This window comes from Ancylobacter sp. GW821-FHT10E12, assembly GCF_058809335.1.
Window position 1 is genome coordinate 113,090 of the sequence record NZ_JBXASN010000011.1, and the last position, 55,647, is coordinate 168,736.

Annotated in this window: 54 protein-coding genes (2 of these 54 only partly in view); 29 read left to right on the plus strand and 25 right to left on the minus strand. The window is 69.3% G+C overall.

Features of this window, described 5'->3' with window-relative positions; all coding sequences use genetic code 11:
• The 4 genes from aguB to acnA all read right to left on the minus strand — a co-directional run.
• Positions 1 to 148: the start of an N-carbamoylputrescine amidase gene (gene aguB, locus AC1RU4_RS16315; protein ID WP_492892165.1), read on the minus strand. Its footprint begins 734 nt before the window's first position; only the first 148 of its 882 coding nucleotides appear in the window; it begins with the start codon at positions 146 to 148; its stop codon lies beyond the left edge, outside the window.
• Positions 149 to 196: 48 nt separating this feature from the next.
• Positions 197 to 547 (minus strand): DUF2794 domain-containing protein, encoded by a 351-nt coding sequence (locus tag AC1RU4_RS16320; protein WP_492892166.1) that lies wholly within the window; start codon positions 545 to 547, stop codon positions 197 to 199.
• Positions 548 to 991: 444 nt separating this feature from the next.
• Entirely contained in the window at positions 992 to 1,831 is an 840-nt protein-coding gene (locus tag AC1RU4_RS16325; protein ID WP_492892167.1) for a DUF1223 domain-containing protein, read from the minus strand.
• A 358-nt stretch (positions 1,832 to 2,189) separates the two neighbouring features.
• Complete coding sequence (acnA, locus tag AC1RU4_RS16330) at positions 2,190 to 4,874, minus strand: aconitate hydratase AcnA (protein ID WP_492892168.1); 2,685 nt, start codon at positions 4,872 to 4,874, stop codon at positions 2,190 to 2,192.
• 219 nt (positions 4,875 to 5,093) lie between these two features.
• Between acnA and ccmA the strand changes: the two genes are divergently transcribed.
• From ccmA to AC1RU4_RS16375, 9 genes are all read left to right on the plus strand, one after another.
• The gene (gene ccmA, locus AC1RU4_RS16335; RefSeq protein ID WP_492892169.1) at positions 5,094 to 5,738 is read left to right on the plus strand and encodes a heme ABC exporter ATP-binding protein CcmA; all 645 of its coding nucleotides are present in this window, start codon (positions 5,094 to 5,096) and stop codon (positions 5,736 to 5,738) included.
• Entirely contained in the window at positions 5,735 to 6,406 is a 672-nt protein-coding gene (gene ccmB, locus AC1RU4_RS16340) for a heme exporter protein CcmB (RefSeq protein ID WP_492892170.1), read from the plus strand. Before ccmA ends, ccmB begins: the two co-directional genes overlap by 4 nt.
• A gap of 317 nt (positions 6,407 to 6,723) precedes the next feature.
• The gene (locus AC1RU4_RS16345; RefSeq protein ID WP_492892171.1) at positions 6,724 to 7,278 is read left to right on the plus strand and encodes a F0F1 ATP synthase subunit delta; all 555 of its coding nucleotides are present in this window, start codon (positions 6,724 to 6,726) and stop codon (positions 7,276 to 7,278) included.
• On the plus strand, positions 7,278 to 8,807 hold the full coding sequence (atpA, locus tag AC1RU4_RS16350; RefSeq protein ID WP_492892172.1) for a F0F1 ATP synthase subunit alpha: 1,530 nt from the start codon (positions 7,278 to 7,280) through the stop codon (positions 8,805 to 8,807). The genes AC1RU4_RS16345 and atpA overlap by 1 nt, the downstream gene beginning before the upstream one ends.
• 42 nt (positions 8,808 to 8,849) lie before the next feature.
• Complete coding sequence (locus AC1RU4_RS16355; RefSeq protein WP_492892173.1) at positions 8,850 to 9,731, plus strand: F0F1 ATP synthase subunit gamma; 882 nt, start codon at positions 8,850 to 8,852, stop codon at positions 9,729 to 9,731.
• 34 nt (positions 9,732 to 9,765) lie between these two features.
• A complete protein-coding gene (gene atpD, locus AC1RU4_RS16360; protein WP_492892174.1) occupies positions 9,766 to 11,202 on the plus strand; it encodes a F0F1 ATP synthase subunit beta in 1,437 nt (478 codons plus the stop codon).
• 83 nt (positions 11,203 to 11,285) lie between these two features.
• Positions 11,286 to 11,702: a F0F1 ATP synthase subunit epsilon gene (locus AC1RU4_RS16365; protein WP_492892175.1), complete on the plus strand. Its 417-nt coding sequence runs from the start codon at positions 11,286 to 11,288 to the stop codon at positions 11,700 to 11,702.
• 87 nt (positions 11,703 to 11,789) lie between these two features.
• Positions 11,790 to 12,497, plus strand: a complete 708-nt coding sequence (gene tenA, locus AC1RU4_RS16370) for a thiaminase II (RefSeq protein ID WP_492892176.1) — start codon at positions 11,790 to 11,792, stop codon at positions 12,495 to 12,497.
• Positions 12,498 to 12,649: 152 nt separating this feature from the next.
• On the plus strand, positions 12,650 to 13,396 hold the full coding sequence (locus AC1RU4_RS16375; protein ID WP_492892177.1) for a GntR family transcriptional regulator: 747 nt from the start codon (positions 12,650 to 12,652) through the stop codon (positions 13,394 to 13,396).
• 178 nt (positions 13,397 to 13,574) lie between these two features.
• Here the strand turns inward: AC1RU4_RS16375 and infA are convergent, their stop codons facing one another.
• A complete protein-coding gene (infA, locus tag AC1RU4_RS16380) occupies positions 13,575 to 13,856 on the minus strand; it encodes a translation initiation factor IF-1 (protein ID WP_013168254.1) in 282 nt (93 codons plus the stop codon).
• A gap of 191 nt (positions 13,857 to 14,047) precedes the next feature.
• Positions 14,048 to 15,637, minus strand: a complete 1,590-nt coding sequence (locus AC1RU4_RS16385; RefSeq protein ID WP_492892178.1) for a DEAD/DEAH box helicase — start codon at positions 15,635 to 15,637, stop codon at positions 14,048 to 14,050.
• Between the two features lie 315 nt (positions 15,638 to 15,952).
• Here AC1RU4_RS16385 and AC1RU4_RS16390 point away from each other — a divergent pair, with 315 nt between their 5' ends.
• The 3 genes from AC1RU4_RS16390 (at position 15,953) to AC1RU4_RS16400 (ending at position 17,350) form a co-directional block, all read left to right on the plus strand.
• Positions 15,953 to 16,681: a class I SAM-dependent methyltransferase gene (locus AC1RU4_RS16390; RefSeq protein WP_492892179.1), complete on the plus strand. Its 729-nt coding sequence runs from the start codon at positions 15,953 to 15,955 to the stop codon at positions 16,679 to 16,681.
• A gap of 67 nt (positions 16,682 to 16,748) precedes the next feature.
• On the plus strand, positions 16,749 to 17,021 hold the full coding sequence (locus tag AC1RU4_RS16395) for a type II toxin-antitoxin system Phd/YefM family antitoxin (RefSeq protein ID WP_492892180.1): 273 nt from the start codon (positions 16,749 to 16,751) through the stop codon (positions 17,019 to 17,021).
• A 5-nt stretch (positions 17,022 to 17,026) separates the two neighbouring features.
• Positions 17,027 to 17,350: a type II toxin-antitoxin system RelE/ParE family toxin gene (locus AC1RU4_RS16400; RefSeq protein WP_492892181.1), complete on the plus strand. Its 324-nt coding sequence runs from the start codon at positions 17,027 to 17,029 to the stop codon at positions 17,348 to 17,350.
• Positions 17,351 to 17,366: 16 nt separating this feature from the next.
• On the opposite strand, the gene metW is transcribed toward AC1RU4_RS16400, so the two are convergent.
• Both metW and metX read right to left on the minus strand, forming a co-directional pair.
• Positions 17,367 to 18,035, minus strand: coding sequence for a methionine biosynthesis protein MetW (gene metW / locus AC1RU4_RS16405; RefSeq protein WP_492892182.1), 669 nt, complete (start codon positions 18,033 to 18,035; stop codon positions 17,367 to 17,369).
• Positions 18,035 to 19,270: a homoserine O-acetyltransferase MetX gene (gene metX, locus AC1RU4_RS16410; RefSeq protein ID WP_492892183.1), complete on the minus strand. Its 1,236-nt coding sequence runs from the start codon at positions 19,268 to 19,270 to the stop codon at positions 18,035 to 18,037. The genes metW and metX overlap by 1 nt, the downstream gene beginning before the upstream one ends.
• 162 nt (positions 19,271 to 19,432) lie before the next feature.
• Here metX and AC1RU4_RS16415 point away from each other — a divergent pair, with 162 nt between their 5' ends.
• The 3 genes from AC1RU4_RS16415 to AC1RU4_RS16425 are packed head-to-tail and all read left to right on the plus strand — an operon-like array spanning position 19,433 to position 22,428.
• On the plus strand, positions 19,433 to 20,326 hold the full coding sequence (locus tag AC1RU4_RS16415) for a chorismate mutase (RefSeq protein WP_492892238.1): 894 nt from the start codon (positions 19,433 to 19,435) through the stop codon (positions 20,324 to 20,326).
• A 43-nt stretch (positions 20,327 to 20,369) separates the two neighbouring features.
• Complete coding sequence (locus AC1RU4_RS16420; protein ID WP_492892184.1) at positions 20,370 to 21,503, plus strand: pyridoxal phosphate-dependent aminotransferase; 1,134 nt, start codon at positions 20,370 to 20,372, stop codon at positions 21,501 to 21,503.
• Positions 21,493 to 22,428, plus strand: coding sequence for a prephenate/arogenate dehydrogenase family protein (locus AC1RU4_RS16425; protein ID WP_492892185.1), 936 nt, complete (start codon positions 21,493 to 21,495; stop codon positions 22,426 to 22,428). Before AC1RU4_RS16420 ends, AC1RU4_RS16425 begins: the two co-directional genes overlap by 11 nt.
• A gap of 36 nt (positions 22,429 to 22,464) precedes the next feature.
• Here the strand turns inward: AC1RU4_RS16425 and AC1RU4_RS16430 are convergent, their stop codons facing one another.
• The 3 genes from AC1RU4_RS16430 to AC1RU4_RS16440 form a co-directional block, all read right to left on the minus strand.
• Positions 22,465 to 22,839, minus strand: coding sequence for a VOC family protein (locus AC1RU4_RS16430; protein WP_492892186.1), 375 nt, complete (start codon positions 22,837 to 22,839; stop codon positions 22,465 to 22,467).
• 63 nt (positions 22,840 to 22,902) lie between these two features.
• Complete coding sequence (locus AC1RU4_RS16435) at positions 22,903 to 23,595, minus strand: helix-turn-helix transcriptional regulator (protein ID WP_492892187.1); 693 nt, start codon at positions 23,593 to 23,595, stop codon at positions 22,903 to 22,905.
• Between the two features lie 223 nt (positions 23,596 to 23,818).
• Positions 23,819 to 25,309, minus strand: a complete 1,491-nt coding sequence (locus AC1RU4_RS16440) for a CoA-acylating methylmalonate-semialdehyde dehydrogenase (RefSeq protein WP_492892188.1) — start codon at positions 25,307 to 25,309, stop codon at positions 23,819 to 23,821.
• Positions 25,310 to 25,426: 117 nt separating this feature from the next.
• Between AC1RU4_RS16440 and AC1RU4_RS16445 the strand changes: the two genes are divergently transcribed.
• A complete protein-coding gene (locus AC1RU4_RS16445; RefSeq protein ID WP_492892189.1) occupies positions 25,427 to 26,335 on the plus strand; it encodes a LysR family transcriptional regulator in 909 nt (302 codons plus the stop codon).
• On the opposite strand, the gene AC1RU4_RS16450 is transcribed toward AC1RU4_RS16445, so the two are convergent.
• Together AC1RU4_RS16450 and AC1RU4_RS16455 are read right to left on the minus strand one after the other, a co-directional pair.
• On the minus strand, positions 26,328 to 27,341 hold the full coding sequence (locus AC1RU4_RS16450; protein ID WP_492892190.1) for an aldose epimerase family protein: 1,014 nt from the start codon (positions 27,339 to 27,341) through the stop codon (positions 26,328 to 26,330). The genes AC1RU4_RS16445 and AC1RU4_RS16450 overlap by 8 nt on opposite strands.
• Positions 27,338 to 28,021: a GntR family transcriptional regulator gene (locus AC1RU4_RS16455; RefSeq protein WP_492892191.1), complete on the minus strand. Its 684-nt coding sequence runs from the start codon at positions 28,019 to 28,021 to the stop codon at positions 27,338 to 27,340. The genes AC1RU4_RS16450 and AC1RU4_RS16455 overlap by 4 nt, the downstream gene beginning before the upstream one ends.
• Before the next feature lie 231 nt (positions 28,022 to 28,252).
• On the opposite strand from AC1RU4_RS16455, the gene AC1RU4_RS16460 reads away from it, so the two are divergent.
• The 9 genes from AC1RU4_RS16460 to AC1RU4_RS16500 all read left to right on the plus strand — a co-directional run bounded on the left by AC1RU4_RS16460 (position 28,253) and on the right by AC1RU4_RS16500 (position 37,154).
• The gene (locus AC1RU4_RS16460; protein WP_492892192.1) at positions 28,253 to 29,068 is read left to right on the plus strand and encodes an ABC transporter substrate-binding protein; all 816 of its coding nucleotides are present in this window, start codon (positions 28,253 to 28,255) and stop codon (positions 29,066 to 29,068) included.
• Positions 29,069 to 29,226: 158 nt separating this feature from the next.
• A complete protein-coding gene (locus tag AC1RU4_RS16465) occupies positions 29,227 to 29,889 on the plus strand; it encodes an amino acid ABC transporter permease (protein WP_492892193.1) in 663 nt (220 codons plus the stop codon).
• A gap of 14 nt (positions 29,890 to 29,903) precedes the next feature.
• A complete protein-coding gene (locus AC1RU4_RS16470) occupies positions 29,904 to 30,599 on the plus strand; it encodes an amino acid ABC transporter permease (protein ID WP_492892194.1) in 696 nt (231 codons plus the stop codon).
• Positions 30,600 to 30,619: 20 nt separating this feature from the next.
• Positions 30,620 to 31,345: an amino acid ABC transporter ATP-binding protein gene (locus AC1RU4_RS16475; RefSeq protein ID WP_492892195.1), complete on the plus strand. Its 726-nt coding sequence runs from the start codon at positions 30,620 to 30,622 to the stop codon at positions 31,343 to 31,345.
• A gap of 31 nt (positions 31,346 to 31,376) precedes the next feature.
• Positions 31,377 to 32,273, plus strand: a complete 897-nt coding sequence (locus AC1RU4_RS16480) for a dihydrodipicolinate synthase family protein (protein ID WP_492892196.1) — start codon at positions 31,377 to 31,379, stop codon at positions 32,271 to 32,273.
• Between the two features lie 302 nt (positions 32,274 to 32,575).
• On the plus strand, positions 32,576 to 33,814 hold the full coding sequence (locus AC1RU4_RS16485; RefSeq protein WP_492892197.1) for an NAD(P)/FAD-dependent oxidoreductase: 1,239 nt from the start codon (positions 32,576 to 32,578) through the stop codon (positions 33,812 to 33,814).
• Between the two features lie 18 nt (positions 33,815 to 33,832).
• Positions 33,833 to 34,834: a 4-hydroxyproline epimerase gene (locus AC1RU4_RS16490; RefSeq protein WP_492892198.1), complete on the plus strand. Its 1,002-nt coding sequence runs from the start codon at positions 33,833 to 33,835 to the stop codon at positions 34,832 to 34,834.
• Between the two features lie 39 nt (positions 34,835 to 34,873).
• On the plus strand, positions 34,874 to 35,974 hold the full coding sequence (locus tag AC1RU4_RS16495; RefSeq protein ID WP_492892199.1) for a cis-3-hydroxy-L-proline dehydratase: 1,101 nt from the start codon (positions 34,874 to 34,876) through the stop codon (positions 35,972 to 35,974).
• 142 nt (positions 35,975 to 36,116) lie between these two features.
• Positions 36,117 to 37,154, plus strand: a complete 1,038-nt coding sequence (locus tag AC1RU4_RS16500) for a trans-3-hydroxy-L-proline dehydratase (protein WP_492892200.1) — start codon at positions 36,117 to 36,119, stop codon at positions 37,152 to 37,154.
• Positions 37,155 to 37,236: 82 nt separating this feature from the next.
• On the opposite strand, the gene AC1RU4_RS16505 is transcribed toward AC1RU4_RS16500, so the two are convergent.
• From AC1RU4_RS16505 to tesB, 10 genes are all read right to left on the minus strand, one after another.
• The gene (locus tag AC1RU4_RS16505) at positions 37,237 to 40,023 is read right to left on the minus strand and encodes a TIGR02302 family protein (RefSeq protein WP_492892201.1); all 2,787 of its coding nucleotides are present in this window, start codon (positions 40,021 to 40,023) and stop codon (positions 37,237 to 37,239) included.
• Positions 40,024 to 40,204: 181 nt separating this feature from the next.
• On the minus strand, positions 40,205 to 41,473 hold the full coding sequence (gene lysA / locus AC1RU4_RS16510; RefSeq protein ID WP_492892202.1) for a diaminopimelate decarboxylase: 1,269 nt from the start codon (positions 41,471 to 41,473) through the stop codon (positions 40,205 to 40,207).
• Positions 41,474 to 41,504: 31 nt separating this feature from the next.
• The gene (gene lptM, locus AC1RU4_RS16515) at positions 41,505 to 41,717 is read right to left on the minus strand and encodes an LPS translocon maturation chaperone LptM (protein WP_492892203.1); all 213 of its coding nucleotides are present in this window, start codon (positions 41,715 to 41,717) and stop codon (positions 41,505 to 41,507) included.
• Positions 41,718 to 41,965: 248 nt separating this feature from the next.
• Positions 41,966 to 42,784, minus strand: coding sequence for an exodeoxyribonuclease III (locus tag AC1RU4_RS16520; RefSeq protein ID WP_492892204.1), 819 nt, complete (start codon positions 42,782 to 42,784; stop codon positions 41,966 to 41,968).
• A 194-nt stretch (positions 42,785 to 42,978) separates the two neighbouring features.
• A complete protein-coding gene (locus AC1RU4_RS16525) occupies positions 42,979 to 43,716 on the minus strand; it encodes a LolA family protein (RefSeq protein ID WP_492892205.1) in 738 nt (245 codons plus the stop codon).
• Positions 43,717 to 43,902: 186 nt separating this feature from the next.
• Positions 43,903 to 46,422, minus strand: coding sequence for an FtsK/SpoIIIE family DNA translocase (locus AC1RU4_RS16530; protein ID WP_492892239.1), 2,520 nt, complete (start codon positions 46,420 to 46,422; stop codon positions 43,903 to 43,905).
• Between the two features lie 182 nt (positions 46,423 to 46,604).
• Complete coding sequence (locus AC1RU4_RS16535; RefSeq protein WP_492892240.1) at positions 46,605 to 47,852, minus strand: aminotransferase class I/II-fold pyridoxal phosphate-dependent enzyme; 1,248 nt, start codon at positions 47,850 to 47,852, stop codon at positions 46,605 to 46,607.
• A 578-nt stretch (positions 47,853 to 48,430) separates the two neighbouring features.
• A complete protein-coding gene (locus AC1RU4_RS16540) occupies positions 48,431 to 49,786 on the minus strand; it encodes an ammonium transporter (RefSeq protein WP_492892206.1) in 1,356 nt (451 codons plus the stop codon).
• A 47-nt stretch (positions 49,787 to 49,833) separates the two neighbouring features.
• On the minus strand, positions 49,834 to 50,172 hold the full coding sequence (locus AC1RU4_RS16545; RefSeq protein ID WP_213361593.1) for a P-II family nitrogen regulator: 339 nt from the start codon (positions 50,170 to 50,172) through the stop codon (positions 49,834 to 49,836).
• Between the two features lie 306 nt (positions 50,173 to 50,478).
• The gene (tesB, locus tag AC1RU4_RS16550; protein ID WP_492892207.1) at positions 50,479 to 51,378 is read right to left on the minus strand and encodes an acyl-CoA thioesterase II; all 900 of its coding nucleotides are present in this window, start codon (positions 51,376 to 51,378) and stop codon (positions 50,479 to 50,481) included.
• A 103-nt stretch (positions 51,379 to 51,481) separates the two neighbouring features.
• Between tesB and AC1RU4_RS16555 the strand changes: the two genes are divergently transcribed.
• The gene (locus AC1RU4_RS16555) at positions 51,482 to 52,729 is read left to right on the plus strand and encodes a ubiquinone biosynthesis hydroxylase (protein WP_492892208.1); all 1,248 of its coding nucleotides are present in this window, start codon (positions 51,482 to 51,484) and stop codon (positions 52,727 to 52,729) included.
• A 45-nt stretch (positions 52,730 to 52,774) separates the two neighbouring features.
• Here the strand turns inward: AC1RU4_RS16555 and AC1RU4_RS16560 are convergent, their stop codons facing one another.
• A complete protein-coding gene (locus AC1RU4_RS16560) occupies positions 52,775 to 52,996 on the minus strand; it encodes a Trm112 family protein (RefSeq protein ID WP_492892209.1) in 222 nt (73 codons plus the stop codon).
• A gap of 172 nt (positions 52,997 to 53,168) precedes the next feature.
• Here AC1RU4_RS16560 and AC1RU4_RS16565 point away from each other — a divergent pair, with 172 nt between their 5' ends.
• Complete coding sequence (locus AC1RU4_RS16565; protein WP_492892210.1) at positions 53,169 to 53,843, plus strand: GntR family transcriptional regulator; 675 nt, start codon at positions 53,169 to 53,171, stop codon at positions 53,841 to 53,843.
• 12 nt (positions 53,844 to 53,855) lie between these two features.
• Here the strand turns inward: AC1RU4_RS16565 and AC1RU4_RS16570 are convergent, their stop codons facing one another.
• Positions 53,856 to 54,656 carry a gamma-glutamyl-gamma-aminobutyrate hydrolase family protein gene (locus AC1RU4_RS16570; RefSeq protein WP_492892211.1) on the minus strand — a complete coding sequence of 267 codons (801 nt, stop codon included), beginning with the start codon at positions 54,654 to 54,656 and terminating at the stop codon, positions 53,856 to 53,858.
• A 191-nt stretch (positions 54,657 to 54,847) separates the two neighbouring features.
• Between AC1RU4_RS16570 and AC1RU4_RS16575 the strand changes: the two genes are divergently transcribed.
• Both AC1RU4_RS16575 and trxA read left to right on the plus strand, forming a co-directional pair.
• Complete coding sequence (locus tag AC1RU4_RS16575; protein ID WP_492892212.1) at positions 54,848 to 55,441, plus strand: prolyl-tRNA synthetase associated domain-containing protein; 594 nt, start codon at positions 54,848 to 54,850, stop codon at positions 55,439 to 55,441.
• Between the two features lie 85 nt (positions 55,442 to 55,526).
• A protein-coding gene (gene trxA, locus AC1RU4_RS16580) for a thioredoxin (protein ID WP_492892213.1) crosses the window boundary here: on the plus strand, positions 55,527 to 55,647 show its start. 803 nt of this gene lie beyond the right edge of the window; the window shows 121 of its 924 coding nt (coding positions 1-121); it begins with the start codon at positions 55,527 to 55,529; its stop codon lies beyond the right edge, outside the window.

Consider the following 55,647-nt stretch of genomic DNA (forward strand, 5'->3'; position numbering starts at 1 on the left):
AATACGGCGTCTCGAACAGTTCCTGCAGCAGGATCAGCTGCGCGCCCTGCGCGGCCGCCTCGCGCACCAGCCGTTCGGCTCGGGCGATATTGCCGGGAATGTCCCAGTCGCAGCGCATCTGGGTGGCGGCGAGGGTAACGAGGCGCATGAAGGTCTCCGGGAGGCGGCACGGGTGGGCGCTCGAATGTCGGGGCGCTCAGTTGACGGCGCGCAACGGCTTTTCCAGCACCGCGAGCACGCGCGCAAGCTCGTGCCCTCGCTTGAGGATGAGCCCGGTCTGCGACACCACGGTGTAGGCGCCCTGGCGCCGGGCGAGGCGCGGGTCCTTTTCCACCCGGTAGATCGGCTGCTCGGTGGAGCGGCGGAAGATCGAGAACACCGCCCGCTCGCGGGTGAAGTCGATGGCGTAGTCGCGCCATTCGCCCAGCGCCACCATGCGGCCATAGAGGCCGAGGATGCGGTCGAGTTCATGGCGGTGGAAGGTGACGAGGCCGCCCCGCTCGGTGCGCAGCCCGGCGGGCAAGGCTATGGGATCGATATCGGCCAAGCGGCCCTCCGGCTGCATCGTGGACGTCGGCATCATTGAAACGTCATGATCGCCCCGCCGGCCGGCCGCCACAAGCCCCTGTTCACGCTCGACGGCGGCTTGGCGCCCAAGGGTCGCCGCACCCCGGCGCCCGAGCGCCGCCGGTCGCACGGGTCGACGCGCCCGCGTCCTCACGGCCTCGTTAACGACGGACACAGCGCCGCCAAGATTCGGCCTCTGCGCCGCCAAGCCCGGAGAGCAAATATTAACCATAGCGTCAGGCCGGTTCGCGAAGCGCATCGGTTTCCCAGCCCCCCAGCCCCCCGCGGCGTCGAACGGATCGCGCCTGGCGCTACTTAGGTTCAATCCCCAAATCCACTGAATACAGGTCGGCCTTCGCGCCGGCCTTCTTTTTTGGCCGGCTCGCCGCTTTTGCGCGATTGCCGATTTTTATGCGTGGATCGTTCAGGGAATCGGCTGCAGCGCGGCGCCGACGATCGGGCCGGGGGCGGCGGACGTGCCGGCCTGCACCATCACCGCCAGCGCGTCGATATCGGTGTCGCCCGGCCGGTGCAGCGGCGCCTCGAAATTCGCCGGGCTGCCGTTCCAGTCGCCGAGCTTCACCCAGCCGCGCACCACGTTGTGGTAGGTGACTTCCGTGCCCTGGTTCTCGCCGCGGCTGATGTCGACCTTGGCGCGGCTCGCCACCGGGCAGAGCCAGACCTCGCCCGAGCCGGTACCTTCGCCGACCGAGACCAGCAGCTTGCCGTCATGCATCGCCAGCGTCACCGGCACGTCCGGCACGCGGGCGGTGGCGATGGTCTGCTCCAGCGCCGAGCGGTCGCTGCCCACCGCCATGGCGGTGCCGTTCACCACCGCCTGCGGGGTGAACATCTTGGCGTCGCCGCGCAGCTTGGCATAGGCCTTCTGGCGCGAGGTATGGCCGTGCTTGGCCAGCGTGTCCTTCCAGCCGAGATAGTCCCAGTAGTCGACCGCCAGCGTCAGCGCGATCACGTCCGGCCGCTCGGCGATCTCGGCGAGCAGCTTGTCGGCCGGCGGGCAGGACGAGCAGCCCTGGCTGGTGAACAATTCGATCACCGCCCGCGGCTTGGTCACGGTGCGGATCGGCGAGGGCGAGGCGGCATCCGGCGGGCTGGCATCCTGGGCGCGGGCGTCGGTGGCGATGGTCCCGGCGGCGATCAGCCCGGCAACGCCCAGCGCCAGCACGCGCAGCCGGCGTCCGGCGACCCTGGGAAGGCGGGTGCGGCAAGCGTCTTCGGCAGGGCATCGGGGCTGGAGGAGCATCGGCGCGGAAAATTCCTTCGGCATCCCACGAGGCGGGAACGGCTAGGCTTTAGGACGCCCGGACGGCCGATACCAGTCACATTGGAGTGTCGCCGACGCACGGAAGGGTGAAGTGGCGGCCGCGCCACGCGGCCGGGGCGCGGGGACTTCGGTCGAGGCTTTCGCGCTGCCGCCATGACGGCCGCCGATGGCAGCGACAGCACGCCGGGGCTCGGCGGCCGCAGCTTGCCGAGGCGGGGACGCGTCGGCACCGGTCCTGCCGGCCTCGCGGTTTGCCGGCGGCTCCCGGCACGATCGCGCGGGCAGGCCGAGAACCGGCGTGGGCGGCGGGGAGCCGTCCGCGCCGGATGGCGAAGGGTCAAGCCGCGAGATTGCGCAGCACGTACTGGAGGATGCCGCCGTTGCGGAAATAATCCAGCTCGTCCAGCGTATCGATACGGCAGGTCAGCGGCACGTTCTTCACCGTGCCGTCGGAGAACACGATCTCGGCCACCAGCGTCTGGCGCGGCTTCAGGTCGCCCTCGATCCCCTTGAGGGTGACGATCTCGTCGCCCTTCAGGCCGAGCGAGATCCACGAATCCTCATTCTGGAACACCAGCGGCACGATGCCCATGCCGACCAGGTTCGAGCGGTGGATGCGCTCGAAGCTCTGGGCGATGACGGCGCGGATGCCGAGCAGCTTGGTGCCCTTGGCCGCCCAGTCGCGCGAGGAGCCGGTGCCATATTCCTTGCCGGCGAAGACGACGGTCGGCACGCCCTCTTCCTTGTAGAGCATGGCGGCGTCGTAGATCGGCATTTCGGTGCCGTCCGGCCAGTGCCGGGTGAAGCCGCCTTCCTTGCCGCCCAGCATCTGGTTCTTGATGCGGATATTGGCGAAGGTGCCGCGCATCATCACCTCGTGGTTGCCGCGCCGCGTGCCGTACTGGTTGAAGTCGGCCGGGCGGACCTGGTGGTCGCGCAGATAGACGCCGGCCGGGCTGGCTTCCTTGATCGACCCGGCGGGCGAGATGTGGTCGGTGGTGATCGAATCGAGGAACAGGCCCATCACCCGCGCCTTGATGATGTCGGTCACCGGCTCCGGCTCGCGGGTCATGCCGACGAAATAGGGCGGGTTCTGCACATAGGTCGAGCGGTCGTCCCAGGCATAGGTCTCGCCCTGCGGGATGGCGATCTTCTGCCAGTTCTCGTCGCCCTTGAACACGTCGGAGTATTTTTCGAGGAACATCTTCTTGGTGACGTTCTCGCGGATGAACTTGGCGATCTCCTGATTGGAGGGCCAGATGTCCTTGAGATAGACCGGCTGGCCGTCCGAACCCGTCCCGAGCGGCTCGGTGGTGAGGTCGATCTGCAGCGAGCCGGCCAGCGCATAGGCCACCACCAGCGGCGGGGAGGCGAGGTAGTTCGCCTTCACGTCGGGGTTCACGCGGCCCTCGAAGTTGCGGTTGCCGGAGATCACTGCGCCGGCGACGAGGTCGTTCTTGTTGATCGCCTCGGAGATGTCCTCCGGCAGCGGCCCGGAATTGCCGATGCAGGTGGTGCAGCCGAAGCCGACCAGGTTGAAGCCGAGCGCGTCGAGGTCGGGCTGCAGCCCGGCATCGTTGAGATAGCCCTCCACCACCTGCGATCCCGGCGCCAGCGAGGTCTTCACCCACGGCTTGGACTTGAGGCCCTTGGCGACCGCGTTGCGGGCCAGCAGGCCGGCGGCGATCAGTACGCTCGGATTCGAGGTGTTGGTGCAGGAGGTGATGGCGGCGATGGTGACGTCGCCATGGCCGAGATCGAAGTCGGAATTGGCGACCAGTACCCGCTTGCCCGCCTCGCCCGGCTTCTTGAACTCGCCTTCCAGCGCGGCGAGGAAGCCGGCCTTGGTGCCGGAGAGCAGCACCCGGTCCTGCGGGCGCTTCGGGCCGGCGAGCGAGGGCAGCACCTCGCTGATGTCGAGCTCGAGGACGTCGGTGAACACCGGGTCGGCAATGCCGTCATGGCGCCACATGCCCTGCGCCTTGGAATAGGCGGCCACCAGCGCGACGCGGTCGGGGTCGCGGCCGGTCTCGTCGAGATAGGCGATGGTCTCGTCGTCGACCGGGAAGAAGCCGCAGGTGGCGCCGTATTCCGGCGCCATGTTGCCGATGGTGGCGCGGTCGGCGAGCGAGAGATGCTCGAGGCCGGGGCCGAAGAACTCGACGAACTTGCCGACCACGCCCTTCTTGCGCAGCATCTGGGTGACGGTGAGCACGAGGTCGGTGGCGGTGATGCCCTCGTTCATGCGGCCGGTCAGCTTGAAGCCGATCACCTCGGGGATGAGCATGGAGACCGGCTGGCCGAGCATGGCCGCCTCCGCCTCGATGCCGCCGACGCCCCAGCCCAGCACGCCGAGGCCGTTCACCATGGTGGTGTGCGAATCGGTGCCGACGCAGGTGTCGGGATAGGCGACGGTCTCGCCGTTCTCGGTCTTGGTCCACACCGCCTGGGCGAGATATTCGAGGTTCACCTGGTGGCAGATGCCGGTGCCGGGCGGCACGACGCGGAAATTGTCGAAGGCCGACTGGCCCCATTTCAGGAAGCGGTAGCGCTCCTGGTTCTGCTTGTACTCCTCCTCGACATTCTTGCCGAAGGCGGCGGCATTGCCGAAGAAGTTGACGATCACCGAATGGTCGATGACGAGGTCGACCGGCACCAGCGGGTTGATCTTGCTGGCCTGGCCGCCGAGATGCACCATCGCGTCGCGCATGGCGGCGAGGTCGACCACCGCCGGCACGCCGGTGAAGTCCTGCATCAGCACCCGCGCCGGGCGATAGGCGATCTCGCGCTCCGCCTTGCCGCGGTTCACCAGCCATTCCTTGATGGCGACGATGTCGTCCTTGGTCACCGAGCGCCCATCCTCGAAGCGCAGAAGGTTTTCCAGGAGAACCTTCATCGAGAACGGCAGCGCCGACACCCCGTCGAGGCCGTTCTTCTCGGCGTCCGGCAGGCTGTAATAGGTGTAGCTGTTGTTTCCGACGGAAAGGGTCTTGCGGCTTTTGAAGCTGTCGAGCGACGTCACGGTTGACTGGTCCTCGGTGAGAGTGGACTCGACACGCTCTTTCGACCTTGGACAGGAAGCGGTGGCGCGGGCTATAGCTCGCGCGGCCCCGCCTGTGGCCACGGCGCATCGTTCAGAATTCTATATAGAGCGATTTCAAACCACGATCCTAGAGGGCTGACGGGGTGCATCGGAAATTTGTGCGTCGCAGGAGGCCTTGTGCGGCGCGGGAGCGGCTCGATGCGGCTTGTCTCTAGGGAACTCGGCTGCCGGCGCGGCGCGCGCGAGCTGTTCCGCGGCCTCGATCTTGCCGTCGAATCCGGCCGCGCCCTCGTGGTCACCGGACCGAACGGTGCCGGCAAATCGTCGCTGCTAAGACTTTTGGCGGGGCTCGCCACGCCGGTATCGGGTTCCGTCCGGCTGGAGGGCGCTCCCGAGCCGGACGATTACCGCGAGCAGGTGCACTATCTCGGCCATCTCGATGCCCACAAGCCGGCGCTCGGCGCCGCGGCGAATCTCGCCTTCTGGCGCGACCTGCTCGGCCGCGGCCCCGCCCAGGGTTCCGCGCCGGGCGTGGAGGAGGCGATGGAGCAGGTCGGGCTCGCCGGGCTCGGCGCGCTGCCGGTGGCGGTGCTCTCGGCCGGGCAGAAGCGCCGGCTGGCGCTGGCCCGGCTGCTGGTCGTCGAGCGTCCGCTGTGGATCCTCGACGAGCCGACCACCGCCCTCGACGCGCGCGCGCAGGCCTTGTTCGCCTCCCTCGCGCGGGCGCATGTCGAGAAGGGCGGCCTGCTCGTCGCCGCCACCCATGCGCCGCTGGATCTCGGGCCCGGCGATTGCCTCGATCTCGGCCGGCCGGCCGTCCCGGTCGGGGAGGGCGACGCGTGACCCGCGCCTTCCTCGCCCTGGTACGGCGCGACCTCGCGCTCGCCCTCAGCGCCGGCGGCGGGGCGGGGCTCGGCGTCGTCTTCTTCCTTGCCGTGGTGGTCATCACCCCCTTCGCCATCGGCCCGGACCTCGCCCTGCTCGCCCGCATCGGGCCGGCGATCCTGTGGATCGGCGCGCTGCTCGCCTCGCTGATCGGGCTGGACCGGCTGTTCGCCGTCGATGCCGAGGACGGCTCGCTCGACCTGATGTACCTGTCCGAGCTGCCGATCGAGCTGATCGCCGCCGCCAAGGGGCTCGCCCATTGGCTGGCGACCGGCCTGCCGCTGGTGGCGGCGGCGCCGGTGCTGGCGCTGCTGCTCAACCTGGAGCCGGCGGCGATCGGCGCGCTGTGCCTGACCCTGCTGGTCGGTACCCCGGCCGTCACCTTCCTCGGCCTGGTCGGGGCGGCCTTCGCGGCCGCGTTCCGCCGCGGCGGGCTGCTGGTCGCGGTGCTGGTGATGCCGCTCACCATTCCGGTGCTGATCTTCGCGGTGGCGGCGACCGGGGCGGCGCTGGGCGGTACCGTGCCGTTCGGCGCGCCGTTTCGCATCCTCGCCGGCCTGTCGCTGGCGGCGGTGGTGCTCGGCCCGGTGGCGGCGGCAGCGGCGCTGCGCGCCACGCGCGAGTGAGCCACGCACATCCCCTAGCGAATCGCCGGCTCTGGCATACCAGGTGCAGCAATGCGCCGCAGGTGCGGCAAACCGTTGAAACGCCGCCGGTAACGTCCCGGCCGCCGCCGAACGGGCCGCTACGTCATTTGCCCACCCGAATCGATCCGCTCGCCGTGTTGCAGCCCACGGTGAGCCGTGTTAGGGAACCGCCCGACCTGATTGGGGGGCCCGCTCGGTCGGCCTCCCCGTTCGAGTTCAAAACCCTTGTAAATCCGGGTTCGGACCCCAGCCGGCACGGCTGCGGCGGACGACCCGAGAAGCCCGAGAGAGGCACGGTGGCGGAGACTTACGTATCCGGTGTGGCGGGGCGCTACGCGACGGCTCTTTTCGAGCTCGCGCGCGAGGCTGCCGCCATCGACGCTGTGAAGGCCGATCTCGATCGGTTCGCCGCCATGATCGCCGAGAGCGACGAGTTGAAGCGCCTGGTGCGCAGCCCCGTCTTCTCTGCCGAGGAGCAGGAGCGCGCGGTCGCCGCGCTGCTCGACAGGGTCGGCATCGGCGGTCTCGCCGGCAATTTCTTCAAGACGGTGGCTGCCAATCGCCGGCTGTTCGCGGTGGAGGCCATCATCCGCGGCTTCGACCAGCTGGCGTCGGCCGAGAAGGGCGAAGTCGTGGCCGAGGTCACGGTTGCCCAGACGCTTTCCGATTCCCACGCCGCCACCCTCAGGGAGGCGCTCGACCAGATGACCGGCAAGAGCGTGCAGCTCGCCGTCACCGTCGATCCGTCCCTGCTCGGTGGCCTCAAGGTCAAGATCGGCTCGCGCCTCGTCGACGCGTCGCTGAAGACCAAGCTCAATTCGATCCGCACTGCGATGAAAGAGGTTCGCTGATGGATATCCGCGCCGCTGAAATTTCCGCGATCCTCAAGGAGCAGATCAAGAATTTCGGCCAGGAAGCCGAAGTCTCCGAGGTGGGTCAGGTTCTGTCCGTCGGTGACGGCATCGCCCGCGTCTACGGCCTCGACAATGTCCAGGCCGGCGAGATGGTCGAGTTCGAGAACGGCACGCGCGGCATGGCGCTGAACCTCGAAATCGACAATGTCGGCATCGTGATCTTCGGCTCCGACCGCGAGATCAAGGAAGGCCAGACCGTCAAGCGCACCGGCGCCATCGTCGACGTGCCGGTCGGCAAGGGCCTGCTCGGCCGCGTGGTCGACGCGCTCGGCAACCCGATCGACGGCAAGGGCCCGATCTTCTACGAGAAGCGCTCGCGCGTCGACGTGAAGGCGCCCGGCATCATTCCGCGCAAGTCGGTCCACGAGCCGATGCAGACCGGCCTCAAGGCGATCGACGCGCTGATCCCGGTCGGCCGCGGCCAGCGCGAGCTGATCATCGGCGACCGCCAGACCGGCAAGACCGCCGTCGCGCTCGACGCCATCCTGAACCAGAAGTCGATCAACGCCGGCACCGACGAGAAGGCCAAGCTGTATTGCGTCTATGTCGCGATCGGCCAGAAGCGTTCCACCGTCGCCCAGTTCGTGAAGGTGCTGGAAGAGCAGGGCGCGCTGGAATATTCCATCGTCGTCGCCGCCACCGCCTCCGACGCCGCGCCGATGCAGTTCCTGGCGCCGTTCTCCGGCACCGCCATGGGCGAGTATTTCCGCGACAACGGCATGCACGCCCTCATCATCCATGACGACCTGTCCAAGCAGGCCGTGGCGTACCGCCAGATGTCGCTGCTGCTGCGCCGCCCGCCGGGCCGCGAGGCCTATCCCGGCGACGTGTTCTATCTCCACTCGCGCCTGCTGGAGCGCGCCGCGAAGCTGAACGACGAGAACGGCGCCGGCTCGCTGACCGCCCTGCCGGTCATCGAGACCCAGGCCAACGACGTGTCGGCCTATATCCCGACCAACGTGATCTCGATCACCGACGGCCAGATCTTCCTCGAATCCGACCTGTTCTTCCAGGGCATCCGCCCGGCGGTGAACGTGGGTCTGTCGGTCTCGCGCGTGGGATCCTCGGCGCAGATCAAGGCGATGAAGCAGGTCGCCGGCAAGATCAAGGGCGAGCTCGCCCAGTATCGCGAGCTGGCGGCCTTCGCCCAGTTCGGCTCGGATCTCGACGCCTCGACGCAGAAGCTGCTGAACCGCGGCGCCCGCCTCACCGAGCTCCTGAAGCAGTCGCAGTTCGCGCCGCTGAAGGTCGAGGAGCAGGTGGTGGTGATCTATGCCGGCACCAACGGCTATCTCGACGCCCTGCCGGTGAGCAAGGTGCGCGCCTTCGAGGACGGCCTGCTGCTGGCCCTGCGCTCCAAGCATGCCGACATTCTCGACACCATCCGCACCTCCAAGGAACTTTCCAAGGAGACCACCGCGAGCCTCGTCAAGGCGCTTGACGCCTTCGCGAAGACTTTCGCCTGATCATAGGGGCGGAGCCTCAAGGGGCACGGGAGTCGAAGGTACATGGCCAGCCTCAAGGATCTGCGTAACCGCATCGCTTCGGTGAAGGCGACGCAGAAGATCACCAAGGCGATGCAGATGGTGGCCGCCGCCAAGCTGCGGCGCGCCCAGACCGCCGCCGAGGCCGCGCGCCCCTATGCCAAGCGCATGGAGAGCGTGCTCGGCAACATCGCCGCCGCGGTGTCCGGCGGGCCGGACGTGCCGCTGCTGCTCACCGGCACCGGCAAGGACGACGTGCATCTCCTGCTCGTGCTCACCGCCGAGCGCGGCCTGTGCGGCGCCTTCAATTCCTCGATCGTCCGCCTTGCCCGCGAGCGCGCCAATACGCTGCTCGGGCAGGGCAAGACGGTCAAGATCTTCTGCGTCGGCCGCAAGGGCTACGAGCCGCTGCGCCGCCAGTTCGAGAAGCAGATCGTCGACTTCGTCGAGCTGCGCTCGAACAAGGGCGTCACCTTCACCGACGCGCAGGCGATCGCCGAGAAGGTGATCGGCATGTACCAGGCCGGCGAGTTCGACGTGGCGACGCTGTTCTTCAGCCGTTTCCAGTCGGTGATCTCGCAGGTGCCGACCGCCCAGCAGGTGATCCCGGCGACCTTCCCGGCCGCGGCTTCCGCCGCCGACGGCGCCGCCGCCACCTATGAATACGAGCCGGACGAGAACGAGATTCTCGCCGACCTGCTGCCGCGCAATCTGGCGGTTCAGATTTTCACGGCGCTCCTGGAGAACGGAGCCTCCGAGCAGGGCGCCCGCATGAGCGCCATGGACAACGCGACCCGCAATGCGGGCGACATGATCAAGAAGCAGACGCTGATCTACAACCGCACACGTCAGGCCCAGATCACCAAAGAACTGATCGAAATCATTTCCGGCGCCGAAGCGCTCTGACGGCAGCGCGGTCAAGGACAAAGGACGCATGAAAATGGCGAACACGGACGGACGCATCACCCAGGTCATCGGCGCCGTTGTCGACGTGCAGTTCGACGGCCATCTGCCGGCGATTCTGAACGCTCTGGAAGCCTCCAACCAGGGCAACCGCCTTGTGCTGGAAGTGGCGCAGCATCTCGGTGAGAACACCGTGCGCACCATCGCCATGGACTCCACCGAAGGTCTGGTCCGCGGCCAGCCGGTGTCCGACACCGGGTCGCCGATCATGGTGCCGGTGGGCGAAGCCACGCTCGGCCGCATCATGAACGTCATCGGCGAGCCGGTGGACGAGCTGGGCCCGGTGGTCGGCGAGATGAAGCGCGCGATCCACCAGGACGCCCCCTCCTATGCCGACCAGTCCACGGAAGCGGAAATCCTGGTCACCGGCATCAAGGTGGTGGACCTGCTGGCGCCCTATTCCAAGGGCGGCAAGATCGGCCTGTTCGGCGGCGCCGGCGTCGGCAAGACCGTGCTGATCATGGAGCTGATCAACAATATCGCCAAGGCGCATGGCGGCTACTCGGTGTTCGCCGGCGTCGGCGAGCGCACCCGCGAGGGCAACGATCTCTACCACGAGATGATCGAGTCCAAGGTGAACGTCGACCCGCACGAGCATGGCGGCTCGGCCGCCGGCTCCAAGTGCGCGCTGGTCTATGGCCAGATGAACGAGCCGCCGGGCGCCCGTTCCCGCGTCGCGCTGACCGGCCTCACCGTCGCCGAGCATTTCCGCGACCAGGGCCAGGACGTGCTGTTCTTCGTCGATAACATCTTCCGCTTCACCCAGGCGGGTTCGGAAGTGTCGGCGCTGCTCGGCCGCATCCCCTCGGCGGTGGGCTATCAGCCGACGCTCGCCACCGACATGGGCGCGCTGCAGGAGCGCATCACCACCACCACCAAGGGCTCGATCACCTCGGTGCAGGCCATTTACGTGCCGGCCGACGACCTGACCGACCCGGCGCCGGCCGCCTCCTTCGCGCATCTCGACGCCACCACCGTGCTGTCGCGCTCCATCGCGGAGAAGGGCATCTACCCGGCGGTGGATCCGCTGGACTCGACCTCGCGCATCCTCTCGCCGCTGGTCATCGGCGAGGAGCATTACACCGTGGCGCGCCAGGTGCAGCAGACGCTGCAGCGCTACAAGTCGCTGCAGGACATCATCGCGATCCTGGGCATGGACGAGCTCTCGGAAGAGGACAAGCTCACCGTCGCCCGCGCCCGCAAGATCGAGCGCTTCCTGTCGCAGCCCTTCCACGTCGCCGAGGTCTTCACCGGCTCGCCCGGCAAGCTCGTCGACCTCGCCGACACCATCAAGGGCTTCAAGGGCCTGGTGGAAGGCAAGTACGATCACCTCCCGGAGCAGGCCTTCTACATGGTCGGCACCATCGAGGAGGCGATCGAGAAGGGCAAGAAGCTGGCGGCCGAAGCGGCGTGATGAAGCTGTCCGGCCCTCGCACGAGGGCCGGAGCGACCGCCCGCTGACGCATCCGCCACGGTCATTGTGGCGCTGGAGGTAAAATGGCCAACTTCCCGTTCGAACTCGTCTCCCCCGAGAAGCTCGTCTATTCGGGCTCGGTGAGCGAAGTCATCGTTCCGGGCGCCGAGGGCGAATTCGGCGTGCTGGCCGGGCATGCGCCCTTCGTCTCGGTGCTGAAGCCGGGCGTGCTCACCATCAAGGGCGAGGGCCCGGTGCAGAAGCTGTTCGTGCGCGGCGGCTTCGCCGAGGCGAACCCGCAGGGCCTGACCGTGCTGGCGGAAACCGTCGTCCCGGTCGACGAGCTCAGGCCGGATCGTCTCGCCCAGATGATCAAGGACGCGCAGGAAGACGTCGAGGACGCCAGGGACGAGGTGACGCGGCTGAAGCGTCAGGGCTTTCTCGAAGCCCTGAAATCCGCCGCCGCCGCCGTCGAGGCGGATGCGCGCACCACGCATTGATCGGGTCCGGCGCCGCCGGCACTGCATTGGAAATCCGGAAAGGCCGTCCCCGCGTGACGGCCTTTTTCATGTCCGGGGAGAGATGCCATGGGATACGACATCGGACACGACATCGGTACGCCCTCCGGCGCGGCTTCGTTCAGCGCCGATGCCTGGCAGGCCAACCTGCCGGTCTATGAGGCGATCCGCACCATGGAGTTCAACGAGGCGCTGGCGGCGGGCACGCTGTCCACCGGGCGCTTCCGCCACTACATGGTGCAGGACGCGCATTATCTCATCGCCTTCGGCCGGGCGCTGGCCATCGCCGCCGCCAAGGCTGACGATGCCGACGGCCTGGTGCAGTTCGCCGAGGCCGCCAAGGTGGCGGTGATCGTCGAACGCTCGCTGCATACCGATTTCTTCAACAGCTTCGGCATCGCCCCGGCGGATTTCGAGGCGACGCACATGTCGCCGGTCTGCCACCATTATTCCAGCTTCCTGATCGCGAGCGCTTATGGCGAGCCCTATCCGGTGGTGCTGGCGGCGCTGCTGCCCTGTTTCTGGATCTATGCCGAGATCGGCCGCGACATACTCGGCCGCGCGGCGCGGCCCAATCCCTACGATGCCTGGATCGACACCTATGCCGGCGAGGAGTTCCACGAGGCGGTGCGCGCGGTGATCGCGAGCACCGACCGCGCGGCCGCGGCCTCCTCCCCGGCGGTGGTGGGGCGCATGCACCGGGCCTATGCCCATGCCAGCAGGCTGGAATGGATGTTCTGGGATTCGGCCTGGCGCGAGGCCGACTGGCCGGTCTGAACGCTTGCCGCAGGGCAGGGCGCAGGGGTGAGCCCGGGCGCAAGGGTGGGTGTGCGGCATGCCGCAGGGCCCGGCTGGGCGTGGGGCATGGCGCCTGCCGCCGGAAGATGCTTAATCTGGACGCGTCACACGGCGAGGCGCCGCGGGGGGTCATGGATCAGCATACCGCCGACAATCCGGTATCGGAGCGGGGACGTTCGGAGGCGCCGATCCGCGCGCGCATCCTGCAGGCGATCTTCGAGCGGCGCCTGCATCCCGGCGAGAAGCTGACCGAGGAGCGCGTCGCCGAACTGTTCGGCGTCAGCCGCACCGTGGTGCGCCAGGCGCTGGCCCGGCTGGCGCAGGACGGCATCGTCGAGCACCAGCCCAATCGCGGCGCCTTCGTCGCCGCCCCCAGCCGCGCCGATGCGCGCCATGTGCTCGACGCCCGCGCGGTGGTGGAGCCCGACATCGTCACCACGGTGGCCTGCTTCTGTTCGCCGGCGTCGATGGCGCGGCTGCGCCATCACGTGGCGATGGAGAACGAGGCCCGCGCCGCCGGCGAGCGGGCGACGCTGGTGCGGCTGACCGGCGAATTCCATATCGCGCTCGCCGAGGCGGCGGGCAATCCGGTCTTCGTGCGGCTGCTCACCGAATTGCAGGCGCTGTCCTCGCTCGCCATCCTGCTCTATGCGCGCGGCGAGCACGCCGCCTGTCCGCCTGACGAGCACGCGCTGATCGTCGAGGCCATCGAGGCCGGGGACAGCGAGGCGGCGGCGCAGCGGATGCGCGCGCATATCGCGCATGTGGCCGAGGAGCTCGATCTCAGCGAGCCGCGCCAGCGCCCGCAGGGGCTCGCCCAGGCATTGGGCATCCAGCCCGGCGCGCCGCGCCTGCCGCGCCCGCGCGGAACCGAGTAGCCGGGCGGGGGCGGCCTGCCTCCGTCGGCGGGTTTCGCGCCGGCGGCGGCGATAACGCAAACACCGCCGGAGCGCCTGGCGATCCGGCGGTTGTCGCTATGCTTGCGGCAGGTACAGCCCGATCGCGCCGGCCGGCGCGGAGAACGGACGGGCGCGCGGCGTTGCGCGCGCCGTTCGCTCAGCGGCGACGGCCCGGAGGCGGGCGACGCTGGCCGGATCCGATCGGCGGGGTCGGGCCGCCGGTCTTGTGGCGGAAATTGATGCGCCCGCGCTCGAGGTCGTAGGGGGACATCTCCACCACCACGCGATCGCCGACGATGGTGCGGATGCGGTTCTTCTTCATCTTGCCCGCCGCATAGGCGAGAATCTCATGTTCGTTGTCGAGCACGACGCGGAAGTTTCCGTCGGGCAGCACCTCGGTCACGGTGCCGTCGAACTCGAGCAGTTCCTCTTTCGCCATTCCTGGCTCTCCTCGTCCAAAGTCTTTTTCGAGCCTGCCGTCAGGGGAATAGCCTGACGGCGGCGCTTTGTCTTCTCCGAAGCGTGGCGCAACCGGGTGGAATCACCCGATCGCGCGCAATTCGCTCCGGCCATGATCGCCGGAACCCCGGTTCGTCCCGCCCGGCCCGTGCCGATGCGGGGCAACGGGGCCTAGCGGGCCGGTCCGCGCGACTTGAACGGCCGCTCGCCGCGCGGGGCACCGTCGCTGCGGCCGCCCTCGTGACGCGCACCTTCGTGACGCGGGCCCTCATGGCGTGCAGCTTCGTGACGCGCACCTTCATGGCGCGGCCCGTCGTGACGCGGACGCTCCCCGCGCGGGTGTTCGCCACGCGGACGCTCGCCGCGGGGATGCTCGGGACGGGCATCGCCCCGCGCCGGCTGCATGAAGCGCACGCCGCCCATGTCGCCGGCCGCACCGCGGCCTTCCGGGCGGGCATCGCCGCGGCCTTCGCCGCCGCGATATTCGGGACGGCCGGCCGGGCGGCCGGCGCGCGGGCCGGGACGCTGCGAGCGATCGCCGTCGCGGCGCACGGCGCGCGGGTCCTGCGGGATGCGGTCGTTGAAGCCTTCGCGCACCGGGCGACCCTCGCGGCGGGATTCACCGCGGCGGTCGACGCTCGGAATGGTCAGCTTGATCAGCCGTTCGATGTCGCGCAGGAAGGCCCGCTCCTCGCCGTCGCAGAAGGAGATGGCGATGCCGTCCGCCCCGGCGCGCGCGGTGCGGCCGATGCGGTGGACATAGCTTTCCGGCACGTTGGGCAGGTCGTAGTTGATGACATGGCTGACGCCGGGCACGTCGATGCCGCGCGCGGCGATGTCGGTCGCCACCAGCACCTTCACCTTGCCGTCGCGGAAGGCGGCGAGCGCGCGCTCGCGCTGCGGCTGCGACTTGTTGCCGTGGATCGCCTCGGCGGCGATGCCGGCGACGGTCAGCCCCTTCACCACGCGGTCGGCGCCGTGCTTGGTGCGCGAGAACACCAGGGCGCGGTCGAGGCCCTCGCCCTGCAGCACTTCGATCAGCAGGTCCGGCTTGCCGGCGCGGTCGGTGAGGAACACCTTCTGCTCGATCTTGTCGGCGGTCTTGGCGACCGGGGTCACCGCGACGCGCACCGGATCGGTGAGCAGGGCGCTCGCCAGCTTCTCGATCTCCTTCGGCATGGTGGCCGAGAAGAACAGGTTGCGGCGCTGCTTGGGCAGGCGGGCCACGATGGAGCGGATGGCGTGGATGAAGCCCATGTCGAGCATCTGGTCGGCTTCGTCGAGGACGAAGATCTCGACCTGGTCGAGCCGCACGGCGTCGTTCTCGACGAGGTCGACGAGACGGCCGGGGGTGGCGACGAGCACGTCGACGCCGTTCATCAGCGAGCGGGCCTGGCGGCCGAGCGGCACGCCGCCGATGGCGAGCGCGGTGGAAGGCCGCACATGCTTGCCGTAGTTGCGGAAGCTCTCGAGGATCTGGCCGGAGAGTTCGCGGGTCGGGCTCAGCACCAGCGCGCGGCAGGCGCGGCGCTCGGGGCGGCGGCGGTCGGTGACGAGGTGGTGGAGGATCGGCAGCGCGAAGGCGGCGGTCTTGCCGGTGCCGGTCTGGGCGATGCCGACGAGATCACGCCCGGCGAGAACCTGGGGCACGGCCTGCGCCTGGATCGGCGTCGGGGTGGTGTGCTCGGCCTCGGCCAGCGCTTTCAGAATGGGCTCGGCAAGGCCGAGCTCGGAAAAGGAGGTCAATGAATGTTCTTTCATGGAGCGGCGTCCGGCCGCGCGCGTCAATTGCGGGCGATCCGTCTGTCGCGGGATGGTGGGACACCCCGCGTAGCCTGGGACGTCGGCGAAACTGGATGATCAGGGGCCGAAGACTGCCGCGGCATGGTGCCGAAGCGGAAATCGAGCGACGCGGCCCCGATACGAACGCGGATGGTTCGCCCGTTTCGTATGCGAGCCCTATGTGGCGTAAAAAAGCGAGGATTTCAAGGCGTCGCGGCCCCTATATAGGTGGAAGCGCGCCGACAGGCGCTTTTCGTCAGTCAGGCCGCCGCCGGCGGGCCCGAAGGAGCGCTCATGTATCCCGACGTCGTCGACCTGCGCAGCTTCTACGCTCAGCCGATCGGCGTGGTGGCCCGCCGGCTGATCGGCCGTGCGGTGCGCCAGCGCTTCGACAATGTGCGCGGCCTCTCGGTGCTCGGCATCGGCTATGCGACGCCCTATCTCGGCGTGTTCCGCGAGGAATGCGAGCGTGCGCTCGCCTTCATGCCGGCGGCGCAGGGGGTGACGCGCTGGCCCTCGCGCGCGCCGACGCTGGCGGCGCTGGTCGACGAGACCGAGCTGCCGTTGCCCAATGCCTCGATCGACCGGGTGATCGCGGTGCACCTGCTGGAGATGACGCCGGACGCCGCCGACGTGCTGCGCGAGGTCTGGCGGGTGCTGGCGCCGGGCGGGCGCCTGCTCTGCGTGGTGCCGAACCGCCGCGGCGTGTGGGCGCGGGCCGAGAACAACCCGTTCGGCCATGGCAGGCCGTATTCGCGCAGCCAGATCACCGTGCTGCTGCGCGAGGCGCTGTTCACCCCGGTCGGCTGGGGCGAGGCGCTTTACGTGCCGCCGGTGGCGCGCACCTGGTTCCTGCGCTCGGCGGTGGCGTGGGAGCGGGCGGGCGCGGTGCTCGCCCCGCCCTTTGCCGGGGTGCATATCGTGGAAGCGACCAAGCAGGTCTACAAGCCGGTGGCGGTGAAGCGCCGCGCGCGCATGCGGGTGCTCTCCCCGGTGCTGGCGCCGCAGCCGGCGGGCGGGTGAGGGCTCGCGGCAGGACCGAATTCGGTCTATATTCGGTCTGTATCCGGTCCGAGACGCGAGGCTCGTCATGAAGCTTTCCGAACGCATCAAGCCGATCAGCTACCTCAAGGCCAATGCCGCCGAGGTGATCCAGAAGCTCGCCGAGCACCAGCAGCCCTTCATCATCACCGTGAACGGCGAGGCCAAGGCGGTGCTGCAGGACATCGACAGCTACGAGCAGATGCAGGAATCCATCGCGATGCTGAAGATCATCGCCATGGGCGAGGAGGATATCCGCGCTGGACGCGTCATGTCGGTTGAAGAGACCTTCCGGCGCATCCGTGAAGGTAAGGTCGATTGACCCTGATGCGCTACGACGTTCGCGTGACGATGGGCGCCGCACGCGACCTGGCTGAAATCCGCCTCTACCTGATTGGCGAGGGATCTGCCCAACTCTCGGTGCGCGTCCTGGCCGAACTGGAGCGACTGATCCTCAGCCTCGATCGGATGCCCAATCGTGGAAATCTTCTCAAGGAGATGACCCTGTTGGGACTGACGGGTTATCGCGAACTGCACTGGCAGAGCTATCGCATCGTCTACAAGGTCGAGGGCGCCATCGTGTCAGTGATCTGCGTGACCGACGGCCGCCGCGACATGCAGGGCTTCCTCGCCCGCCGCCTCGCGCCTTGAGCCCCGCCCCCCCGCGTCACGTCCCCCGCGACAGCTGGAACACCGCCTGCTCGCCGAGCAGGTTCCATACCGACCACGGCAGGTTGAACCGCACCTTCTGGCCGTAGCCGTTCAGCGCCGTGGCGTGGTCGATCTGCGCGCCGATCTCCTCCACCAGCGCCACGAAGTCGCGGATGGTGCAAAAATGGATGTTGGGCGTGTCGTACCAGCTATAGGGCAGGTTCTCGGTCGAGGGCATGCGGCCGTTCATCAGCAGGTCGAGCCGCATCCGCCAGAAGCCGAAATTCGGGAACGAGACGATGGCGCGCCGTCCCACCCGCAGCATCTGCTCCAGCACCCATTTCGGCCGCCGCGTCGCCTGGATGGTCTGGGACAGGATCACATAGTCGAAGGCGTCGTCGGGATAGTCGGCGAGGTCGATATCGGCGTCGCCCTGGATGATGGCGAGGCCGCGCGCCACCCCGGCATTCACCCCGGCGCGGGAGATCTCGATGCCGCGGGCGTCGCAGCCGCGGGTGGTGGCGAGCAGCTCCAGCAATTCGCCGTCGCCCGAGCCGATGTCGAGCACCCGCGAGCCGGGCGCCACCATGTCGGCGATGATCAGAAGGTCGACGCGCTTGCCGGAGGCGGCGCGGGCGGCCTCCTTCATGGTGAGGTCGTTGATGGCGATGTCGCGCGGGCTCATCAGCGCACCCCCAGCGTCCGGGCGGCGGAATCGAGGAAGCCGCGGGTGATGGCGGTCAGTTCCGGCTCGTCGAGCAGGAAGGCGTCGTGGCCCTTGTCGCTCTCGATCTCGGCGAAGGAGACCGAGGCGCCGGCGGCGTTCAGCGCGTGCACCACGGCGCGCGAATCCGCGGTCGGGAACAGCCAGTCCGAGGTGAAGGAGGCGAGGCAGAACCGTGTCCTCGTGCCCCTGAAGGCATTGGCGAGCACGCCGCCGAAATCGGCGGCGAGGTCGAAATAGTCCATTGCCCGCGTGACATAGAGATAGGAATTGGCGTCGAAGCGGTCGACGAAGGCCTCGCCCTGGTGGCGCAGATAGGATTCCACCTGGAAGTCGGCGTCGAAGGAGAAGGTGCGCCCGTCGCGGTCCTGCAGCCGCCGGCCGAATTTCCGGTGCAGCGAGCCGTCGGACATATAGGTGATATGCGCCGCCATGCGCGCCACCGCGAGGCCGCGGCGCGGGCTGGTGCCTTCCTCCAGATAGCGCCCGCCGCGCCAGTCGGGATCGGCCATCACCGCCTGGCGGCCGACCTCGTGAAAGGCGATGTTCTGGGCGGAGTGGCGCGCGGCGGCGGCCATCGGCATCGCCGCGACCACCCGCTCGGGATAGCTCACCGCCCATTGCAGCACCTGCATGCCGCCCATGGAGCCGCCGACCACCGCGAGCAGCCTGTCGATGCCGAGATGGTCGACCAGCATCGCCTGCGCCCGCACCATGTCGCGGATGGTCACCACCGGGAAGTCGAGCCCATAGGCCGCTCCGGTCGCCGGGTTGACCGACGAGGGGCCCGAGGTGCCGAGGCAGCCGCCGAGCACGTTGGAGGCGATGACGAAGAAACGGTCGGTGTCGATCGGCTTGCCGGGGCCGATCAGCGTGTCCCACCAGCCCGGCTTGCCGGTGACGGGATGGACATTGGCGGCGTGCTGGTCGCCGGAGAGCGCGTGGCAGATCAGGATGGCGTTGGCGCGGGCGGCGTCCAGCGTGCCATAGGTCTGGTAGGCGATCTGGAATCCGTTGAGCTCGACGCCGGCGTCGAGCATCAGCGGCTGGTCGGGCCCGAAGCGCACCAGCCGGGATTGCGGCGAATCGGCCTGCTCCCGCGCCAGCGCCTCATAGGCGCGGCTCGGTCCCACCGGGCGGCCATCGGCGACGCCACCGGTCTCGTTCAGGGGATGGACTGTGTCGCTCTGGGACATCTCAACCGTCTTACCGGACGAAAGGTTCTTTATACCGGACGATCGGATGATCCCACAGCACCGTCTTGTCAATAGAGATGGGATGCAGATTTCGTTTTGCACCGCTCGCGCGCGGGTCTAGGAGAACGGGCGATGACGACGCGCCAACCCCTACGCGAAAACATGCCCGACGACAGCGAAGATCGTGCGCCCGCCCGCGGCGATGCGGCCGCCAGCCTTGCGGTGCTGCGCGGCGAGATCGACCGCATCGACGCGGCGATGCACGCGCTTTTGATCGAGCGCGGCGAGATCATCGACCGGCTGGTCGAGGTGAAGCGGTCGCGCGCCACCGAGGGCGGCTCGGCCTTCCGCCCGGCGCGCGAGGCCTCGATGATGCGCCAGATCGTCGACCGGCATCGCGGCATTCTGCCGCTCGACACCGTCGAGGGCATCTGGCGCGTCATCATCTCCACCTTCACCTTCGTGCAGGCGCCCTATGCCGTGCATGCCGACCTTGCGTCCGGCGAGGCGGCGATGCGCGATGCCACCCGCTTTCATTTCGGCTTCACCGTGCCCTTCGTCGCCCATATCGGCGCCGGGGCGGTGGTGAGCGCGGTCGCCGGCTCCAAGGGCGATCTCGGCCTGGTCCCGGCCTTCGCCGCGCCCGGCGCCGGGCCGTGGTGGACCGGGCTCGAAGGCGAGAGCGCGCCGAAGATCATCGCCCGGCTGCCCTTCGTCGAGCGCGCCGATCATCCCGCCGGCCTGCCGGCCTTCTGCATCGCGCATCCGGTCACCGATGGCGCGGTCACCGAGGTCGAGACGTGGAGCATCCGCGTCGCCGGCTGGAACGCCGCCGCCGCCCGTGCGCTCGCCCCGCTCGCCGACGCGGTGGCGGTGCCCGATCGCGGGCTCGACGGCGCGGCGCTGCTGGTTTCCATTCCGTTCGCCGGTGAGGTCGGGCTCGACACCGTGCTCGCCGCGCTGCGTGCCTGCGGCGCCTCGGTGCGCTCGGCCGCCCTCGTCGGCTCGCACGCCGCCCGCTATACGCATGCGCCTGCGGACAAGCCCGCCACCTGAGGCCCATCCCCGTTCCTTCCCGTTCCCTGCCGGAGTTCGTGCCATGTCGACCGCCCCCCTCTCCGATCGCCCCGTCCCCCGTCCGGGCGTGCTGGCGATCGACGCCTATGTGCCCGGCAAGGCGCAGGCGGGCGGCGCCGTGAAGGTCTACAAGCTCTCGGCCAACGAGAACCCGCTCGGCGCCAGCGCGAAGGCGCGCGAGGCCTTCCACGCCGCCGATGCGCTGGAATTCTATCCCGACGGCTCGTCCACAAGGCTGCGCGAGGCCATCGGCACCGCCTATGGGCTCGATCCCGCGCGCCTCGTCTGCGGCACCGGCTCGGACGAATTGATCACCCTGCTGGCATTGGCCTATGCCGGGCCGGGCGACGAGGTGGTCTATTCGCAATATGGCTTCCTCGTGTACCGCATCGCCACGCTGGCCGCCGGCGCCACGCCGGTGGTCGCCCCCGAGCGCGACCTCACCACCGATGTCGACGCCCTGCTGGCGGCGGTCAACGAGAAGACCCGCATCGTCTTCCTCGCCAATCCGAACAACCCGACCGGCACCTACCTGCCGTTCGACGAGGTGCGCCGCCTGCAGCGCGCGCTGCCGCCGCACGTGCTGCTGGTGCTCGACGCCGCCTATGCCGAATATGTCCGGCGCAACGACTACGAATCCGGCATCGAGCTGGTGGCCACCAGCCGCAACGTCGCCATGCTGCGCACCTTCTCCAAGATCCACGGCCTCGCGGCGCTGCGGGTCGGCTGGATGTATGCGCCGGCCGAGGTGACCGATGCGGTGAACCGGGTGCGCGGCGCCTTCAACGTGAATGCCGCCGCCATCGCCGCCGCCACCGCGGCGATCGCCGACACCGCCCATGTCGAGGCCGCCGTCGCCCATAACGACCGGTGGGGCCCGTGGGTGGCCGCCGAGCTCACCGCGCTGGGGCTGACGGTGACGCCGAGCGTCGCCAATTTCGTGCTGGTGCATTTCCCGGATGCCGACGGCAAGCGCGCCCCGGATGCGGATGCCTTCCTCTCCGCGCGCGGGCTGATCCTGCGCCGCATGGACGCCTATGGCCTGCCCGGCGCGCTGCGCCTCACCATCGGCACCGAGGAGGCGAACCGCTTCCTGGTCGCCACGATCGCCGAGTTCCTCGGCGGCGACGTGAAGGAGGCCGGCCATGGTGCTTGATCCGCCGCTCGCCCGGCCGATGGTCGGCCGGCTCGCCGTCATCGGCCTCGGGCTGATCGGCTCCTCGATCCTGCGCGCCGCCGATGCGCGCCAGCTCGCCGCCGTCAGCGTCGCCTATGACGCCGCCCCCGAGGTGCGCGCCCGCGTCGCCGAACTCGGCATTGCCGACGAGGTGGCCTCGTCGCCGGCCGAGGCGGTGAAGGATGCCGACATCGTCATCCTCTGCGTGCCGGTCGGCGCCATGGCCGCGGTGGCGCAGGCCATCGCCCCGCATCTGAAGGCCGGCGCCATCGTCTCCGATGTCGGCTCGGTGAAGGGCGCGGTGCTGAACGCCCTGCGCACGCATCTGCCTTCGGGCGTGCACATCGTGCCGGCGCATCCGGTGGCGGGCACCGAATATTCTGGCCCGGATGCCGGCTTCGCCACGCTGTTCAAGAACCGCTGGTGCATCGTCACCCCGCCGGAAGGCGCGGACGAAGGCGCGGTGCAGGCGGTCACGGCGCTGTGGACGGCGCTTGGCGCCAATGTCGAGACCATGACCGCCGAGCACCACGACCTGGTGCTGGCGATCACCTCGCATGTGCCGCACCTGATCGCCTACAACATCGTCGGCACGGCGGCGGACCTGGAGAACGTCACCTCGTCCGAGGTGATCAAATATTCCGCCGGCGGCTTCCGCGACTTCACCCGCATCGCCGCCTCCGACCCGACCATGTGGCGCGACGTGTTCCTCAACAACCGCGAGGCGGTGATCGAGGTGCTCGGCCGCTTCACCGAGGACCTGATCGCCCTGCAGCGGGCGATCCGCTGGGAGCAGGGCGAGACGCTGTTCAACCTGTTCACCCGCACCCGCGCCATCCGCCGCTCGATCATCGATATCGGCCAGGAAACCGCCGCCCCGGATTTCGGTCGCGAGCGCGGGTGAGGCGCGGTCCCGGCCGGGTGCCCGGAACCGCTTGCCTCACATCGCCTCCGCCCGCGCATAGACGCGCAGCCGGTGCCCGTCCGGGTCGAGCGCGACGAAGCTGCGGCCGAAATCGAGGTCGGTCGGCGGCAGCGCGATGGGAACGCCCCTGGCGGCCCAGCTCTCATAGGCGGTGTCGACGGCGGCGGCGGTCGCCACCTTGAAGCCGATCTCGTTGCCGCCGGCGCGCAGGTGCGGCGTCGGCTTCACGCCGTCGCGCCGCCACAGGCCGAGCGCGAGGCCGGGCGCCAGCTCGATCAGCGCGAAGCCGTCGCTGGCCTCGATCGGCTGGCGCTCCAGCACGTCGCCATAGAAGCGGGCGCTGGCGCGGGGATCGTTCACATAGAGAAAAATATGGCTGGCATCGGTCATGGTCGGTCCCTCGGTTGATCGTTCGGGGAGCCTACGCGCGCCTGCTGCCAATTTCCGGCAGCATTATTCCATGCAGCGCGCCTCCTGGATCCGCTGCCACTGCTTCATCAGCACCGCGCGCCTTGTGGGATAGCGGGCGTCCAGCATCTCCGCCCCGGCGATCCGGTCGGTGCGGAAGCTGCGGAAATCCTGGCGCAGCTCGCACCAGCCGAGCAGCAGCCGCACCTGGTCGAAGAAGGCCAGCGCGAACGGCCACACCACCCGCTCGCTGGGCGCCCCGGCGGCGTCGCGATAGGCCAGCGCGAGCTTGCGCTCGGTGCGGATCGCCTTGCGCAGCAGCGCCGCATCGATCGTGTCGGCCGGGATCGCCGCGCCGGGAGCGACGAACAGCGAGGAGGCCTCCATCTCCTCCCGCAGGTCGGGCGGCAATACCGCGCCGATGCGGGCGAGCGCGCTGCCGGCGGCGGCGCTGAGCCGTCCGTCCGCCCGCTCGGCGACCCAGCGCGAGCCGAGCACCAGCGCCTCGATCTCCTCGGGCGAGAACATCAGGGGCGGCAGCAGGAATCCGGGCCGCAGCACATAGCCGATGCCGGGCTCGCCCTCGATGGTGGCCCCCTGCGCCTGTAGGCTGGCAATGTCGCGATAGAGCGTGCGGATGCTGACGCCGATCTCGCCTGCCAGCACCCTGCCGCTCACCGGCTGGCGATAGCGGCGCAGGGCGTGCAGCAGGTCGAGGAGGCGTTCGGAGCGCGACATGCGGGAATGATAGCAGGGCTGCTGCCGGATAGTGGCAGTAACGGTCATTCCCGTGGCAAAGCCGTCGTCTCCCCGGCCCGCGGGTCTTGGCTTGGGCGAGCCCCGCGCCTCTTCGGCTCCCCGCTATCAGCGCCACAAACGAAGAATGCCCGGCTCATCGCCGGGCATTCCGCATTGCTTAATTGCTGAGCCGGATTCGCATCCGCTCGACCGGGGCGAAAGCTCACCCCGTGGTCGGCATGACGAACTGGGCACCGGCGCGGATACCGGTCGGCCAGCGGGCGGTGGTGGTCTTCATCTTGGTGTAGAAGCCGACGCCTTCCATGCCGTAGACGTTGCGGTCGCCGAACACCGAGCGCTTCCAGCCGCCGAAGGAATGGAACGCCACCGGCACCGGGATCGGCACGTTGATGCCGATCATGCCGGCCTTGGCATCGCGGTCGAAGGAGCGGGCGGCGTCGCCGTCGCGGGTGAAGATGGCGGCGCCGTTGCCGTATTCGTGGTCGTTCACCAGCTTGAGCGCGTCCTCATAGGCGGGAACCCGCACCACCGAGAGCACCGGGCCGAAGATCTCCTCCTTGTAGATCTTCATGTCGGGGGTCACGTTGTCGAACAGGCAGCCGCCGAGGAAATAGCCGTCCTCATAGCCCTGCAGCTTCAGCCCGCGGCCGTCCACCACCAGCTCGGCGCCGGCGGCGACGCCGTCGTCGACGTAGCCGCGCACCTTGGCAAGGTGCTCTTTGGTGACGAGCGGACCCATCTCGCTGTCGGGGTCCATGCCGGGGCCGACCTTCAGCGCCTGCACCTTCGGCACCAGCTTCTCCATCAGCGCGTCGCCGACGCCGCCGACCGCCACCGCGACCGAGACCGCCATGCAGCGCTCGCCGGCCGAGCCGTAGCCGGCGCCCATCAGCGCGTCGACGGTCTTGTCGAGATCGGCGTCGGGCATCACCACGAGGTGGTTCTTGGCGCCGCACAGCGCCTGGGCGCGCTTACCCGATGCGCAGGCAGTGCGGTAGACATATTCGCCGATGGCGGTGGAGCCGACGAAGCTCACCGCGGCGATGTCCTTGTGGGTCAGCAGCGTGTCGACGGCTTCCTTGTCGCCCTGCACCACGTTGAACACGCCCTTGGGCAAGCCGGCCTCGGCCAGCAGCTCGGCCAGCATCAGCGAGGCGGACGGGTCCTTCTCCGAGGGCTTCAGCACGAAGGTGTTGCCGCAGGCCAGCGCCACCGGGAACATCCACATCGGCACCATGACCGGGAAGTTGAACGGGGTGATGCCGGCGACGACGCCGAGCGGGTGACGGGCCGAGAACACGTCGACGCCGCGCGCCACCTGCTCGGTGAAGTCGCCGCGCAGCAGATGCGGGATGCCGCAGGCGAACTCCACCACCTCGATGCCGCGGGTGACTTCGCCCTTGGCGTCCTCGAAGGTCTTGCCGTGCTCGCGGGTGATGGCGGCGGCCAGCGCGTCGATGTCGCGGTCGAGCAGCGACTTGAACTTGAACATGATGCGGGCGCGGGTCAGCGTCGGCGTGTCGGCCCAGGCCGGGAACGCCTTGGCGGCGGAGGCGACCGCCTCGTCCACCGTGGCGGCGGAGGCGAGCAGCACCTCGCCCGACTGCGCGCCGGTCGAGGGGTCGAATACCGGCGACGTGCGCCCCGCCGTCTCGACGCGCTTGCCGCCGATATAATGCCCGATCACTGCCATGGACGTATCCTCCCGTTGCCGTTGGTGGCTCGATGTTGTGCTTGCCTAAAGCGATCAACTCAACGACGATGTTTCCGCATCCGTTGTGCGCAATTTCGATAAGCCGACTCGCCGCTCATGGACTGGGATCATCTGCGCGTCTTCCTCGCCGTGGCGCGGGCCGGCCAGATGCTGGCCGCCGCCCGGCAATTGGGGCTCGACCATGCCACGGTTGGCCGGCGCATCGGCGCGCTGGAGGAGAGCCTCGGGACCAAGCTGATCGAGCGCCGCACCACCGGCAGCGCGCTCAGCCCGGCGGGGGAGCGGCTGCTGGCCCATGCCGAGCGCATCGAGACCGAGCTGCTGCAGGCGCAGTCGGCGCTCGGCAATGCCGATCTGGCGCTGAGCGGCACGGTGCGCATCGGCGCGCCGGACGGGTTCGGGGTGTATTTCCTGGCACCGCTGCTCGGCACGCTGGCGGAGCGCTTCCCCGGCTTGACCATCCAGCTCGCCCCCCTGCCGATGAGCTTCTCGCTGCCCAAGCGCGAGGTCGACATCGCCGTCACCTTGCAGCGCCCGCACGAGGGGCGGCTGATCGCCCGCAAGCTCACCGATTACAGCCTCGGAATCTACGCCTCGCGCGATTATCTCGCCCGCACCGGTCCCATCGTACACCTCACTGCACTGACCGGACACACGCTGGTCACCTATGTCGAGGACCTGCTCTACTCGCCGGCGCTCGACTATTTCGAGACGTTTCGATCGATCGAGGCGCGGCGCATCGAATGCGCCAGCGTGGTCGGGCAGATGGAGGCGGTGCGGGCCGGCGCCGGGGTCGGCATCCTGCACGACTATGCGGCGAGCCGGCATCCCGACCTGATCAAGCTATTGCCGGAACACGTGTTTCGGCGCGCCTACTGGCTGGTGACCCATGCCGACGTGCACGAGCTGCGCCGCATCCGCGAGGTCGAGGCCTTCATCGTCGAGGCGGTCCGGGCCGCCCGCGCCGGATTCGTGGTCGACAATTCCGGCGGGGGTTCTAGCTGAAGCGGTATTCGGTAACCTGCCGGTAGATCTCGCCCGGACGCAGCCAGGGGGAGGGGAAGCCGGGATGGTTCACCGCATCGGGGAAATTCTGCGCTTCGAGGCAGATTCCGGCGTGTTTTCCATGGGTTAGGCCATCGAGGCCCTTGTCGGTCGCGGCCAGCATCGAGGCGTCGTAAAGCTGCAATCCCGGCTCGGTGGTCCAGACTTCGAGAGTCCGGCCGCTCTGCGGGCTGGTGACTTTCGCGGCGAAGCGAAGCTCGCCAAGTGGTTGATCCAGAACGTAATTTATGTCGTAGGTGATGCCGGCATCGCCGAGGCGGCGGGGGCTATGCAGATCGTAGCCGGTGCCTTCGACCGGGGCGATCTCGCCGGTCGGCACCTTCAGCGCGTCGAGCGGGGTGTAGCTCGAGGCGGCGACCTCGACCACCAGATCATGCGAGGAGCGGCCGGGGTCGAGGGTGAAATAGGAATGGTGGGCGAGGTTGACCGGCGTCGTCGCGTCGGTGCGCGCCTCCATCTCCACCCGCAGCACGCCCGGCGCCAGTAGCCGGTAAGTACATGAAAGATCGAGGTTTCCCGGATAGCCTTCCTCGCCGTCCGGCGCGGTGCGGGCGAAGGTGACGGCATCCGCCGCCACGCTTTCCACCCGCCAGGGCCGATGCGAGAAGCCCCGCGTGCCGCCATGAAGATGGGTGACGCCGCGCTCGTTGCGGGCAAGCTCGTAATCCTTGCCATCGATTGCGAAGCGCCCGCCGCCGACGCGGTTGGCGATCCGGCCGCAGGTGGCGCCGAGATAGGAGGGGTTGGCGAGATAGCTGTCGAGGTCGGTGAAGCCGAGCACGCCGCGGTGCAGGGCGCCGTCCGGGCCCGGCACGACGAGGTCGCGCAGCGTCGCCCCCCAGCTGAGCACGCGGGCGCGGGCGCCGGAGGCACAGGCGAGGGTCACCTCGAACAGGTCCTCGCCGTCGAAGGAGCCGATCCGGGCCACGTTGTCGGGAGCGGTCATCGGTCGGTTTCCTCCTGCGCGCGGGTATGGGCCAGAAAGGCGACCAGCGAATCGGCGGCGCCCAATATGTGCTCGCGGGTGAGCCGTGCCGCCGTCTCGGCGTCGCGCGCGATGCAGGCATTGAGGATGCCTTCATGCTCGCTCCGCGCGCGCGCCATGCCGTCGGTCAATATCAGCTGGGCGCGGAGATAGCGGTCGACGCGGTCGAGAGCGGTCGAGATGGTCTGGAGATAATAGGGCCGGCCGGCCGGCTCGTAGAGGCTGTAGTGGAAGCGGCGGTTGAGATCGCCCCAGCGCGAGGAATCCGGCTCGGTCGCGAAGGCATGGGCGAATTGCTTGGCCTGCTCCAGCGATTCCGCCGACATGCGCTCCACCGAATAGCGCAGGATTTCCGGCTCCAGCAGGGCGCGGAACTCGAAGATCTCGTGGATCTCCTCGGTGGAGAGCGTGGTGACCACCGCGCCGCGATAGCGCTGGGTGGAGACGAGGCCCTGTTCCTCCAGCCGGGTCAGCGCCTCGCGCACCGGAATCCGGCTGACGTTGAACATGCGGGCGATGTGGTCCTGGCGCAGCACCTGGCCCTCGGAAATGTCGCCCTTGGCGATCGCCTCCCGCAGGGCATCGAAGATCACGTCGGAAGCCGACGCCATCTGCGCAATGTCCGTCGCGTTGACCTTCACCCTTCACCTCCCGCTGCGGCTGCCTTCGCTGTAACCGCTGGCGCGCAAGCGTGCAATCCATGCGTCCGCCGCCGGCGTCACGCCTGCCAAATGATGTCGCATACCTGCCTAAAAAAGGATATTGCAATTTGGATCCAAAAAATGGAAGCTCCCCCCGTCGCCGACCAGCGTCGGGAAAAAGGCGCCGGCGACCGATCGAAAGACCATCTTCCTTCCAGAAGGAGAGCCTTTATGGCCAAGGTTTCCGGTGTGCTTACCGCCGCCGCATTGATGCTTGCCGCGGTGCTGCCCGCCCATGCCGACAAGCTCGACGACATCATCGCTTCCGGCACGCTGCGCTGCGCCGTCGTGCTCGATTTCCCGCCCATGGGCTCGCGCGATGCCAGCAACAACCCGATCGGCTTCGACGTCGATTATTGCAACGACCTCGCCAAGGTGCTGGGCGTGAAGGCCGAGATCGTCGAGACCCCGTTCCCGGACCGCATCCCGGCGCTGGTCTCCGGCCGCGTCGATGTCGGCGTCGCCTCGACCTCCGACACGCTGGAGCGCGCCAAGACCGCCGGCTTCACCATTCCCTATTTCGCCTTCAAGATGGTGGTGCTGACCAAGGACGGCCTCGGCATCAAGGATTACGCCGATCTCAAGGGCAAGAAGACCGGCTCGGTCGCCGGCACCTTCGAGGCGCTGGCGCTGGAGAAGGACGTGAAGGCCTGGGGCGCCGGCACCAGCTTCCGCGGCTACCAGAACCAGGCCGACGTGTTCCTGGCGCTGGCCCAGGGCCAGATCGAGGCCACCGTCGTCACCTCCACCGTGGCCGCGGCCATCGTGAAGGAAGGCAAGTACAAGGGCCTGATGATGGGCGGCGACGCCCCCTACGACATCGACTATGTGGCGCTGATCGCGCTGCGCCAGGAGCAGGGCCTGATCAACTACCTGAACCTGTTCATCAACCAGCAGGTCCGCACCGGCCGCTACAAGGCGCTCTACGACAAGTGGATCGGCCTCGGCGAGGCGCCGAACCTCACCGTCCCCGGCGTCTATCGCTGAGCCGGCAAGCGCGCCGCCGCCGTCCCGTTGCGATGCCGGACAAGTCCGGCATCGCCCCGAAAGGCGGCACGATCGCCACATGACCCCTCTTCCCGGTGGCAGGGGGGCTCCGCTCCGGCCGCCGCGGCCGGTCCTCCGCACAGCCGGACGCGCACGCGATGAAATATACCTTTCATTGGCATCAGGCGTTCCAGGCGCTCCCGGACATGCTGTGGGGCGCGCTGGTGACGCTGGAAATCGCCGCGCTGTCCATGCTGCTGGGCGTGTTCTTCGCCGTCCTGCTGGCGCTCGGCAGCGGTTCGCACTACCGGGCGCTGCGCGGCGCCGCCTCGACCTGGGTGGAACTCGCCCGCAATACGCCGGCGCTGTTCCAGATCTACATGGCCTATTTCGGCCTCGGCTCGTTCGGCATCCACCTCGACAGTTTCCCGGCGCTGCTGGCGGGCATCACCTTCAACAATGCCGGCTATCTCGCCGAGACTTTTCGCGGCGGCCTCAGGGCGGTGCCGCCGACGCAGATGCGTGCCGCCCGCTCGCTGGGCATGGGTCCTATCCAGGCATTCCGGCTGATCGTGCTGCCGCAGATGTTCCGCGTCGTCTTCTACCCGATGACCAACCAGATGGTCTGGGCGATCCTGATGACCTCGCTCGGCGTGGTGGTCGGGCTCAACAACGACCTGACCGGGGTGACGCAGGACCTCAACGTCAGGTCGTTCCGCACCTTCGAGTTCTTCGCCCTGGCGGCGGTGATCTACTATCTGCTCGCCAAGCTCGTGACCCTGTCGGCCCGCCTGATGGCGTGGCGGCTGTTCCGCTACTGAGGGGAGGCGCACCGATGTTCTCCTCCCTCTTGGACGGCTCCCTGTTCGACACCTCCCTCCTCGACACCTCGTTCTCCTGGGGCGACCTCTGGTTCATGCTGAAGGGTGCCGGCGTCACCCTGGCGCTCACCGCCTGGGCGGTGGTGGGCGGCACGCTGCTCGGCACCGTCTTCGGCGTGGTGCGCGCGGTCTCCCCCTGGTGGGTCAACGTGCCGGTCGGCTTCGTGCTCGACATCTTCCGCTCGGTGCCGCTGCTGATCCAGCTGGTGCTGGCGAATTCCTTCAAGTCGATCATCGGCCTCAACTGGCCGCCCTTCACCGTCGGCTGCATCGTGCTGGCGCTTTATGTGTGCGCCTATTGCACCGAGATCGTGCGCGCCGGCTTCCTCGCCGTGCCGCTGCCGACCCGGCGGGCGGCCCGCTCGCTGGGGCTGAGCTGGCGGCAGGACCTGACCGCCATCGTGTTTCCCATCGCCCTGCGTGTCGCGCTGCCGAGCTGGATCGGCCTCACCCTCGGGGTGATGAAGGACAGCGCCATGGTCTGGTGGATCGGCGTCGTCGAATTGCTGCGCTCCTCGCAGGTGATCATCACCCGCATCCAGGAGCCGCTCTTCGTGCTGTCCATTGCCGGGCTGATCTATTTCCTGATGAGCTTTCCCGTCTCCCGCCTCGGGGCGCGGCTGGAAAAGCGCTGGCGCGAAAACGACTGAGAAGCTGCCGAGGTCACGCTATGTCAATCAAGATCGACGACGTCCACAAATCCTTCGGCCAGCTCGAAGTGGTGAAGGGCGTCACCATGACGGTGGAGAAGGGCGAGGTGGTCTCGGTGATCGGCGGTTCCGGCTCCGGCAAGTCGACGCTGCTCATGTGCATCAATGGGCTGGAGCCGATCAATGCCGGCCGCATCCTGGTCGATGGCGTCGACGTCCATGCCCGCGGCACCGACCTCAACAGGTTGCGCCGCAAGATCGGCATCGTTTTTCAACAATGGAATGCGTTTCCGCACCTGACCGTACTGGAGAACGTCATGCTCGCCCCGCGCAAGGTGCTGGGCAAGAGCCGGGCCGAGGCCGAAGCCGTCGCGGTCGCGAAGCTCTCGCATGTCGGGCTCGGCGAGAAGCTGAAGGTCTACCCTTCCAGGCTCTCCGGCGGCCAGCAGCAGCGCATGGCGATCGCGCGTGCGCTCGCCATGTCGCCGGACTACATGCTGTTCGACGAGGTGACCTCGGCGCTCGACCCGCAGCTGGTCGGCGAGGTTCTCGACACGATGCGCCTTCTTTCCGCCGAGGGAATGACGATGATCGTGGTCACCCACGAGATCGCCTTCGCCCGCGAAGTGTCGGATCGGGTCGCGTTCTTTCACAAGGGGAAGATCCACGAGATCGGGCCCCCGGCCCAGGTGATCGGCAATCCGCAGCAGCCGGAAACCGTCGCCTTCCTCAAATCCGTCCTTTGAATTTCCAGACATAGCCAGGAGTTACAATCCCATGTGGTCAGGCGTCCTTCCCGCGGTCACCGCCAAGTTCACCGAGAACGACACGCTCGACATCAAGGAGATGGAGCGCTGCTTCGCCTACCAGATCTCGGCCGGCGTCGACGGCCTCATCGTCAACGGCTCGCTGGGCGAAGGCCCGATGCTGTCGCATGACGAGCGCCTCGACGTGCTGCATGTCGCCAAGAGCGTCGCCGGCGGCCGCCCGGTTCTGATGACCATCGCCGATGCGTCCACCCGCGACTGCGCCAGCCTCGCCGAGCGTGCTGCCAAGGCCGGCGCCGACGGCCTGATGGTGGTGCCGAGCCTCGTCTACCACACCAATGCCAAGGAGACGGTTGCCACGCTGAGCACCGTCGCCGCCGCGGCCGACCTGCCGGTGATGATCTATTCCAACCGCATCGCCTACCGGGTCGACGTGACGCTGGAGATCATGGAGGAGCTCGCCGCCGACAAGCGCTTCGTGGCGATCAAGGAATCCTCCGACGACATCCGCCGCACCACCGAGATCATCAACCGCTTCGGCGACCGCTACGACGTGTTCACCGGCGTCGACAACCTCGCCTTCGAGGCGCTGGCCGCCGGCGCCTGCGGCTGGGTCGCCGGCCTGGTGGTCGCCTTCCCGGAAGAGACCGTCGCCATCTACCGGCTGATGAAGGCCAAGCGCTACGACGAGGCGCTGGCGATCTATCGCTGGTTCCGCCCGCTGCTCGACCTCGACGTGTCGACCTATCTCGTCCAGAACCTGAAGCTGGTCGAGGCGCTGGTCACCGGCACCACCGAGACCGTGCGCGCCCCGCGCCTGCCGCTGGAAGGCGAGCAGCGCGCGCTGGTCGAGCGGCTGGTGAACGAGGCGCTGGCCCACCGTCCGCTGCTCGCCAAGGCGGCGTGAGGTTGGCGGGGGCTGTTGAAGCCGAGCGCCAGAGCTCCCTCTCCCCGTCGGGGAGAGGGGTGGGGTGAGGGGTCTTCGACGCCTCCCGATCGCGTCTCCCCTCACCGACCCGCGGAGCCTGTCCTCGGGCTCGCCGAAGGCGAGACCCGTGGGCGGGCCATCTCTCCCCGACGGGGAGAGGAAAAGTCAAGGAACGGGTCGGCCATCTCTCCCACCAAAGCTGGATGTTGCCCGATTTCTGGGTGCCGGCTGCGGCAAACTACCCAGCCTCGGGCGGGAAAGAGTATGAGAAGACAGGCATCATGAGCGACGAGGTGGTGATCGTCGGGGCCGGCATCGTCGGTCTCGCCGTCGCCTTTCATCTGCAAGGCGAGGGGCGCCGGGTGCGCCTCGTCGAGCGCGGGGCGGTGGCCGACGGCGCGAGCCGCGGCAATGCCGGCGCCTTCGCCTTCACCGACATCCTGCCGCTGGCCTCGCCGGGCATCATGCGCAAGGCGCCGAAATGGCTGCTCGACCCGCTCGGGCCGCTCGCCATTCCGCCGTCCTACCTGCCGTCCATCGCGCCCTGGCTGCTGCGCTTCTGGCGGGCGAGCCTGCCCGACCGCTATCGACGCAGCCTCGCGGCGCAGGGCGCGCTGATGCCGCTCGCCGCCGCCGCCATGGGGGAGATGGTGCGCGCGGCCGGCCTCGCGGACCGGGTGCGCCCGGACGGCAATCTCCAACTCTACGAGAGCGAAGCCGAGCTTGCCGCGTCACAGGGCGGCTGGGATGAGCGCGAACGCGCGGGCATCGTCTTCGAGCATGTGCGCGGCGTGCGGCTGGCCGAATTGCAGCCCGGCCTGTCGTCGCGCTTCGTCGCCGGCACCTTCACCCCGCATTGGCAGACCGTGGACGATCCGTATCATTTCGCGCTCGCCCTGTTCGACGCCGTCATGGCGCGGGGGGCGTCGATCACCCATGGCGAGGTGACGGCGCTGGTGCCCGGCGAGGACGGCGTTGGCCTGCGCCTCAAGCACGGGGCGAGCCTGGAGGCGGGCCGCGTCGTGGTCGCCGGCGGCGCCTGGTCGCGCCCGCTGGCCGCCGGCCTCGGCGACCGCGTGCCGCTGGAGACCGAGCGCGGCTACAACACCACCCTGCCGCCGGGGGCCTTCGACCTGCGCCGGCAGCTGACCTTCGGCGGCCACGGCTTCGTGGTCACGCCACTTTCCACCGGCATCCGCGTCGGCGGCGCGGTGGAACTCGGCGGGCTGACGGCGCCGCCCAACTACGGGCGCTCCGAGGCGATGCTGAAGAAGGCCGCCGCCTTCCTGCCGGGGCTGAACACCGGTGGCGGCACGCAATGGATGGGTTTTCGTCCCTCCATGCCGGATTCGCTGCCCGTCATCGGTCGCTCGACGGCGTCCCCGCACGTCCTCTATGCGTTCGGCCACGGCCATCTGGGCCTGACCCAGAGCGCGGCGACCGGACGCATCGTCGCCGACCTCCTTGCCGGACGGACCCCCGCCATCGACCTGGCGCCGTTCCGCCCCGATCGCTTCTAATCCCTGGAAAGTCCTGCCATGGCGCGACACAGCTTCTTCTGCATAGACGGCCACACCTGCGGCAACCCGGTGCGGCTGGTGGCCGGCGGCGGCCCGAACCTCGTCGGCGCCACCATGATCGAGAAGCGGGCGCATTTCCTCGCCGAGTATGACTGGATCCGCAAAGGGCTGATGTTCGAGCCGCGCGGCCACGACATGATGTCCGGCTCGATCCTCTACCCGCCGACGCGGCCGGATTGCGACGTCGCCATCCTGTTCATCGAGACCTCGGGCTGCCTCGCCATGTGCGGCCACGGCACCATCGGCACCGTGACCATGGCCATCGAGCACGGGTTGGTCCAGCCGAAGACGCCGGGCGTTCTCAGGCTCGACACCCCGGCCGGCCTCGTCGTCGCCGAATACCGGCAGGAGGGGCAATATGTCGAGGAGGTGCGCCTCACCAACGTGCCCGGCTTCCTGCATTCGCAAGGCCTGACCGCCGAATGCCCCGGCCTCGGCGAGGTAGTGGTCGATGTCGCCTATGGCGGCAATTTCTACGCCATCGTCGAGCCGCAGAAGGCCTATCGCGACATGGCGGACTTCACCGCCGGCGACCTCGTGCGCATGAGCCCCGGCCTGCGGGCGGCGCTGAACGCCAAATACGAGTTTGTCCACCCCGAGAAGCCGGAAATCCGCGGCCTGTCGCACATCCTGTGGACCGGTGCGGCCCGCCATCCCGAGGCGCATGCCCGCAACGCGGTGTTCTACGGCGACAAGGCCATCGACCGCTCGCCCTGCGGCACCGGCACCTCGGCGCGCATGGCGCAGCTCGCCGCGCTCGGGCGGCTGAAGGTCGGCGACGACTTCGTGCATGAGAGCATCATCGGCTCGCTGTTCAAGGGCCGGGTCGAGGCGGCGGCCCGGGTCGGCGACCGGGACGGCATCATCCCCTCGATCGGCGGCTGGGCGCGGATGACCGGCTACAACACCATCTTCATCGACGACCGCGACCCCTTCGCCCACGGCTTCATCGTCACCTGAACCTTTTCGTCATCCGACCCCGCCCGGAGCGCGCATTCCATGAAAATCACCGGCATCAAGGCCTGGCAGGTCGACCTCCCGCTGAAGGAGGGCCGCTACAACTGGTCGAACGGCAATTTCGTCGAGGTGTTCGATTCCACCGTGGTGGCGGTGGAGACCGATGCCGGCATCACCGGCTATGCCGAGTGCTGCCCGCTCGGCTCGGCCTATCTGCCGGCCTATGCGGCCGGCGTGCGCGCCGGGCTGGCCGAGCTGGCGCCGAAGGTGATCGGCCTCGACCCGACCGACCTCAACGTGCTGAACCGCCACATGGATTCGGTGCTGCGCGGCCATCCCTACGTGAAGGCGCCGATCGACATCGCCTGCTGGGACATTCTCGGCAAGGCGACCGGCCTGCCGGTCTACAAGCTGCTCGGCGGCGCTGCACAGGAGAAGGTGGCACTCTACCGCGCCATCTCGCAGGAGGCGCCGGAGGCGATGGCCGCCAAGATCGCCGGCTACAAGGCGCAGGGCTACACCAAGTTCCAGCTCAAGGTCGGCGGCGATGCCGACCAGGACATCGACCGCATCCGCGTCACCCGCAACATCCTCGATGCCGGCGACATCCTGGTCGCCGACGCCAATACCGGCTGGACGCGGGCGGAGGCGGCGCGCATCGCCGCATCGGTGGCCGATCTCGACGTCTATATCGAGCAGCCCTGCCCGACCTATGAGGAATGCGTCTCGGTGCGCCGGCGCACCGCGCGCCCCTTCGTGCTCGACGAGGTGATCGACGGCGTTCCCACGCTGTTGAAGGCGCTGGCCGACGACGCCATGGACATCATCAACCTGAAGATCTCCAAGGTCGGCGGCCTCACCAAGGCGCGGCTGATGCGCGACATCTGCGTTGCCTCCGGCACGCCGATGACCATCGAGGACACCTGGGGCGGCGACATCGTCACCGCGACCATCGCCCATCTCGCCCGCTCGACGCCGGAGGAGTTCTGCTTCTCCGCCACCGACTTCAACAGCTACGGCACCGTCGACATCGCCGAGGGCGCGCCCAGGCGGGTGGACGGCTTCATGACCGCTCCCGACACACCCGGCCTCGGCATCACGCCGGTCTTCGAGGCGCTCGGCGCGCCGGTGCTGGTGGTGTGACGGACAACGTCATCCAGAGGCGCCGGGCGTCAGCCTGGCCTCGAAGGATGCCATCCCGGGCGACCGCCTTCTGCTTCCGCATCCTTCGAGGCTCGCTGCGCTCGCACCTCAGGATGACGCTCTGCCCATTAAGGGAGGTCCCATGCGCTCCACCAAGATCGTCCATGTCGTCGGCTGCCATGCGGAAGGCGAGGTCGGCGACGTCATCGTCGGCGGGGTCGCCCCGCCGCCCGGTGAAACGCTGTGGGCGCAGTCGCGCTTCATCGCAGCCGACAACACCCTGCGCAACTTCGTGCTGCAGGAGCCCCGCGGCGGCGTGTTCCGCCATGTGAACCTGCTGGTGCCGCCGAAGGACCCGCGCGCGGTGGCCGGCTTCATCATCATGGAGCCGGAGGACACGCCGCCCATGTCCGGCTCCAACTCGATCTGCGTCGCCACGGTGCTGATCGACAGCGGCATCGTGCCGATCGCCGGCGCCGAAACCCGCATGGTGCTGGAGGCGCCGGGCGGCCTGATCGAGGCCACCGCCTATTGCCGCGATGGCAAGGCCGAGCGCATCAAGGTGGTGAACCATCCCTCCTTCGCCGACCGTCTCGACGCCAGGCTGGAGGTGGAGGGACTCGGCACGCTGACCGTCGACACCGCCTATGGCGGCGACAGCTTCGCCATCGTCGACGCCCACGCGCTCGGCTTTTCCATCCGCCCGGACGAAGCGAAGGACCTCGCCGAGACCGGGATGAAGATCGTCAAGGCGGCGAATGCCCAGCTCGGCTTCCGCCACCCGGAGAATGCCGACTGGGACCATATCTCCTTCTGCCAGTTCGCCGCGCCGCTCACCGATGAGGACGGCGTCGCCTCGGGCGCCAATGCGGTGGCGATCCGCCCCGGCAAGATCGACCGCTCGCCGACCGGCACCGGATGCTCGGCGCGGCTGGCGGTGCTGCACGCCAAGGGAGTGCTGAAGGTGGGCGATCCGTTCATCGGCCGCTCGATCATCGGCTCGCGCTTCGACTGCCGCATCGAGGCGGCGACGACGATCGGCGGGCGGCCGGCCATCGTGCCGTCGATCATGGGCCGCGCCTGGATCACCGGCACCTCGCAGCTGATGCTCGACCCGCAGGACCCCTGGCCGACCGGCTACCGGCTCACCGATACCTGGCCGCTCTGGCAGCAGGACTAGGCTTTCGTCCGGCCGAGGAGCGGCGGCGAGGGATGGTGCGCCGCCGCTCGGCAACGCGCCGCCTCGCTCCGCCGCGTGAGCATCAGAAGTCGCGCAGCAGCCGCTCCAGGTAGTCGAGCTCGATTTGCGGGCGCTGCGGATCGCCGAAGCGGCGGCGCAGTTCCTCCAGCACCCGGCGGGCGCGCTGCACGTCCATCTCGTCCGGCACCTTCACCGTGGTGTCGTCGCCATAGTCGCGCGAGCGCAGCGGCCGGCCGAGCGGATCGGTGCGCTCCGCCTGCTGGCCGGAGGGCGAGCCCGGCCCGCCATCCGGGCCTTGCTGCTGCTGCATCGCCTCGGCCATCTGCTGCGCGCCCTTGCGCAGCGCCTGCAAGGCTTCGCTCTGCGCGTCCACCGCGCCGGTGCCGTCGCCTTCGCCCAGCGCCTGCTCAGCCTCGCGCATCGCCTGCTCGGCCTCGCCGAGGCCGCCGTCGCCGGGGCCTCCCTGTCCCTGCTCGCCCTGTCCCTGCTGCCCCTGCTGGCCGGGCTGCTGCCCGTTCTGGCCCTGCTGGCCTTGTTGTCCCTGCTGCCCGCGATTGCGCATCGCCTGCTGCAGCTTGTCGCGCAGCTGGCGCAACTGGTCGCGCAGCTGTTCCTGGTTCTGCTTCAGATCGCCGAAGGCCTGGTCCTGCTCGCCTTGCTCGCCCTGCTGGCCTTGCTGCCCCTGTTGCCCGTTCTGTCCCTGCTGGCCTTGCTGACCCTGCTGGTCGCGGCCCTGGCGGAAGGTCTGGTCGCGCAGCTTCTGCTGGCGGCGGATCATGTCGCCGAGCTGGTCCATGGCCTGCGACATCTGGCTCTGGCCCTGCCGGCGCTGCTGCTGGCGGCCGGCCTGCAACCCGTTCAGCATGTCCTGCAATTCGCTCAGCATCTGGCGGGCGGCATCGCGGGCGCCGTTGCGCGCCATCTGCTCGATGCGGTCGAGCATGTTCTGCAGGTCCTGCGGGCGGACCGTGCGGGTGTTCGGGTCCGGCGGGGCGTTGGCCTGGTCGCCATTCTGCTGCGCCTGCTGGGCGAGCGCCTTCATGAAGTCTTCCATCGCCTTGCGCAGTTCCTGCGCCAGCTTCTGGATCTCCTGGTCGCTCGCCCCGTTCTCCAGCGCGTCCTGCAGCGCCTGCTGGGCGTCGCGCAGCTTCTTCTCGACATCGGACATGTCGCCGTCCTCGATGCGGACCGCGACCTCCCAGAGATAGTCGACCACCCCGCGCAGATCGTCGTCGCTGCGCGCCGCGTCCAGCCGCCAGAACGCGGTGCGCAGGCCGAGATAATGCGCCGGGTCCGGCGTGAAGCGCTCCGGCGCGATCGACAGCGCCTCCAGCGCTGCGGCGACGCGCTCGCGCTCATGGGCGTCGAAGGCGAGCACGCGCCGTTCCTCGACCAGCGCGCGGGCGAGCGGGTTATTGAACGCGCGGGCGGGCAGAACGAGGCTCTTCGGCGTCGTCGAGCCGACATTGCCGGCATCGTCGCGGGCGACCAGCGTCAGCATCACCCTAGCGCCGGCCCAGGGGCTCTCGGTGAGGTCCTTGGTGGTCTGGCCGTTGCCGGACTTCGCCCTGCCGCCGGGCAGCGGCAGCGGGAAGTCGGGCGCCGCCACCAGCGGGCGGGCCGCCGGCTTCGGCGGCGCGTTCTTCAGCGCGAACAGCGATGCCGGCGCTGGCACGGCGGTGAACTTCGCCTGCGCGCCCACGACGCCATAATCGTCTTCCACCTTGTAGGCGAGCACGAGGCCGGTGCGGCCCGAGGCGCCCGGCTCCTTGGCGAAGGCGATGGTCGGCGGCCTGTCCGGCACCACGGTGAACTGCCAGGTCAGGCTGCGCCCGTCCGGCCCCTCGATCCGCGCCGAGCCGTCGGCGGCGATGACGAAACGCTGCTCGCCGGCCGCGCGCCTGGCGTCCGCAGCGGCCTCGACCGGAGGCGCCGGCTTGGCGCCTTCAGCCTTGGCGTCAGCTTCAGCCTTGGCATCGGCGGCCTCCGCCTCGGGCTCGGGCGGCGTAATGCCGCCGGAAACCGCGAGCGGCGAGCCTTCCAGTCCGGTCACCCGCACCACCAGCTCGCTGCCCACCGGCACGCTGAGCGCCGAGGCGGTATGGGTCGCCGGCTCCTCGGCGGCGGCCGCGGTGTCGCGGCTTTCCTCGGAGCGCAGCCCCGGCAGGATCACCGGCGGGCGGCCGGTATAGGTCGGCGGGTTGACCCAGGCATCGATGCGATAGGGCTGGGGCGGGCTCGCCATATGCCAGTCGAAGGCGGCGCCGATGCGGCGCAGATGGTCGCCGGGCACCATGAAGAAGCTGGCGATCACCCCCAGCAGCACCAGGGCGCGGAAGGCCCGCGGGTCGCGCGCGGCGAGGCGCGGCGCCGGGAACCCAGCCCGGAGCGCGCCGAGCTGGGTGGCGACGCGGGTGAGATGCGCCCGCCACAGTGCGGCGGCGACCGGGTCGTCGGGACGGGAGGCGAGATGGTCGGCGAGCGCGGTGGCCGGCCGATGCGCCGCGCCGCTGGTGCGGTCGAGCCGCGCCAGCGCCTCGTCGTCGGAAGGACGGCGGATACGCAGCGCCGGCAGCAAGGCGGCGGCGAACAGGAGGGCGAAGAGAATCAGCCCGATGACGCGCCCATAGGTCGGCAGCATCAGCCACAGGCCGAGCCAGGAGGCGATGAGGAAGATGCCGGCGGCGCCCAGCACGGTCGCCAGCGCCGGCCAGACCCGCTCCCACATCAGCGCCGCACCGGCGCGGCGCAGGGCGAGGCCGAGGCGCGCCTCGGCGTTCACCACCGCGGGCTCGCGAGCCGTCTCGCCGCCCGTCGGTTCCGATTGTCCATCCGGTGTCGCCGTCACGCGCTCAAGCCTCCAATGCACGAGCCCTGCACACCAGCCCCTTCGACACGCCCCAGGGTCAGCTTAACACGCATGTCGTCGGGCGCTACCCCCGCCGCAAAAACAGGCGTGCCTATCCGTTCATCACGGCGTGAGGTCGTGGAGCGGGGAGGCCAGGGGACAATGTGGCGTCGCGGCCGGCTCAGCCGAGCCAGCCGGGCACCCGGTCGAGGGCGATCAGCGCCTCGGCGTCGAGGCGCGGGCGCACCACGGCGTAGTCGCCGTCGCGCACCAGAACCTCGGGGATCAGCGGCCTGGTATTGTAGGTGGTGGCCTGCACCGCGCCATAGGCGCCCGCCGTCATCACCGCGATCAGGTCGCCGGATTTCAGCCCCGGCAGCCGCCGCCCCAGCGCCAGGAAATCGCCGGATTCGCACACCGGCCCCACCACGTCGGCCACCATCCCGCCGCTGCCGGGGCCGGCTTCGCGCACGGGCAAAATTTCGTGATGAGCGTCATACAGCGTCGGGCGGATCAGGTCGTTCATCGCCGCGTCGACGATGACGAAGGTCTTGCCCTCGCCCTGCTTCACATAGAGCACGCGGGAGACCAGCACGCCGGCATTGGCGACGATCAGCCGCCCGACCTCGAAGACGAGGCCGAGGCCGAGATTATGGGTGTGCCGCTTCACCAGCGCCGCATAGGCGGAGGGCAGCGGCGGGTCGGGCTCGCCGGCGACATAGGGCACGCCCAGCCCGCCGCCGAGGTCGAGATGGGTGAGCGGATGCCCGTCCGCCATCAATTCGCGCGCCAGCTCGGCGATCAGCGCGGTGGCGTTGTCGAACGGCGTGAGATCGGTGATCTGGCTGCCGATATGCATGTCGACGCCGGTGATGCGGATGCCCGGCAGGCCGGCGGCGTGCCGGTACACCTCGCGGGCGCGCGAGACCGGGATGCCGAACTTGTTCTCCGACTTGCCGGTGGAGATCTTGGCGTGGGTCCTGGCGTCGACATCCGGGTTGACGCGGATCGATACCGGCGCGGCGACGCCGTGGCTCACCGCCACCTCGGAGAGCGTCAGCAGTTCCGGCTCGCTCTCGACATTGAAGCACATGATGCCGGCGTCGAGCGCCGCCGCCATTTCCTCGCGGGTCTTGCCGACGCCGGAGAACACGATCTTGTGCGGCTCGATCCCGGCCGCCAGCGCACGCTTCAGCTCGCCGCCCGAGACGATGTCGGCGCCGGCGCCGAGCCTGGCCAGCGTGCGGATCACCGCCTGGTTGGAATTGGCCTTCAGCGCGTAGCACACCGTCGCCCGCGTGTCGGCGAAGGCCTCGGCGAACACCCTGTAGTGCCGCTCTAGCGTCGCCGTCGAATAGGCGTAGAACGGCGTGCCGACCTCGCGGGCGATGTCGGCGAGACTGACGTCCTCCGCGTGGAGGACGCCGTCGCGATAGGCGAAATGATGCATTGCAAGGCCGAGGGTTGGCAGGACCGAAGCGTCAGAGAAGGCCGTCGAGGATGAAGGGCTTGTCCGGTTTCACCGGGCCGGTGTCCTTCGGCATCTTGCCGTCGGGTCCGGGCGTGCCCATCGGCGTGCCCGGCGGCGGCTCCAGCGGGCCTTTGACGCCGCAGCCCGCCAGCGCGAGCGCGACGCCGAGCGCGAGCAGGGCGGGGGCGAGGCGGAGCGGGCGGCGACGGTTCGGACGGGGCACGGAGCTTCCTCGGCAGCAGGGAAAAGTCGAGCGAACTATAGCGACGAATCGGCGAAAGGCGAGGCCGACGAAAGGGCTGCGTGCAGCGTCGTCGGAAAGGCCGCTTCAATGAGGCCCTGCGTGCCTCGAGGCTCGCCGGCGCTCGCACCAAGGCATGACGATGGTGCTTGATGGATCCCCGTCATCCTGAGGTGCCCGGCGCAGCCGGGCCTCGAAGGACGTCGACGCTCTCCACAGCCCCGTCGCCCTCACGCGTCGAAGGTCACCATGACCGGGATGTGGTCGGACGGCCGCTCCCAGCCGCGGGCATCGCGCAGCACCGTCATCGCGGTCGCCTGCGGCGCCAGCGCCTGGCTCGCCCAGACATGGTCGAGCCGGCGGCCCTTGTTGGAGGCTGACCAGTCGGCGGCGCGGTAGCTCCACCACGTATAGAGCTTCTCCTCCGGCGGCACGAAGCGGCGCATCACGTCGACCCAGCCGCCGGCCGCCTGCAGCCTGCCCAGCCGCTCCACCTCGATCGGCGTATGGCTGACCACGTCGAGGAGCTGCTTGTGGCTCCACACGTCGGTCTCCAGCGGCGCGATGTTGAGGTCGCCGACCAGTACCGAGCGCTCGCCCGGCGCCGTCGGGTGCAGCATCTCCCAGGCGGTGGCCTCGTCGAGGAAATCGAGCTTGTGCTTGGATTTCGGGTTGGCCGCCGGGTCGGGGATGTCGCCGCCGGCCGGGATGTAGAAATTGTGCACCGTCAGCGGTGCCGACAGCCCGGCCTGCGCGCCCAGCACCACGCTGATGTGGCGGGCGTCGCCGATGTCGCAGAAGCCCTGCCGGCTCTCGCTCTCGAACGGGCGCTTCGAGAGGATGGCGACGCCATGATAGCCCTTCTGGCCGCTGATCGCCGCGTGCGGATAGCCGAACCGCGCCGCCTCCTTCAGCGGGAAGCGGTCGTCCGGCGTCTTGGTCTCCTGGAGGCAGATGACGTCCGGCTGCAGTTCGGCGGCGAGCCGGGCGACGAGCTCGATGCGCAGGCGCACCGAATTGATGTTCCAGGTGGCGATGGAAAGCGGCACGGGCGGGGCACCTTGCAAGAACGACGTCGGCTCGGATGCGCGACGAGGGGATGGAGCCCTGTCTATCAAGCAAGCGCGCGCGGATGAAGAGAGCGACGGCCGGAGAATGCGCCTCGATCCCGAGAGGAGGCCGGTGCCCGTCCGCCTTCACGCCGCAAACGTCGCCGTCCTCGGCCGCGGCGGACGATGACCGGTCAATTCCGGTTGATGACGAACATCATCGGGTCCGGCTTTTCGGCGGTGTTGAGGTTGGACACCGCGACCGTGGTGTCGAAGCCCTGCGGGTCGGTGACCGTCCATTGCTTGAGCTGCATGGTCTTGGCGTCGAACATGATCATCAGCCGGTAGGTGCCGACCATGGGCTGCTTCTCCTCGATCACCACGGTGGCGAACAGGTCGTCCTGGTAGACGCCGGTGACGTTGGCGTTGCGGGCGAGGTCGAAATTCTCCGACAGCAGGAAGCGCAGCGGCGTCGCCGAGAGCGGGGAAATGTCCTGCGTCTTCAGCTTCTTGTCGATCACGGCGACCGAGCGGCCGTCGGCGACCAGCTGGATGCGGCTCGGCGGGTCGTATTCGAACAGCACCCGGCCGGGCTTGAGGATATAGAACTCGCCCTGCCGGCGGGTGCCGTCCGGGTCGACCTGCACGAAGTCGCCGGTCATGGTCTTGAAGCTGTTGAAATAGTCGTTGATGCGCTGGATCGTCACCGCCGCGGCCTTCTGGCCGGAGGCGGCGGCGAACTGCACCGGGGCGCCGGCGACCGCGGCCTGCTGCTGACCCGGGGCGACGGATTGCGGCGCCGACGGCGGCAGCGGCACGCCCGATTGCTGCGCGAGCGCCGGCGCGGCGAGGAGCGCGAGGCCGATGCAGGCGGCGGGCAGGGAGGCGATAACGGACGCGGGCATGAAGAGGCGCATGAGGGAGGCGGGCATGGCATTCTCGTCGGGCGCGCGCGGCGCGGGAGCAGGGCGTCGGTCGATGAATATAGGCGGTAGGCCGCGCCTGTGGCGAGGATAAGGCCTGTCGCCCGGCTCGCCCTCAAGCGCAAATGGCGGCAGCCGCTGCGTCATCGGGCACCCTCGTCCGGCTTGCGCCGACCCACGCGCGCGGCTTCCGCCTCAATCCATCTCGATATCTTCCGGTTCCACCAGGATCTCGCGCTTGCCGGCATGGTTGGCGGCGCTGACCAGGCCTTCCTTCTCCATCCGCTCCATGATCGAGGCGGCGCGGTTGTAGCCGATCTGCAGCCGGCGCTGGATGTAGCTCGTCGAGGCCTTGCGGTCGCGCATCACCACCGCCACCGCCTGCTCGTAGAGGCCGCCGCCCTCGCCGCCGAACGCGCCCTTGTCGAACACCGCCCCGTCCGCGCCGGCGCCGTCTTCCTCCTCGTCGGCGGTCACCGCGTCGAGATAGTCCGGCCGTCCCTGCGTCTTCAGGTGCTCGACGACGCGCTCGACCTCCTGGTCGGAGACGAACGGGCCGTGCACGCGGGAAATCCGCCCGCCGCCGGCCATGTACAGCATGTCGCCCTGGCCCAGCAGCTGCTCGGCGCCCATCTCGCCGAGGATGGTCCTCGAATCGATCTTCGAGGTCACCTGGAACGAGATGCGGGTGGGGAAATTCGCCTTGATGGTGCCGGTGATCACGTCCACCGAGGGACGCTGCGTCGCCATGATCAGGTGGATGCCGGCGGCGCGGGCCATCTGCGCCAGGCGCTGGATGGCGCCCTCGATGTCCTTGCCGGCCACCATCATCAGGTCGGCCATCTCGTCCACCACGATGACGATGTAGGGCAGCGGCGCCAGCTCCATCTCCTCGCGCTCGTAGATCGCCTCGCCGGTCTCGCGGTCGAAGCCGGTCTGCACGGTGCGGGTGATGGTCTCGCCCTTGGCCTGCGCCTCGGCGATGCGGGCATTGAAGCCGTCAATGTTGCGCACGCCGACCTTCGACATCTTCTTGTAGCGCTCCTCCATCTCGCGCACCGCCCATTTCAGGGCGATCACCGCCTTCTTCGGGTCGGTGACGACCGGAGAGAGCAGATGCGGGATGCCGTCATAGACGGAGAGCTCCAGCATCTTGGGGTCGATCATGATCAGCCGGCACTGGTCCGGCCGGTGGCGGTACAGCAGCGACATGATCATGGTGTTGATGGCGACCGACTTGCCGGAGCCGGTGGTGCCGGCGACCAGCAGATGCGGCATGCGGGCGAGGTCGACGATCACCGGCTCGCCGCCGATGGTCTTGCCGAGCGCCAGCGCCAGCTTGTGCGCCGCCTCGCCGAAATCCTTGGCGGCGATGATCTCGCGCAGCAGCACCTTGTCGCGCCGGGGATTTGGCAGCTCGATGCCGATGGCGTTCTTGCCGGGAATCACCGCCACGCGGGCCGAGATCGCGCTCATCGAGCGGGCGATGTCGTCGGCGAGGCCGATGACGCGGCTCGACTTGATGCCGGGCGCCGGCTCCAGCTCGTACAGCGTCACCACCGGGCCGGGGCGGGCATTGACGATGGCGCCGCGCACGCCGAAATCGTCGAGCACGCTTTCGAGGTCGCGGGCGTTCTGGTCCAGCATCTCGTCGGAGAGGGCCGGCATGCTGCGCGGCGGCGCCGGCGCCAGCAGGTCGAGGCCGGGATTCGCGTAGCGGCGCTGCTCCTCCTCGCGTTCGGCGCGGCCGCCGCGGATCGAGCGCAGGGGCGGGCGCCGGCCGGTGCGGGTCTTCTCCGGCACCGGCGAGGGCGGGGGCATGTCGTCCGGCGCCTCGAGGAAGCCGGCCTCGTCGCTTTCCTCGCCGTCCCAGCCGCGCTCGTCCGGGTCCTCCTCGCCGCTGTGGAAGTTCGGCTCGCGGCGGGGGCCGCGCGGCAGCGTGTCTTCCTCCTCCGAGAGGCCGAACAGCGACGACAGCCGGGCCATGAAGCCGCGACGGCGTCGGGGATAGGGGTTGCGCCCCGGCAGCACCCACGCCCTCAGCGTCAGCAGCCAATGGGTGAGCGCGCCGATGGAGACGAGGCCGAACCGCGCCGGCTCGTCCTCCTCGAACGGCACGTCCTCGTCGTCCTCCGCCTCGTCCTCGTCGCGTTTCAGCCCGAGGCCGAAGGCCAGCGGCAGCGTCAGCACCGCGCCGAACAGGCACAGCGCCCCGGCGACCGCATAGTCGAAGGAGGTCAGCCAGCCGGCGCGCAGCAGCGAGGGCGGGATCAGCATCGCCTCGCCCAGCACGCCGCCGAGCCCGCTCGGCAGCGGCCAGGTGCCGAAGCGCGGCAGGCAGGCGGCAAATCCCGCCGCGAAGGCGGTGCCGGCGGCGAGCGCCAGCAGGCGCGCCTTCATCCGGCGCGTCCGGCGATGGGTCATCAGCCGCCAGCCCCAGACGCCGACCGGCAGCACCACCGCGAGGCAGGCAATGCCGAACAGCTGCATCATCAGGTCGGCGACCACCGCGCCCGGCAGGCCGAGCAGGTTGTGCGGCTCGGCGGCGCTGGAGCGGCTGAGGCTCGGATCATTGGCCGACCAGCTCGCCAGCGCCGCCATCATCAGCCCGCACAGGCCGAGCAGCGCCAGCCCGACCAGCTCGGCGAGGCGGCGCCGCAGCAGGTTGCGCATTTCCTCCGGCAGCAGCCGGCGCCGGGCGCCGCGTCCGCGCATCGGCGTTCCGGCCCGCAGCGTCGCGGCGGATTTGCCGGCGGACTTGACGGTCGGTTTCGAGGGCGCGGCCATGGGTCCGGCGGCGCGAGGCTGCCCCTGCCGCGTGCGTGGCGTCCGGCCTGTCGACTGTGTCTGCCCGCCCATCATCCCGCCTCGATCCTGCCGGCCTTGAGAGGTCCGGCTCAGCTCAATCCGGCCACCACGCGCGGCAGCGCCGCCCGCGTGGTGGCGAGGTCCTGCACCAATGCGAGGCGCAGATAGTCCGCGCCGGGATTGCGTCCCTGCGCATCCGAGCGGCACAGATAGCCGCCGGGCACGGTGCGCAATCCCTCGCGCCGCCACAGCCGCCGCGCCGCCTCTTCCCCGCCGCCGACGCCGGAGACGTCGAGCCACAGGAAGAAGCCGCCATCCGGCCGCTCATAGCCGAAGCGGCCGGCGAACACCGCGTCGGCGATGTCGAACTTGGCACGATACAGGTCGCGGCTCGCCTCGACATGCGCCTCGTCGGCCAGCGCGGCGATGCCGACATGCTGCAACGGCTCCGGCACCTGCGGCGCCGCCACGTTGCGCAGGTCCCCGAAGGCGGCCGTGAAGCGCGCATCGCCGGCGCAGAAGCCGCAGCGCAGCCCCGGCAGGCTGGAGCGCTTCGACAGCGAATTGAACGTCACCACGCCTTCATAGTCCGGCCCGGCGACTTCGAGGATGCCGGTCGGCGGCGCGTCCCCGAGCCAGATCTCCGAATAGCATTCGTCGGCGAAGACGAGGATCTCGTGGGCGCGGGCGATCCCGACCAGCCGCTCGAGATAGGCGCGCGGGGCGATGGTGCCCTGCGGATTGGCCGGCGAGGCGAAATACAGCGCCACGGTGCGGTCGAGCAGCGGGACGTCCAGCGCGTCGAGGTCCGGCAGCCAGCCGCCGGAGGCGGGCAGGGGCAGCGGCACGCTCTCGCAGCCGGCCGCCTCGGCGCCGGCGCCATAGGCGGCGTAGAACGGATTGGGCAGCAGGATCGCCGGCCCGGCATCCGCGATCGCTTTCGCCTTTGCCGGCGAGACCAGCCGCCGGGCGAGGATGGCGGCGAGGAACAGCCCTTCGCGCGAGCCGTTCAGCACCAGCACCTCGCGTTCCGCGTCGAGCGGGCGCGGCAGGCGATAGCGGCGGCCGCACCAGTCGGCGGCGGCGGCGCGGAATTCCGGCAGCCCCTTGCCGGCGGGGTAGCGGCCGAAGCCGTCGAGATGGGCGGCGAGCACCTCGCCGACAAAGGCGGGAATGGCATGGCGCGGCTCGCCGACGGCGAGGCTCAGCGCCGGCTTGCCGGGCTCGATGCCGGCCAGCAGCTCGTTGAGGCGGATGAAGGGCGAACGCGCGGCGGGCCCCGGATCCGGCACGGCCGGCGGGGTTCGGGTGGCGGGATTCGGCTGCGGGGCGGGCACGGGGGTCACGTCTCGTCCATCATGGTTAGCGCGTTAGAATAGCGCGGCGCGGTAAAGGCGCCCTTAACCATGACGACAGGAAGGCCGCCGCCGCGCAAGCCTCGATGGAGGGCGCCGGGCCGTCCGCGCCGTGCCCAGAAGCGCCGATCGGGGGCGCCGGTCGGGGTGGCTTCGTGCGGGCGTCGACGCGTTGCGCGCGAATCGCCCGGCGGCGATATCCGGTGGCGGGACGCCGCTCCGGGCCGCGCCTCGGGCGCTCTCCGCGCCGGCTCCGGGCCGAGTTGGCGGGATCGCGATGCGGCCATGCGGAACATTGGCGGCGTGTGGGTGCGGCGGGTCGGGCGGGTGCCTTCGATGCCGCCGATCCGGGCCGCGCGTCGTGTCCGGGCCGTTTGCCGTGGCAGGAGATGCCGACGCGATGGAAGGGACGCGTCGCATACGCGCGGGCGAGATCCCGCGACCGCAGCGGCGCGGCCGTCCTATAAAAAGACCCCGGCCGAAGCCGGGGTCGAAAGGCAGCGGGAGGCTGCGTGGAAGGCTGGCGGCGCGGGGATGCCGCGCCGGGCTCCTTGAGCCGATCAGCTGTGGTAGGCGCGCTCGCCGTGCTCGACGATGTCGAGGCCTTCGCGCTCCTTCTCCACCGACGGACGCAGGCCGACGATGACGTCGACGATCTTGTAGAGGATCGCCGAGACCACGCCGCACCACACGATGGTGGTGGCGACCGCCTGGATCTGCACCCACACCTGGTGGCCCATGTCGTAATCGGCGATGCCGGGACCGCCGAGCGAGGGGGCGACCACGATGCCGGTGCCGATGGCGCCGATGATGCCGCCGATGCCGTGGACGCCGAACACGTCCAGGCTGTCGTCATAGCCGAGCGCGTTCTTCACGGTGGTGACGAAGAAGAAGCAGACGATGGAGGCGACGAAGCCCAGCACGATCGCGCCGATCGGGCCGGCAAGGCCGGCGGCCGGGGTGATCGCGACGAGGCCGGCGACCATGCCGGAGACGGCGCCCAGCATGGAGGGCTTGCCCTTGGCGAGCCATTCGATGATCGTCCAGCCGACGATGGCGCCGGCGGTGGCGACGAAGGTGTTCACCAGCGCCAGGGTGGTGGCGCCGTTGGCCTCGAGGTTGGAGCCGGCGTTGAAGCCGAACCAGCCGACCCACAGGACGCTGGCGCCGACCATGGCGAAGGGCAGCGAGTGGGGAGGCATCAGCTCCTTGCCGAAGCCGGTGCGCTTGCCGACGAGCAGGCAGCCCACGAGGCCGGCGATACCGGCATTGATGTGCACCACGGTGCCGCCGGCGAAGTCGAGCGCGCCCAGGGTGAACAGGTAGCCTTCCGAGAACCACACCATGTGGGCGATCGGGTAATAGACCAGCGTCACCCACAGGATGCAGAACAGCACGATGGCCGAGAATTTCATGCGCTCGGCGAAGGCGCCGATGATCAGGGCCGGGGTGATGGCCGAGAAGGTCATCTGGAAGGCCATGAACACATATTCGGGGATCTCGACGCCCTTCGAGAAGGTCGCCGCGGTGCTGTCCGGCGTGACGCCGGCGAGGAAGGCCTTGGAGAAGCCGCCGATGAAGGCGTTGCCCTCGGTGAAGGCGAGCGAGTAGCCGTAGAACACCCACAGCAGCATCATCACCGCGGCGATGACCGTGACCTGCATCAGCACCGACAGCATGTTCTTGGCGCGCACGAGGCCGCCATAGAACAGCGCCAGGCCGGGCACGGTCATGAACAGCACCAGGACGGTGGAGATCATCATCCAGGTGGTGTCGCCCTTGTTCACGGTGGCGACTACCGCCTCGGCCGCAGGAGCGGCGGGCGCCGCCGCGTCTTGGGCAAACGCGGCGGCTGCGAGCAGCGCCGTCGTCCCCAGCACGGGAAGTCCCGCGCGCATCCAGTTCTTGATCGTCATGGGTTGAGTGCTCCGTCGGAATCGAATGATGTCGGGATCAAAGGCGCTCAGAGCGCGTCGGCGTCGGTCTCGCCGGTGCGGATGCGCACGGCCTGGTCGATCGCGTAGACGAAGATCTTGCCGTCGCCGATCTGGCCGGTCTTGGCCGAGGTCGAGATGGCGTCGATGACCTTCGCGACCTGGTCGGCGGCGACCGCGACCTCGATCTTGAGCTTCGGCAGGAAGCTCACCGCATATTCGGCGCCGCGGTAGATCTCGGTATGGCCTTTCTGACGGCCGTAACCCTTGACCTCCGTAACGGTCAGTCCGTGCACTCCGATACCGGTGAGCGCATCCCGGACTTCCTCAAGCTTGAAAGGCTTGATGATAGCCATGACGATCTTCATGGTTCCTGTCCCCGCTTGGCCCCGGATCGCAACACGCGGATCCCGGGCGTTTCATGTCGGACTCGGCCAGGCGGGTTTTCCCAACCCTTCGGACAAGCCAGCGGACAGGAATCAAGTCGCGTGCCAACCGAGTACCGGCGCGCCTTTGCGCCGCTTTCGACCCTGCGCGCGGCCCCGTGTTCCCCACGCGCCGCCCGAAACGGCATTGTGGCGACCCTGTGGCGCTGCTCAATTCTTAACCTGCCTCGCCTGGGCAGGCCAGGAGGCGCCAAATATTCGGCAGTCTATGCGTGAAAAATGAGCATATTACCCTAGGGAAGGCGGGGAGGGCGCCATCGGGCGGATCAAACCCTCCTGCGCCACCGATGCGACCAATCGTCCCGCCCGGTCGTAGATCAGTCCGCGTGCCAGGCCTCGCGCACCGGCTGCGCTGGGGCTGTCCTGCACATAAAGCAGCCAATCGTCGACCCTGAGCGGGCGATGCAGCCACAGGGCGTGGTCGAGGCTGGCCGCCTGGATGCGGTCGCCGAGCACGCTGGTGCCGTGCACCACGGTGGTGGTTTCCAGCAGCGTCATGTCGGACGCATAGGCCAGCACCGCCCGGTGCAGCGCCGGCTCGTCCGGCAGGGTGCCGTCGGCGCGGAACCACACCATCTGTTGCGGCTCGGCGGGCGGCGCCCGGTCGCCGCCGCGCAGGCGCTGCAGCAGGTTCACCGGCCGCAACTCCACCGGCCGCGGCCGCGTCCAGTAGCCGCGCACCGAGGCGGGCAGCGAATCGAGCAGGTCGGCCGGCAGGTCGCGCGGCGCCGGCACGTCCTCGGGCGGCGGCACGTCCTCGGGCATCGCCATCTGGTGGTCGAGCCCGTCCTCCGGCTGGTGGAACGACACCGACATGATGAAGATCGGCCGACCGTGCTGCACCGCCGACACCCGGCGGGTGGCGAAGCTGCGTCCGTCGCGCACCCGCTCCACCTGGTAGACGATGGGCGCCTGCGGGTCGCCGGCGAGTATGAAATAGGCGTGCATCGAATGGGCGACGGCGGTCTCCACCGTGCGCTGCGCCGCCACCAGCGCCTGCGCCAGCACCTGCCCGCCGAACACCCGCGTGCGGAACGGCCAGGATTCCGGCGGGTTCCGCCCGCGGAACAGGTTGACCTCCAGCACTTCGAGATCGAGCAGCCCGACGAGTTCGGCGATGGTCGACATGTCCGGCTCCACGCCCGATGTTCCGGTTGGCAGCGGTGTTCTCTCCCCGGTAGCTAAGGCATAAGATGCCGGCGGTACAGTGCCGCGAAGGGATGAGGCCGCCATGGAACAGCACGCTCGACGCTTCGACGTCGTCATCGCCGGCGGCGGCCTCGCCGGGCTGTCGCTCGCCCTCGCGCTGCGCCACGGGCTCGGCGCGGAGGCGCGGCTCGCCGTCGCCGATCCGGCCTTTGCCGGGCGGGGAGACGGCGTCGCCCCGCGCAGTTCCGACATGCGCGCCTCCGCCTTCGCCGCCGGCGCCCGCCGCATGCTGGAGACGGTCGGCGTGTGGCAGCGGGTCGCGGCGCAGGCGCAGCCGATCCTCGCCATGGAGATCACCGACAGCCGGCTCGGCGATGCCGCGCGGCCGGTGTTCCTCTCCTTCGACGGCGAGGTCGAGCCGGGCGAGCCCTTCGCCCATATGGTCTCCAACGCCCTGCTGCAGGACGCGCTCACCGATGCGTCGCGGGAGGCCGGCATCGACTTCCTGCCGGTCGGCGTCGACAGCTACGTCGCCGGCCCGTCCGGCGTGTCGGCGCTGCTCAAGGATGGCGGGCGCGTCGCCGCGTCGCTGCTCTGCGCCTGCGACGGCGGCCGTTCGCGGCTGCGCAGCCTTGCCGGCATCGGCACGGTCGGCTGGCCCTATGACCAGTCCGCCATCGTGATGACGGTCGGCCACGAGCGCCCGCACGAAGGCAAGGCGGTGGAGCATTTCCTGCCCGCCGGCCCCTTCGCCCGGCTGCCGCTGACCGGCAACCGCTCCTGCATCGTCTGGACCGAGACGGCGGAAGCCGCCGCCCGGCTGCTCGCGCTGCCGCGGGTGCTGCTGCTGGACGAGCTGGAGCAGCGCTTCGGCCTCGAGCTCGGCCCGCTGGAGATCCTCGACGAGCCCAAGGTGTTCCCGCTCGGCTTCCAGATGGCGCGGCGCTTCGTCGCCGACCGGCTCGCCCTGGTGGGAGACGCCGCCCACACCATCCACCCGATCGCCGGGCAGGGCATCAACATGGGCCTGCGCGACGTCGCCGCGCTGGCCGAATCGATCACCGACGCCGCCCGGCTCGGCCTCGACATCGGCGGGCCGGACGTGCTGGAGCGCTACCAGCGCTGGCGGCGCTTCGACACCTTCTCCATGGGGGTGGCGACCGACGGGCTCAACCGGCTGTTCGGCCAGCGCTCGGACGTGCTGCGCCTCGTCCGCGATGTCGGGCTCGGGCTCGTCGAGCGGCTGCCGAGCCTGAAGAGCCAGTTCATCCGCGGCGCCGCCGGCCTCGGCGGCCAGCCGCCGCGGCTGCTGCGCGGCGAGATGCTGTGAGCCGCCCGGCCGCGTTCCCGGCTGAAGCTCCCGGCCGGATCCGGTTCAGCTTCTGGCGGCTTCTTCCTCGGTCAGCGGGCGCGCCTCGTCGGCAAGCATGATCGGGATGCCGTCGCGGATCGGATAGGCGAGCCGCGCCGTGCGCGAAACCAGCTCATGCGCCTGCCGGTCATAGTCGAGCGGGCCCTTGGTGACGGGGCAGACCAGGATTTCCAGCAGCTTGGAGTCGAGCTCGTATCCGGCGCGGTGCGAGGTGGTCTCAGGCATGGTCGGCTCCGTGATCGGTGGGGCGGGGCGCCGGCTTATAGCCGACATCCGGCAGCTTTTGGTGCGGCAGCTCTCCGCGGTGCGGCTTTATAGCGGCCGATCCTGACAATCGCGCGTCGGCGTGTCAGAAGAAAGCCGCCGCTTCGCGAAACAGATGCCGTCATCAGCCGACATGGATGCCTCCCGCCTCGACCTGCCCGACGACCCGCGCCTTGCCGGCGAGACCGTGCAGCAATGGGTGTTCCGCCGGTTGCGGCGGGCGGTGATGAGCGGGCGCTTCCCGCCGGGGCAGGCGGTGACCATACGCGGCCTCGCCGAGGCGCTCGGCGTCTCCGCCATGCCGGTGCGCGAGGCGCTGCGCCGGCTGGTGGCCGAGCGGGCGCTGGTGCTGCTCGACAACCGCCGCGTCCGGGTGCCGGAAATGACCGCGCGCCGCTTCGACGAGCTCTTCGCCGCCCGCACCCTGCTGGAGGCGGAAGCCGCCGCCCGCGCCCTGCCGCTGGCCGACGCGGCGTTCCGCGAGCGGCTCAAGGCGCTCGACCGCGTCTCCGACGCGGCGTGGAAGCACGGCGACATCGAGGCGATGATCGAGAGCAACCTCGCCTTCCACACCGCGCTCTACGGCGCGCGCGCCGATTCGGTGCTGGTGCCGCTGATCGAATCGGTGTGGCTGCAGATCGGCCCGTTCATGCGCCTCGCGCTGGCCGATCTCGAACAACATTACCGCGTCGACCGCCACGCCGAGGCGCTGGAGGCGCTGGCGGCCGGCGACGAGGCGGGCCTGCGCCGGGCCATCGAGGCCGACATCCGCGACGGCATCGGCCACCTGCGCGCCCAGCTCGATTGAGCGGGGCGCCGACTATTCCGCCGCCTTCAGCGAGGAGCCGCGCCGGCTCTCGGCCCGGAGCCGCGCCGCCGCCCCGAAGGCGGTGAACACGGCGGAGGACAGCCTGTCGTCCCAGAACCGCCATTCCGGGTGCCACTGAATCGCCAGCGTGAAGCCCGGCGCATCGGTGACGCGGAAGGCTTCCACCAGCCCGTCCTCGGCGCGGGCCTCCACGCTGAGGCCGGGCGCCAGCTTGTTGACGCCCTGCCCGTGCAGCGAGTTCACCTTCCAGCGGCCGGCGCCGGCCAGCGTCTCCAGCAGCCCGCCCGGCTCCAGCACCACGTCGTGCACCGGGGCGTACTGGCCGGCAATGTCGAGGCTCGCATCCTCGCGATGGTCGAAATGGCCCGGCTGCTCGTAGACTTTCTGGAACAGCGAGCCGCCCAGCGCGACGTTCATCTCCTGGAAGCCGCGGCAGACGCCGAAGATCGGCACGCCGCGCTCGATGGCGCCGCGGATCAGCGGCAGCGAGAGGTCGTCGCGATACGGGTCGGAGGGCAGCGGCGGCTCATAGGGCGCGTCGCCATAGAGATGCGGGGCGACGTTGGAGGGGCTGCCCGGCAGGAAGATGGCGTCGACGAGGTCGAAGATCTCCTCCACCACCAGCCGCTCTGGCGCCATGGCGGCGTCGACCGCCGAGACGGTGCCGGGCAGCAGCACCGGCAGCGCCTGCGCGCCGCGCGCCACCGCATAGATGTATTTCTCGGTGACGCCGTGCAGGACATGGCCGCCGGACGCCTTGACGTCGCTGATGACGCCGATGACAGGACGCATGTGATCACTTTCCCGATTGCTCGCCAAGATGTGGGATCGCTGCCCCGCTCCTGTCAACGGGGTCGTTCACGAACACTTGGAGGTCCTTCGACGCGCGCCTGCGCGGGGAGCGTGCCGCGGGAGCTTTGCCGCGGGAGCTTGCGGCGCGTGCCGGGCGCGCCTAGAAGCGGGCGATCTCCAAGGACCCTGCCATGCCCGCGCTGACCCCGGAAGACCTGTTCGCCCGCCTCGAGGAGCTCGGCATCGAGACGAGCACGATCGAGCATCCCGCCGTCTTCACCGTCGCCGAGTCGCAGGGCCTGCACCGCGACATCCCCGGCGGCCATACCAAGAACCTGTTCCTCAAGGACAAGAAGGGCAACCTCTTCCTCGTCGTGATCGGGCAGGAGGCGCAGGTCGATCTGAAGAGCCTGCACGGCCCGCTCGGGGCGTCGAGCCGGCTGTCCTTCGGCAGCGCCGAGCTGCTGGAAGAGGTCCTCGGCGTGAAGCCCGGCGCGGTGACCGCCTTCGCCCCGGTCAACGACACCGGAGGCCGCGTCACCGTGGTGATCGATGCCGAGTTGATGCGGCACGCGCACATCAACTGCCATCCGCTGGTCAACACCGCCACCACCACCATCGCCCGCGACGACCTCGTCCGCTTCCTGCGCGCCACCGGCCACGAACCGGTCGTCCTGGCGATACCGCGGCGCCAGGAAGTCGCGACGCAAGCCGAGGCGCAGGCGGAGGCGGAAGCCGGCGGCGGGGCCGGCATCGACGCCGGCATGGAGGCCGGCCCGGCCTGAGCGGTTGCAATCGCCGCCCGACCGACCATTTTAAGCACCGACAGAACACCTTCAGGCCCAGACCGACCCTTTCGAGGACGCCCCCATGCTGCTCAACCAGTCCGCCGAACCGGCCCCGAACGGCGCGCAGGCCGGAGACGACGTCGTCATCGACACCACCACCCGCACCTTCATGAAGGACGTGGTGGAGGAATCGAAGCTCCGCC

Coding starts and splice junctions, on each gene's coding strand:
- AC1RU4_RS16565 (WP_492892210.1), top strand. CDS start 53,169: ATGGATGCCTCCCGCCTCGACCTGCCCGACGACCCGCGCCTTGCCGGC.
- AC1RU4_RS16430 (WP_492892186.1), bottom strand. CDS start 22,839: ATGACCGATGCCAGCCATATTTTTCTCTATGTGAACGATCCCCGCGCC.
- AC1RU4_RS16425 (WP_492892185.1), top strand. CDS start 21,493: ATGGTGCTTGATCCGCCGCTCGCCCGGCCGATGGTCGGCCGGCTCGCC.
- AC1RU4_RS16495 (WP_492892199.1), top strand. CDS start 34,874: ATGAAAATCACCGGCATCAAGGCCTGGCAGGTCGACCTCCCGCTGAAG.
- AC1RU4_RS16440 (WP_492892188.1), bottom strand. CDS start 25,309: ATGGCAGTGATCGGGCATTATATCGGCGGCAAGCGCGTCGAGACGGCG.
- AC1RU4_RS16375 (WP_492892177.1), top strand. CDS start 12,650: ATGGATCAGCATACCGCCGACAATCCGGTATCGGAGCGGGGACGTTCG.
- metW (WP_492892182.1), bottom strand. CDS start 18,035: ATGAGCCCGCGCGACATCGCCATCAACGACCTCACCATGAAGGAGGCC.
- atpA (WP_492892172.1), top strand. CDS start 7,278: ATGGATATCCGCGCCGCTGAAATTTCCGCGATCCTCAAGGAGCAGATC.
- AC1RU4_RS16465 (WP_492892193.1), top strand. CDS start 29,227: ATGAAATATACCTTTCATTGGCATCAGGCGTTCCAGGCGCTCCCGGAC.
- AC1RU4_RS16420 (WP_492892184.1), top strand. CDS start 20,370: ATGTCGACCGCCCCCCTCTCCGATCGCCCCGTCCCCCGTCCGGGCGTG.
- AC1RU4_RS16445 (WP_492892189.1), top strand. CDS start 25,427: ATGGACTGGGATCATCTGCGCGTCTTCCTCGCCGTGGCGCGGGCCGGC.
- tenA (WP_492892176.1), top strand. CDS start 11,790: ATGGGATACGACATCGGACACGACATCGGTACGCCCTCCGGCGCGGCT.
- tesB (WP_492892207.1), bottom strand. CDS start 51,378: ATGTCGACCATCGCCGAACTCGTCGGGCTGCTCGATCTCGAAGTGCTG.
- AC1RU4_RS16435 (WP_492892187.1), bottom strand. CDS start 23,595: ATGTCGCGCTCCGAACGCCTCCTCGACCTGCTGCACGCCCTGCGCCGC.
- AC1RU4_RS16575 (WP_492892212.1), top strand. CDS start 54,848: ATGCCCGCGCTGACCCCGGAAGACCTGTTCGCCCGCCTCGAGGAGCTC.
- AC1RU4_RS16460 (WP_492892192.1), top strand. CDS start 28,253: ATGGCCAAGGTTTCCGGTGTGCTTACCGCCGCCGCATTGATGCTTGCC.
- AC1RU4_RS16470 (WP_492892194.1), top strand. CDS start 29,904: ATGTTCTCCTCCCTCTTGGACGGCTCCCTGTTCGACACCTCCCTCCTC.
- metX (WP_492892183.1), bottom strand. CDS start 19,270: ATGTCCCAGAGCGACACAGTCCATCCCCTGAACGAGACCGGTGGCGTC.
- AC1RU4_RS16355 (WP_492892173.1), top strand. CDS start 8,850: ATGGCCAGCCTCAAGGATCTGCGTAACCGCATCGCTTCGGTGAAGGCG.
- atpD (WP_492892174.1), top strand. CDS start 9,766: ATGGCGAACACGGACGGACGCATCACCCAGGTCATCGGCGCCGTTGTC.
- AC1RU4_RS16545 (WP_213361593.1), bottom strand. CDS start 50,172: ATGAAGATCGTCATGGCTATCATCAAGCCTTTCAAGCTTGAGGAAGTC.
- AC1RU4_RS16480 (WP_492892196.1), top strand. CDS start 31,377: ATGTGGTCAGGCGTCCTTCCCGCGGTCACCGCCAAGTTCACCGAGAAC.
- AC1RU4_RS16530 (WP_492892239.1), bottom strand. CDS start 46,422: ATGCGCGGACGCGGCGCCCGGCGCCGGCTGCTGCCGGAGGAAATGCGC.
- AC1RU4_RS16325 (WP_492892167.1), bottom strand. CDS start 1,831: ATGCTCCTCCAGCCCCGATGCCCTGCCGAAGACGCTTGCCGCACCCGC.
- AC1RU4_RS16490 (WP_492892198.1), top strand. CDS start 33,833: ATGGCGCGACACAGCTTCTTCTGCATAGACGGCCACACCTGCGGCAAC.
- AC1RU4_RS16500 (WP_492892200.1), top strand. CDS start 36,117: ATGCGCTCCACCAAGATCGTCCATGTCGTCGGCTGCCATGCGGAAGGC.
- infA (WP_013168254.1), bottom strand. CDS start 13,856: ATGGCGAAAGAGGAACTGCTCGAGTTCGACGGCACCGTGACCGAGGTG.
- AC1RU4_RS16450 (WP_492892190.1), bottom strand. CDS start 27,341: ATGACCGCTCCCGACAACGTGGCCCGGATCGGCTCCTTCGACGGCGAG.
- AC1RU4_RS16475 (WP_492892195.1), top strand. CDS start 30,620: ATGTCAATCAAGATCGACGACGTCCACAAATCCTTCGGCCAGCTCGAA.
- lysA (WP_492892202.1), bottom strand. CDS start 41,473: ATGCATCATTTCGCCTATCGCGACGGCGTCCTCCACGCGGAGGACGTC.
- AC1RU4_RS16560 (WP_492892209.1), bottom strand. CDS start 52,996: ATGCCTGAGACCACCTCGCACCGCGCCGGATACGAGCTCGACTCCAAG.
- AC1RU4_RS16415 (WP_492892238.1), top strand. CDS start 19,433: ATGCCCGACGACAGCGAAGATCGTGCGCCCGCCCGCGGCGATGCGGCC.
- AC1RU4_RS16400 (WP_492892181.1), top strand. CDS start 17,027: ATGCGCTACGACGTTCGCGTGACGATGGGCGCCGCACGCGACCTGGCT.
- AC1RU4_RS16525 (WP_492892205.1), bottom strand. CDS start 43,716: ATGCCCGCCTCCCTCATGCGCCTCTTCATGCCCGCGTCCGTTATCGCC.
- ccmA (WP_492892169.1), top strand. CDS start 5,094: ATGCGGCTTGTCTCTAGGGAACTCGGCTGCCGGCGCGGCGCGCGCGAG.
- AC1RU4_RS16365 (WP_492892175.1), top strand. CDS start 11,286: ATGGCCAACTTCCCGTTCGAACTCGTCTCCCCCGAGAAGCTCGTCTAT.
- AC1RU4_RS16485 (WP_492892197.1), top strand. CDS start 32,576: ATGAGCGACGAGGTGGTGATCGTCGGGGCCGGCATCGTCGGTCTCGCC.
- AC1RU4_RS16570 (WP_492892211.1), bottom strand. CDS start 54,656: ATGCGTCCTGTCATCGGCGTCATCAGCGACGTCAAGGCGTCCGGCGGC.
- AC1RU4_RS16385 (WP_492892178.1), bottom strand. CDS start 15,637: ATGAAAGAACATTCATTGACCTCCTTTTCCGAGCTCGGCCTTGCCGAG.
- AC1RU4_RS16555 (WP_492892208.1), top strand. CDS start 51,482: ATGGAACAGCACGCTCGACGCTTCGACGTCGTCATCGCCGGCGGCGGC.
- AC1RU4_RS16540 (WP_492892206.1), bottom strand. CDS start 49,786: ATGACGATCAAGAACTGGATGCGCGCGGGACTTCCCGTGCTGGGGACG.
- AC1RU4_RS16395 (WP_492892180.1), top strand. CDS start 16,749: ATGAAGCTTTCCGAACGCATCAAGCCGATCAGCTACCTCAAGGCCAAT.
- AC1RU4_RS16390 (WP_492892179.1), top strand. CDS start 15,953: ATGTATCCCGACGTCGTCGACCTGCGCAGCTTCTACGCTCAGCCGATC.